Source organism: uncultured Salinisphaera sp. (genome assembly GCF_964012375.1).
Taxonomy (GTDB): domain Bacteria; phylum Pseudomonadota; class Gammaproteobacteria; order Nevskiales; family Salinisphaeraceae; genus Salinisphaera.
In genome coordinates, this window is record NZ_CAXGSH010000020.1 from 1 (window position 1) to 43,283 (window position 43,283).

Consider the following 43,283-nt stretch of genomic DNA (forward strand, 5'->3'; position numbering starts at 1 on the left):
GTGGGCGTCCTCGGTGTGCTGGGCGATGGGCCCGGTCGAGGCGCGCTCGAGAAAACGGCGCATATGATTGCTGCGCCATTCCGGATCGCGCGCCTCGCGGCTGGTCAGCCGGCTGCCGATGAGCCGACGCATGCCCACGCGGGCAATCGGGTCCGGCACGAGGCCACGTTCACACCAATCTATCGCCAGACTACTCAACAACGTTCTCCTTGATCGTGCGATTATTTTTTTGGCGGCCAGGGAATGAACGCACTTGTACGACGCACGTATTCGTCATGGCCTTCGCGTTTTTCCGACGCCTGCTTGTTTTCGATTGTGGGAATCCCCGAGACCCGCAGCAAAAGCCAGGCCATGATCACCGGGCTGGCCAGTGTCGCCCACCAGTATGGCGCGCCGATGGCAAGCACCACGTAGGTCACCCAGTGCAGCGATTCGAAAAAATAGTTCGGGTGTCGAGAATAGCGCCAAAGCCCCTCGGCGCACACCTTGCCGCGGTTTTCCGGCTTTTGCTTGAAGCGGTGCAGCTGGGCATCTGCCGTGCCTTCCCCCACCACGGAAACGAACCATACCGCGATGGCGGCCAGCGCGACGCCGAGCGACGGCGCCTCGGGCATATAGGCCACGACCAGAAACGGTATCGAAAGAATCGAAGCTGCCACCGCCTGAAACAGAAAGAAGCCGAGCATGTAGAGGTCGGCTTTCTTGCCCCAGGCCTCACGGGCCGCGGCATAGCGCGAATCCTCGGGGGCACCGCGCATGCGTTTGGCCAGATAGCCGGCCAGGCGCAGCGCCCAGGTTAGTGCCAGCGCGGCCAGCAGAATGCGTGCGGGTGCCGGCGCATCGCCGAGCAGGGCATATTCGGCAGCGATCAGGCCGACCGCCGCCGACCATACGACATCCACCAGTCCGGCATTGCGGGTGAACAGCTGGATGATCCATACCAGGGTAAGCAGTATCGCGGCCGTTGCCAGCCCTATGCCAAACGCCGCAAGCACACTCATGCGGACTCCTTTTCGATGATTAAACGCATGAACGATTCCTTGCGCGATCGTGAGGCGGGCGGGTCAAACTACGTCGACGATCGGCAGTGCGATGCGTCCTTTAACGTCAATTCGGCCCGGAATCGCAGAAAAACTTGCCAGATACTGGGGATGATAGCCGTACACCAGCAGACCCAGTCTATCCCCGGCATGCAGGCGATGGCTTACGCCGTTGAGATCGAGTTCGCGCCGGCCGCCGCCGCGGATCGGACGCACCTGCTTATTGAGCAGCACCGTGGTGGCATGGCCGGCCCGCTTCACCCCGAGTCCGACGAATGCGATCGGATTGCGGTCGCTGCCGCTGATGTCGATATCGATCTGGGGGATCCCGGCGATCGCCTGATTTTCGGCATCGACGGTCATCAGCTCGATGAAGCTGCCGCCGCTGGCCAGTTCGTCGAGATGATCCGAGGGCAGGGCGTTGACGAGCCGTGCGACGAGCGCGGTTTCGTCGCCGCTTGCAGGCTTGTCGCGGTCGAACACGCGCTTGATGGCCGTCCAGGCGTTGCCGGCCGTGCCCGTGGTGAGCGACCACAGCCGCGATACGCTCTGGCGGCGCACGATGCCCAGCAGCAGATCGAGCCCGCCGGTCGTGGCCTGACCGGCGAATTCCACCGTGGGGCCGGCTTCACCGGTGCCCACGGGCAGCGTATCAAAGAACAGGCTCGTTTCGTCGTCGAGCACGATCATGTTACGGGGCACGTCGCGGGCCGGCGTCTTGCCTTTGAGCTTCCAGTCCAGATAGGCCAGCTCGAGTTCGCTGGTGTCGATATAGTCGTCGTCGATACGCAGGCTGGCATCGGTCTGGTAGGCGATACGATCGATATCCTGCAGGAACGGCAGGCTGTGGCCGTACTGCATGGCGATCAGATGCACGTCGTTGCCGGCCGCGCGCAGGGCAGCGGCATTGGCTGCGGCTTCGTTGAGGTTGAACAGGGTGTCGCCCACGCCCTGGACCAGCAGCACGTCGACGTTCGGCGTGCGGCGGGTTTGGCAGGGTTCGCGTTGGCCATCGCGGGCGATATGCCCGTCATAGAACGAGGCCGGGCTGCTGTTGTAGAGCCGGTCGATCACGGTCTGGGACAGGCCACGGCCGGTCAGCGTCGAGGCCAGACCCTCGGCCAGCGCCCGATAGAGCAGCGGATCCAGGCGTACGCCTGAGGTGGGGATGCCCAGGGCCACCAGGGCCGCGCCCCAGGCGGTTTTGACCACGTTATCCGGTGCCAGGCTATAGCTGAGGTCGTACCAGGTCGCGGTGGGCACGAGCGCGTCGAAGCGGTCATCGATACAGGCGCCGATGAGCTGGAAACCGCCGCCATAGGACAGGCCCAGGCCACCGATGATCGGAGCGCCGTTGCGATAGGCCAGGCGCTCGCGCTCGGGCATGTCGTTTTCGGCCCAGTCGAGAATGGCGCTGATATCCACGCCCTCGACCTCGGGGTTCATGATTTCCACGCAGCCGCCGGAATCGCCGAAGCCGCGCTGGTCGAAACTGATCACGAAATAGCCGTCGTTCGCGGCGCGCCGTGCGGCCTCGGTCGAGGGCAGGATGCCGCCGGAGAGCACTTCATAGACCGAGCGCTCGTGGCGATTGGTCAGTCGTGCGCCGCCAAAACCGTGGCCGTGCAGGATCAGCGGCGCGGTTGCGCCGGCGGCCAGCGCCGGCTGCATCACCGTGATCGCGATTTCCACGCCGTCATCGGGATTCGTGACGATCGCGCTGTAGTCGCGGGCTTCGAGTGTCGCCGAGCTCATGGCGTTTATCCGGCCGTGTCGCCGGGTAAATGGATCGCCGCCAGCGCGTCGCGCAGGGCCGACGGAATGGCCTCGGCACGATTGGTTTCGCGATTGACGAACACGTGCACGAAATCGCCGTGCGCGCTCGCGGTATCGGCACCGGCCTGAAAAATGCCGATGCCGTAGGTCGTGGATCGGTTACCCAGATGCTTGACCACCAGCCCGGCCTCGAGCTTTTCGGGGAAGGCGACCGGCGCGTGGTACTGGCAGCGCGATTCGACCACGAAACCCACAACCGGGGCGTTGTGTATGTCCAGACCGCCGACTTCGATCAGGTAGCGGTTGGCCGCGGTGTCGAAGTAGGAGTAATAAGTCACGTTGTTGACGTGGCCATACACGTCGTTATCCATCCAGCGGGTGGGCATGTCGCAGAACCAGGGATAGTCCTGTCGAGTGGGGCGATCTTGCGGCATGGGCGTCGGGCTCTTGGCTCAAAAACGCCAGCTTACAAAAAAGAAGCCGGGCAGTGCCCGGCTTCGATCCGCTGCGGCCGTGGTTTACGACTGCACTTTCCAGGTGCCGTCGGCCTGACGGCAGGCGGTACCGTTGACCTTTTCCGGCTGGCCGTCGACGTTGGCGTTCATGGTGAACTCGCGACAGGGCTGGTTGCCGCTGTTGTAGGTGCGGGTCGGGGTCACCGAATAGTTGGAGTTGGTATCCGGGTTGTTCCAGCTCGACGTGTTGCCGGTCTGGTTGGTTTCCAGGGCGCTGCCGAACTGCTGGCGGTCGCGCTGGCCGAAGTTGTCGCCAATGCGACGGCCAAGTGCTGCGCCCGCGAGGGTGCCCACGACCGTGGCAATGGTGGTGCCGCGGCCGCTGCCGATCTGCGAACCGGCTGCGCCGCCGGCAATGCCGCCGAGCACGGTGCCGGTATCGCCGGAGCTCCAGTTGGCACAGCCGCTCATGGCCACGGTAAGCGCCAGGGCACTGATAAAACTCAAGGTCTTGGTCATGCTTTCTCTCCCGATGGGGCCCGCGCTGTACGAGCCGGTCTATCCGAAAATCTCGATATTCAGTGTAACCAAAACAGGCGACGGCGGTCGTCGGCGCAGCGCGATCGACGTTGGCGACAGCCTCATGGCCCCGGTACTCTGACGCAGCGTTTACGAATCGCGGCTGAATCCGTGCCGGGTTTTCGATGTGCATCACCACGCGGCAATGCTGCGGCGCGGCGTGTCTGTAAGCCACGCGCGTATCGTCGCCGGCGCCCTCGTTATTTCGGTCAAGGACAATCCGATATGAGCCAAGGCGCGCTGCTGCTGGCATTCGCCATTCTGTTCGAGGTGATCGGCACCACCTGCATGAAGCTATCCGAAGGGTTTACGCGGCTGTGGCCGTCGCTTGGCATCGTGGTGTTTTATGTCGCTTCCTTCACTTGTCTGACGCTGGCGCTGCGCCATCTGCAGGTCAGCGTCGCCTATGCGATATGGGCCGGGCTGGGCACGGTGCTGATCACGATCATCGGCGTGGTCCTGTTCCACGAGCCGATGAGCGCATGGCGCGTCGCCTGCATCGCGCTGGTGCTTGTCGGCGTGATTGGCTTGAACCTGTCGCACGGCTAAGCGATACGGGATGACCGGCCCGGCGTCGGGGTAGACGCGGCGGGTTCATCAACGCGCGGAATTATCTATATCCTGTGCCGGGTTGATAAAACTCGATTTCAGGAGATCCCCATGCGGGCATGGTTGGTAGAAGAACCGGGCGCCCCGGAAGCGCTCGAACTCAAGACGATAGACGCCCCCGAGCCGGGGCCGGACGAGATTCTGGTCGACGTGCGCGCGGTCGGCATCAATCAGGCCGACGTATTGCAGCGCAAGGGCGGCTACCCGCCGCCGAACGGTTTCGACGTACGTCGTCCCGGCCTGGAATATGCCGGTGAGGTCATTGCCGTCGGCGATCGCGTGACCGCGCGCAAGGTCGGCGAACGGGTGATGGGTTTGATCGGCGGCGGCTCCTATGCCGAACAGCTGGTGGTGCACGAACGCGAAGCGCTCACCATTCCGCCGCACTACGATTTCGAGCAGGCCGCGGCCATGCCGGAAGCCTTTCTCACCGCCTATCGCGGTTTGTTCCTGATGGGCGAACTGGCCCCGGGCCAGTGGGCGCTGGTACGCGGCGCAACCTCGGGCGTGGGCCAGGCCGGCCTGCAGCTCATTCAGGCCATGGGCGCGCGCAGCATCGCCACCAGCCGCAAACAGGCGCGCCTCGATGAAATGGAGCAGCGCTTCAAGTCGCTCGGCTTTGACAGGGCCTACGATCTTGGCCTGGAAGACGGCAGCGACGGTGTGGCCAAGGCCGTGCAGGAGCAGACCGGCGGCGCCCACGTGGTGCTGGATTTCGTGGGTGGCCCGGCCTTGGCCGACAACCTCGATGCGCTGCGCCCGGAAGGCCGTCAGGTCCAGATTGGGCTGATCGGCGGGCGCAAGAGCGATATCGATATGGGCAAGCTGCTCATGCGTCGCCTGAGTCTCGTGGCCATGACCATGCGTAGCCTGCCGCTGGAGCGCAAGATCATGCTCGCGCAGATGTTCGACGATCGCCTGCTGCCGCTGTTCGAGGCGGGCAAGCTCAAGCCGATCGTCGATCGCGCCTTTGCCTTCGAAGAAGCGGTGGAAGCACATCGGCTGATGGAGTCCGGCGACCACGCCGGCAAGCTGGTGCTCGTGCGCAGCTAGGCGCACCACTGCAAGCGGCGGGGCTGTTCGGCCTCGCCGCCAACCACCGGCGCGGCTGCTCGGCGCGCGCTCGATGCGTTGCCGCCACGCACTCGCGCGCCCACTCGCCGGGCGCAAACGACGATAGCTCAACGATTGGATCAATCGTTGCATACGTTAAATGCCATGATGACCCAGTGCTCATGGCAGGCGGTGTGCTTCGATGGCTGAATTCGTCCCGGTCGATCCCTTCGACCTCGTAATCTTTGGCGGCACCGGCGATCTGGCGCAGCGCAAACTCTTGCCCGCGCTGTTTCATCGCGACGCGGACGGTCAGTTCAGCGACGACAGCCGGATCGTTGCCGTATCGCGCGGTGATATCGATAGCGACGCCTATCGGAACTGGGTACGCGAAACGCTGGAATCCCAGCTGTCCGCCAAGGAACTCAAGGACGAGGTCTGGCAGCGGTTTTCCGCCCGTCTGCATCATGTCGGGCTGGATATGCAGGCCGATACCGGCTGGGACGACCTGGGTGCGGCACTCGATGCCGACAACAAACGCAGCCGCGTGTTCTATCTGGCCACGGCACCCGCGCTGTTCGGCACCGTCGCCCAGCAGCTCCAGCATGCCGGTCTGACCGACGCCCGCTCGCGTATCGTGCTGGAAAAGCCGGTCGGCCACGATTTCGACTCGGCCCGCGACATCAACGATGCCGTGGGCGCGGTATTCGCGGAATCCCAGATCTATCGTATCGACCATTATCTGGGCAAAGAGACCGTCCAGAACGTGCTCGCGCTGCGCTTCGGCAATTCCCTGTTCGAGCCGCTCTGGGCACGCGGCGCGGTCGACCACGTACAGATCACGGTGGCCGAGAATCTGGGCGTGGGCCAGCGCTTCGACTTCTACAACCGCACCGGCGCGCTGCGCGACATGGTGCAGAACCACATGCTTCAGCTGTTGTGCATGGTAGCCATGGAGCCGCCGGCGAGCATGCACCACGACGATATCCGCAACGAAAAGATCAAGGTGCTGCGGGCACTCAAGCCCATCACCCGCGAAGTGGTCAATCGTGTGACCGTACGCGGGCGCTATACCGCCGGCATCGTTGGCGGCGAGCCGGTGCCGGGCTACCGCGAAGAGGGCGAAAACCCCGACAACAACACCGCCGAGCAGGACACGGAAACGTTTGTTGCCATCAAGGCCGAAATCGACAACTGGCGCTGGAACGGCACCCCGTTCTATCTGCGTACCGGCAAGCGCATGGCCCGCAAGCTTTCCGAGATCGTGTTCCAATTCAAGCCGGTGCCGCATTCCATTTTCGGCGAGCAGCCGCTTACGCCCAATCGGCTCGTACTCAGCCTGCAGCCGGAAGAGGGCGTACAGCTCACGCTGATGACCAAGGAGCCGGGGCCGGGCGGTTTTCGTATGCGCTCGTTGCCGCTGAACCTGAATTTCCCCGATGCGTTTTCCGTCACTTATCCGGACGCCTACGAGCGATTATTGATGGAAGTGCTGCGCGGTAACCCGGCGCTGTTCATGCGTCGCGACGAAATCGAAACCGCCTGGCGCTGGATCGATCGCATTATCGACAGCTGGCATACGCGCGGTGTGCGCACCCACGAATACATGGCCGGCAGCTGGGGGCCGACCGATTCCTTCGTACTGCTCGATCGCGACGACCGCCGTTGGGCCCAACCGGAATAGCCATGCCTCGCTTCAACACATTTTCCGATCGCGGTGCCTGTGCCCAGGCCCTGGCCGATGCGCTGGCGGCACAGCTGCGCGAGGGTATTGCCAATAACGGCCGGGCCACGCTCGTGCTCAGCGGTGGGTCTTCGCCGATCGATCTGTTCGAAAGACTCGCACTCATCGAACTCGACTGGTCGCGGGTGACCGTTGTGCCCAGCGATGAACGCTGGGTCGCGCCCGATCAGCCCGAGAGCAACGAGGCCGCGCTGCGCGAACATCTGCTTTATGGGCCGGGCAACGCGGCCCGGCTGTTCGGGCTGTATCGCGACAAGCCGGCGCCGACGGCTGCGCAGTCCGAACTCGATGCCGAGCTGGCACAGCTGCCGCGCCCGTTCGATGCCGTGGTGCTCGGCATGGGCGAGGATGGCCATACCGCCTCGCTGTTTCCGGACGCCGTGAATATCGAAGCCTGCATGACGAGCGACGCAGAATGCGTGGTGCCCGAACGCGAGGGCGATGGCCCGGCACGCATCAGCCTGAGCCTGAACCGGCTGCTGGCCACGCGCTCGCTGTATCTGCTGTTTTTTGGCGCGGCCAAGCGGCGCGTGTACGACGCGGCCTGCGAGGCCGGCCCGGCGGTGGAATACCCCGTTCGCGGCGTGATCCATCAGGGCCACGTACCCGTTGACGTGTACTGGTCCGACTAGAGGCGGGCCGCATGCCCGCAGGAGCGACAAGCCATGAGTCTGCATTCCGTTATCGACGCCGTAACCCAGCGCGTTATCGCCCGCAGCCGCGATACCCGCGCGACGTATCTGGCCAAGATCGACCATGCCCAGAGCGTGGGCCCGCATCGCGGCAAGCTCTCCTGCGGCAATCTCGCCCACGGTTTTGCGGTGGAGGACAAGCCGGGCAAGGACGCGCTCGCCGGTGCCCAGCGGCCGAACGTGGCGATCGTGTCGGCCTATAACGAAATGCTCTCGGCGCATCAGCCGCTGGGCGATTTTCCGCCGATTATCAAAAAGGCCGCCTGGGCTGCCGGCGGCGTGGCCCAGTTCGCCGGCGGCGTGCCCGCGATGTGCGATGGTGTGACCCAGGGCCAGCCCGGCATGGAGCTGTCGTTGTTCTCGCGCGATACCATCGCCATGGCCACCGCGATTGCACTCACCCACAACATGTTCGACGGCGCGCTCTGTCTGGGCGTATGCGACAAGATCGTGCCGGGCCTGATGATCGGCGCGCTGTCGTTTGGTCATCTGCCGGTGATCTTCGTACCCGGCGGACCGATGACCTCGGGGCTGTCGAACAAGATCAAGTCGGAAGTGCGCCAGCGCTTTGCTGCCGGTGAAATCGACCGCGACGAGTTGCTCAAGGCCGAGTCCATGTCCTACCACTCGCCGGGCACCTGTACGTTCTACGGCACCGCCAATTCCAATCAGCTGCTCATGGAATTCATGGGCCTCCACCTGCCCGGCGCATCGTTCATCAACCCGAACACGCCGCTGCGCGAGGCGCTCACCGCGGCGGCCGCGAAGCGCGTAGTGGGCATCACCGAACTCTCCGAAGACTATCGCCCGATCGGGCGCATCGTGGATGAAAAGGCCGTTATCAACGGCATCGTCGGGCTGTTGGCCTCGGGCGGCTCGACCAACCACACCATGCATATCGTGGCCATGGCACGGTCCGCGGGCGTCAAGATCGACTGGACCGATTTTGCCGAGATATCGGCGGTGGTTCCGCTCATGGCCCGGGTGTACCCGAACGGCGTGGCCGACGTGAACCACTTCGCCGCGGCCGGCGGCATTCAGTTCATGATCCGCGAACTGCTGGCTGCCGGTTTGCTGCACGACGATGTCTCGACCGTGGTCGGCGACGGCCTGCATCGCTATACGCAGGAGCCGTTTCTCGACGGCGACGAGCTGGTCTGGCGCGAGGGCGCAGAACAAAGCCACGATACCGACGTGCTGCGCGGTGTGGCCGAGCCGTTCGCGGCCACTGGCGGGCTGCGTGTGCTCACCGGCAATCTCGGGCGCGGCATCATCAAGATATCGGCGGTCGAGAAACAGCACCGCACCATCCATGCACCGGCGCGGGTCTTCCCCAGCCAGGAGCACGTGCTCGAGGCCTATCAGGCCGGCGAGCTGGAACAGGACACGGCCATCGTCGTCATCAATCAGGGCCCGCGCGGCAACGGCATGCCCGAGCTGCACAAGCTCACGCCCTCGCTCGGCGTACTGCAGGACAAGGGCTATCAGGTCGCGCTCATCACCGACGGACGTATGTCCGGCGCCTCCGGCAAGATTCCGGCCGCGATCCAGATCACGCCGGAAGCCCGCCTCGGCGGCCTGATCGGCCGCATTCGCGATGGCGACATGATCGCGCTGGACGCCGAAGCCGGCGAACTGCGTGTGGAAGTGGACGACGCCGAACTCGAGGCGCGCGAGCCCACCACGTTCGATGACAAACCCGAAACCGAATTCGGCTTCGGCCGTGAGCTGTTCGCGGTATTTCGTCGCAACGTCGGCTCCGCCGAGGAGGGCGCCTGTGCGCTGCTCGATGCCCAGCCGGCACAGACCGAAACACGAACCACGGTTGCCGAGCAGGAGCTGGCCGAATGAAGTACGACCAGACACGCCAGGTGATGGCGATCGCTCCGGTGATTCCGGTCGTGGTGGTGTCCGATGCCGCATCGGCGGTCGAAATCGCACGCGCGCTCGTGGCCGGCGGTATCCGCGTGATCGAGGTCACGCTACGAACCGAAGCAGGCCTGGCCGCGATCGAGGCGATCGCCCAACAGGTCGATGATATTTGCGTCGGCGCCGGCACGGTCTGGACGTCCGCCCAGGCCGAACAGGCCATCGCTGCCGGCGCTGAATTCATGGTTTCGCCCGGCATTGCCGACGAGGTGAACGCAGTCGCGCAGGCCCGCGATATTGCCTATCTGCCCGGCGCGCAGACGGTCAGCGAGATCGCCCATCTCAAGCGTCACGGCGTGACCGCTACGAAGCTGTTTCCCGCGTCGGTCGTCGGCGGGCCGGCCGCGATCAAGGCGTTTGCCAGCGTATTCCCCGAACTGGTGTTCTGCCCGACCGGGGGGGTCAAGGAAGACACCGCCGGGGATTATCTGGCGTTGGATTGTGTGCCCTGTGTGGGTGGGAGTTGGCTTGTGTCTGCTGGTGCGGTGGCGGCCGGTGATTGGGAAGCTATTCGTGTGGCTGCTGAGCGGGCGGTGGCATTGTCGGGCTCTTGAGTTTTGAGCGGACGATGGCCGGCATCTCTAGAGTTCTGGATCAACTGGGCAGGTAAATTTGGACTTGGGGTTTCGCACTGCTGTGCGAGTTACTTCTCTTGCTTGCCCAAGAGAAGTAACCAAGAGAAGGGCACCCTGTCTTGCGTCGGCGCTGCGCGCCGATGCCCTCCCATCGCGAAGCGCGAGCGGGACGGCCGGAAACTCGCTGGCGCTCAAACATCCGGCCGTCTTTTCCGCTCGCGCTCCGCGCTGCTCGGCGCTACGCCCAAGGGACCCGAATACAGACAAGCGTCGCTACCGCTCGCTCAAGGTCACGATTTTCGTAGGTCGGCCTAGCGAAGCGTAAGCCGACAAGAACGTAGCCACGGTGCTAGTTTCAAGTTCATAGCTGTATCGACGCAGCAGTACGGGCTAACCTGCCTGTATTTGGCCGCCTATGGGGCGATCGAGAACCGCAGTGCCGAAGGGTGTCCGGCGAACCGCGCCGGTCCGCTTAGCATGTTTGAGCATCGCGAAAGCGATCCGAGTTCTGGCCGCATCCTTTCGGAACGAGAACGTGTTAACGAGTTGGCAGCGGTTCGGCGCGCTTCGCGACGACGCGTAGCCCGGGCGTCTTTTTCTTTGCCCACTTTCGCTGCGGCCTAGTAAACGAAAGTGGGTCGCGTTGCAGCGCGAAACCAAAGGGTAGCCAAAATCCTGGGTGTCAAAAGCCTAAGGCGCCCGAAGCATTCGTAATCTGAATCGACGATGCAGGCGGATTCAGGCTTCAGGTTTAGCTCGAAGCATGGCCACAACAGCCCAATCACCCCAAACCTACAACTCCGTAGCCCGCCACATGAACCAACTCCCCACCGACCGATACGGCCGCCAGACCTCGCATTCGCGTTCCAGCTGCTTGGGTTTGGGCAGTTCCTCGCGCCCGTAGGTGATCGCATAGCCCTTGCGTACGCCAAGATCATGAATGGGCATCACGTCCGGCCGGCCGAGGTGGAACAGCAGCAGCATTTCCACGGTCCATCGGCCGATGCCGCGAATGGCGGAATAGCGCTCGATCAACTCGGCGTCGTCGTAGTCTTCGAGGCGGGATTCGTCGGGCAGTTCGCCGGCCAGCTGGGCGGCTGCGAGCGCCTGCAGGCTGAGCATCTTGTTCTGCGACAGGCCGGCAGCTCGGAGGGTGGTGTCGTCGGCATCTGCGATGCGCTGGGCGCCGGGCGCATCGCCGCCGCCCAGCGCGTCCAGCAGGCGACGGTGGATCGTGCCGGCCGCCTTGCCGGATAGCTGCTGGTAGACGATTGCCCGCACCAGCGAATGAAAGACATCCGGCGCTGCCGTGGTCGACGGCGCAAATGGCTCGCAGCGATCCATTAATGCGCCCAGCGTCGGATCGACCGCGCGCAGATGGGCGACGGCCGTGTCGGCGTCGAACATCAGCCGAGTGGGGCGTTCGTTCGACGTCTCGCTCATAGCCCTTGCAGGGATTCGATGGCCTCGGCGATCGGCGTATCGCCCGCCAGCACTTCGAGCGTGCGGTTATAGGACGCCGGCGCATCGACCAGCGCAAGCAGCAGGGCGGCGACGTCGTCGCGGGTGATATCGCCGTAACGGCCCAGTGATTCGGCCAGCTCGATCTTGCCCGTGCCGGGATCGTTGGTGAGTTTGCCGGGCCGTACTATGGTGTAATCCAGCCCCGCCGCACGCAGACGATCGTCCGCAGCTTTCTTGGCTGCGAAATAGTGCTGCATTGCCTCCGGGCCGTTTTCGGGCGTGTCGGCGTTTATCGACGACACCATGATGAAACGCTGTACGCCGTTTGCCACGGCCTGATCGATCAGCGAAATCGCCCCGTTGCGGTCCACGTCTTCGGTTTTCTCGGGCGGCGTATGGCCGCCGGAACCGGCGGTGAAGATCACGATATCCACGTTGGCCAGCGCGTCGCTGCAATCATCCTCCAGATCGGCGATCACTGTTTCATGGGCGCCCAGGCTGGTCATTTCCGGCGCCTGGCCGGCGCTGCGGATCATGGCCACCGACGTGTGGTCGCTTTCGGCAATGGCCTGGATCAACCGCTGGCCGATCTGCCCGTGGGAACCTGCGACAAGTATCTTCATGTACTGCTCCTGTGTCGCGCGACCCAGCCGATCGGCGGCGCGCCTCTTGAATAACCATCAATGCCCTACAACGTCAGGCTGTATAAAGCGAATACAAGCATACGTCGAAAGACGAAGGATCGTTCATGATTGATCTCTATACCTGGACTACCCCCAACGGCCACAAGATCCATATCGCGCTCGAGGAAATGGGCCTCGAATACACCGCCCACCCGATCAACATCGGCAAGGGCGACCAGTTCGGCGAAGAATTCCTCAAGATCAGCCCAAACAACAAGATCCCGGCCATGGTCGATCAGGACGGCCCCAATGGTAAGCCGTATGCCCTGTTCGAATCGGGCGCCATGCTCATCTATCTGGCCGAAAAGACCGGCCGTCTGCTACCGACCGATACGGTCAAGCGTAACGACGTCATGCAATGGCTCATGTTCCAGATGGCCAGCGTCGGCCCCATGCTCGGCCAGGCGCATCACTTCAACAAGTACGCGCCAGAGAAGATCGAATACGCCATCAAGCGTTACGAGAACGAAGCCAATCGCATCTACGGGGTCATGGATCGCCGCCTGGCCGACTTCAAGTTCCTTGCCGGCAACGACTATTCCATTGCCGATATCGCGACCTGGCCGTGGCTGCGCAGCGCCGAAACGCAGGGCGTGAATATCGACGACTACCCGAACGTACGCCGCTGGTTCGAAATGATCGGCGATCGCGAGAACGTCAAGAAAGGGCTACAGGTTCTGGCCGATCACCATACGGATTTCAGCCAGGACAAGAATGCGATGGAGAATATGTTTGGAAACAAGCAGTACGAGAAGCGCTAGTCATGCCTTCTGGGCTGGAAGTGCCTTGCTGCCTGTAGCCATATCGCTTCTAACCTACGAAAAAAGCCCGCCGAGCGCGGGCTTTTTTATGGCGTGCATCCGTGCCATATTCGAATGAACACAGAAAAGGAACTCAGCCGGTCCGTACGGCATGTCGATAATCGACGCATATCGATATCGTCTACCTAATATGCAGAAAACCTGTAAATGATTGATTCGACGATACCCGCAGTCGTGTTAGGTAGACTAATTACGTGCGTATTAGGTCGACAAATGTCGTCGAATTGGCGTTAGATAAGTTTCGATATTAGGGGAAAATGCTTTATGTCGCTTTTTTTGCATTGGGTCACGGCAATCTCGAGTGTCGTTGCTGCTAGTGCTATTTTATTGGCATATCTTCAGTTTCGGGCGGATCATAAAAGATCGCGACGGGAGCTTTCCATCACATTACTCGAAAGTTGGGTTCAGAATCTCACCCAAAGATCTACCGCCGCTCGGAAGTTAGTTGACGAATTTTCAGAAGAGCAAGCAAAAACACTTCTTGCGCAGGAGCCATTTTCAGTAAAAGGAAAATATATTCCGCTTTTACGTGCAGCATTGAAAGGTGATATCGAAAACAGTGACGACGACTATAATCTCAGCGTAGAGCAATCATCCGCTTTGAGATGGGAGGTAATTGATTATTTAAACTCTCTCGAAGTAGTCCTTAGTGCTTGGAATAACAACATCGCTGACCAAAAAATGCTCGAAGAGCAGTTCAGGGATTTGGTGTCTCCAGAAAAAGATATATATTTGCTCAAAAATTTCCGGAAGGCGAGCGGCGGCGCGTCGAGTTTTCCATGTATTGAAGAATTTGTGGACTATCTTGGTAAAGCAAAAACGCCGAATACCAAGGGTTACAATAAGATAATCTAACAGGTCGCTGCAGTTGACCGCCCAAAGCGCTGGTGTGCTTTGGGTTCCCTCCGCGGCTTTCGCCGCTCCGGCGGCAACTGAGCTTTGGCGTTAGCGTCTTAATAGGATAAACAATGAGTTTGGAAGATAAGCTGTCTGGATGGACAGGCCCTTCGAGTAGTACGGAGCAGGATAAGCAGGATAGAACGGAGCGAATGATTCGCCAAGCGATAGATTCACATGAACCGTTCAATAATTGTTCATTGAAGGTTTTTGCGAAAGGATCTTACGCTAATAATACTAATGTGCGGTCAGATAGTGATGTAGACATTGCGGTGGAGTGCACAGAGTGTCAATACTGGGAAGAATCTGAAGAAGGTAATCATCCGCCTAGTGGATCATATGATGGAATTTGGACCCCAGCAAAGTTAAGAGCAGAGCTTCTTTCTGCTCTGAATGCAAAGTTTCCAGGGCAGGTAGATTCTTCGGGATCTACCGCGATACAGATAAATTCTAACTCTGCACGCGTAGATGCTGATGTGGTTCCATGTTTTAGCTATCGCTACTACATGAACCATGGATCGAGAGATGGAACAAAAATATTCAAAACCGATGGCAGCAGTGTTGTCAATCATCCAGTCCAACAGAAGGAAAATGGGACGGCAAAGAACAATCGAACCGGATATGCCTATAAGAAAGGTGCACGCCTACTGAAGCGGATTGAAAATGCGATGGCTCAGGATGGCACATTTCGTGAGTTGCCCTCATTTTTTATGGAATGTTTAGCCTACAATTGCCCAGATAATTCATTTTCTCACCCAACATGGACAGAACGCCTTCGAGCTATGCTTGTTCATATTTGGAGCAACCTTCAAGGTGATGAAGAGCCAGCCTCTGGTCGCTGGGTGGAGGTGAATGAATGCTTCTTCCTGTTTCATAAGAACCAGAAATGGACCCGTGAGGATGGACGCGATTTTGCCAAAGCGGCCTGGAACTATTTTGGATTCAAGTAATGCGTAATATCACACTTAAGAGTTCGCTTTATATTCTGGTCGGAATTTCTGCTGTTGCTTGGTTCTCGCTAGCCTATTTTGGCGGTTTAGATTTGTCAAAAGTAAAGGATTTTTTTGGGCTTGTACCAAAGGTTGTAACTATCGACCTTCTGGTAGTTGCAGTGTTTGTTAAGTGGGGCTGGAAACTTAAAATATTTAGAGGTTGGCTTGTTCCTTTTCCTAATTTAAATGGAAGTTGGGTGGGTTTTATATATTCCGACTGGAAGAATCCCGAAACAGGAGAAAAACCGCCTCCCATACCCGTAATGCTCACAGTAAACCAGTCTTTCTTTCACATTCATTGCATGATGCGCACGAGTGAAATGGAAAGCTCTTCGTATTCTGAGGGCTTTCTTATCGAACCGGATCGACAGGTTAAAAACATAGCATATTCCTATACTAGCAAGCCTAGATTAAGTTTGAATGAACGCAGTATTCCGCATGATGGAACAGCAGTTTTCAAGATCATTGAAAAGCCGAAGCAAAAGCTAGTAGGCAGGTATTGGACGGAGAGATTAACAAAGGGTGAAATCATTCTTCAGTATCACTCTAAAGAAATACTTGAGGAAATTCCTGAAGAGTTGGGAGATCATCCCGTAACGGAAGATGAAAATCGACGCTAACAATCGGCTGCACGGCGGCCGATTTTCCGCTGCTTCGCAGCTCGCTCGATCCGGGGACAGTATATTTAATTGATATTCCGCTCGAGCCGGTTTTTTAATAGACGCCGGGTGAGAGGGATAGATCCGCGATGCGTCTGTCGAGGGCTCGTATTTCGCGGTGACTGCAAACGCCGCCGAGAGCTATACGATCTAAGCCGGCCGGCCGCTGGACGGTCAGGACGTTATCAGCGGTCGTGGTCCACCTACCGTTATTCTGCCTTGCGGGACGCCGCTAGACGGCAGTGAACGCTCGGGCTGCCCCGGAGCCGGCCTTCTTGGCTTCATACAAGGCTTCATCCGCAGCTTTGAGCAGTTCGTCCGGCGATGTTGGGGTGTCACGCTTGCTGGCGACCCCGATGCTGATTTCAAAAGGCGCGCTGCGCTCGGTATTGGATTGGTCGATCTGGTCGAGCAGGCGTTGTGCGACAGTCAGGGCGGCGGCTGTGTCGAGGTCGGGCAGGATAATCAGGAACTCGTCGCCGCCGTAGCGTCCGACGCTGTCGCCGGTTCGTACCACGGCTCGCATATCGCCGGTGAGTTCGATCAACGCACGGTCGCCGGCGTCATGGCCAAGGGTGTCGTTGATGGATTTGAAGCGGTCCACGTCGATGAGCAGCAGACTGGCCGGTGCACTGGCGTTGCATATTTCTTCGAGTGCTTTTGTTAAGCCGCGCCGGTTGAGCAACCCGGTCAGGGGGTCGCACATGGCGCCGCTGTAGAGTTTTTCGTGGCGATCCGGGGACAGTATATTTAATTGCTATCTCGCTTGAATTCGTTCGGAATTAACTGTCGAGTGAAACGGCTGCATATCGGGTGCGTGTGGCGAGGGCTGATGTCTCTCACTTCGACATGACTGCAAACGTCACCGATAGATTTTACGGCCGATAAGCACCATGTCCGCCCGGCTCGGTATCATGCGCGTTTAATCAGCGCTCCAAGACGCCCATGACCATCGAAAACCAACAAGACCTCGACGGCATTCTCGCCATCGGCCGGATCGTGGCCGAGATTCGCGACGCCATGCTGGCAGCGGTCGAGCCGGGGATGACGACGCTCGAGCTGGATGCAATCGGCGGGCAGATGTTGGCGCGGCTGGGGGCCACCTCGGCGCCGATTAAGTGCTACGACTTTCCGGGGTTTACCTGTATCAGCGTGAATGAAGAGGCCGCCCACGGGGTGCCGGGCGAACGGGTGATTGCTGCGGGCGATATCGTGAACGTGGATGTTTCGGCCGAGCGCGACGGTTATTTTGCCGATACCGGGGGTACGACGGTGGTCGCGCCGGTGGCGGACGAGCAGGCGATGCTGTGTCGGGCTACCGAGTTGGCGCTGGAGCGCGCGTTGGCGGAGGTGCGCACGAATGCGCCTATCAACAGGATCGGCAAGGCGATCGAGGCGGTGGCAAAAAAACACCGGCTGAAGATCATCAAGAATCTGGCCGGGCACGGGCTGGGCCGCTCGTTGCACGAAGAGCCGGAAGGAATTCTCGGCTTCTACGACCGCAGTGATCGGCGGCGCTTGGAATACGGCCAGGTGATTGCGGTCGAACCGTTTTTATCCACGCGCAGCACGTTCGTATCGGAAACCGGCGATGGCTGGACGCTGGTGGGCGATCCGGCCAGCCGCTCGGCGCAGTTCGAGCATACCGTGATCGTGACCGACGGTGCGCCCATTATCGCCACCCTTTCCCAGCACGCGGCGTAGCGCTCGCCTGTGCCTGCAGTGGCGCGGCGCCCGTAGCGAGAGGCGAGCTCTTGTTGCAGTTTTGTTGCTGCGTGCAGGAGTTTGGCGGGGTATAGTCGCTGGCTTTAGTAGATCTGAAGCGAGAGCCCATACGAATGAAGGACTTGCGTGATAGCCATGTGCCGGCCTGGTTCTGGGTCGGCGTGCCGACGGTACTGTATTTCGGCCACTACGTCCTGCGGGCGTTGATGCCGTTCGAGTTTTTCGACCGCTACATACTGCATGAATCAGGTGCCACGGAGCAGGGTACGGTACTGGTGCTGGTACTGGCCTTGGTTACCGGTCTGCTGGTGTTGAGCAAGCTGCGTTCACTGGGCAACAAGCGCTTGCTGCTGTTCTTCGGTCTGTTCTGTCTGGGCTGTATTTATTTCGGCGGCGAAGAAGCCAGCTGGGGGCAGCACTGGATGGGCTGGGATGCGCCGGAGCAGTGGGCCGCACTCAACAACCAGAACGAAACCAATCTCCACAATTCGAACGGGGTGGTCGGCTCGTTGCTGGATCAGTTGCCGCGCAACCTGCTCACGCTGGCGGCGCTGATCGGTGGCGCCATCATCCCGCTGGTACGCCGGGCCCGCGGCAAGACCTATGAAAGCGGCAGCTTCGCTTACTGGATCATGCCGGGCATCGCCTGTGTGCCGGCGGGCCTTATTGCGGCGTTTTCGTCCATCCCGCAGAAAATCAGCGAATCCATCGCGGGCGAGGTGGTCTGGCCGATGGATATCAACGCCGGCGAGGTCAAGGAACTGATGATTGCGACGTTCCTGTTCGTTTATATCGCAACGGTGTGGGTGCGCCTGCGCCATCGCGGCGACGGCTCCGCGCGGCCCGTGACGGAATGATTAGACGGCCCGCGGTGGCGCGTTACCGCCGTCGCGGGCCTGTACATGGGCGCCGCATCCGTGGTCGACGCTGCCAAGCGGCGGCGACCGCGTCAGTCTTCGGCCAGGCGATCGACCTGGATCGATTTGTCCTCGTAGGAGCCGCCTTTGTGCCAGAACAGCCGATCGGTGGCGGCGTCGAACCCGAGGACGCCCTGGTAGCCGGGGATGGCCAAGCGGTCCCATGAGCGGCCATCGTCGACGCTGTAGAAAACGGCGTTGCCGGAGATATGGGCCTCGTCGCCGGAGAGCCATTCGCCGGCGTTGATCCATGTCGGTACCCGGTAGCTGCTGCCGACGTTGACCACCATGCTGTGCTTGCCCACCCAGAAGCCGCGAACATATTCGCTGGAGGTGAGCGGCGCAAAAGCCCCGGGCAGTTTGGCCGCCGTCTTTATTTCGAGGCTGGCCGGATCGATACGGGCGATATGGCTGCCGGTTTCGCCGGCCATGCGCACCACGGCACGCACGCGCCCGTCCGGGCCCTGGCCCATGGCCTGAATTTCCATGCCCTGGTTTTGTTCGACGTCGCCCATACGCCATTCGTCGCCGCTGCGGCTGAGCTCGGCGTAGCGCAGCAGGTGCAAGGCGCCGGCGTTGTAGGGCGACGTATCCGTTGGGTCGCTATAACCGATCTGCTGCGACACCCACACGGCCGCGCGATCGACGCCCAGGCGCATGACGTGGGGTGTGACCTCGCCCACCACCGCTTCGCCGTTGAGTTTCATACCGGCGGGCTTGAGTGCCTCCAGTTCCTGGCGGCTGGCGACCAGGGGCGAGGTTTGTACGATTTCGGTCGTGCTGCGGCCTTCGTCGGTGGAGTAGTACAGGCCGCTGCCGTCGCCGTCGACAATGGGTTTGCCGTTCGTGACCTGCGTACGCGGCAGGCGCGCCCACGCCCAAACGGTATCGTAGGCATCCCGGTAGGGGCGCACGCCCCAGGCGGTGATCGACGAGGGCACCATGAAACCCTCGCGCTGCCATTGCCAGCTCTGGCCGTGATCGGCCGTGGCGAACACGGCGTCCTGGCGGCTGGCCGGGTCGTCGTTATCGTAAGCGTTATCCGGGCGCTCCATGCCGGACAGGACGTAAACCCGTCGTCCGTCAGGCCCGCCCGCGGCCATGCAGGCCGACGAGTTGAGGCGGGCCACCACGTCGAATTGCCCGTTGTCGTTCAAGCGCGAGATATAACCATACTTGGCCCGCGCGCCCGTGGCGGCGCCGAATACGCCATAGGCAGCGCCGCCGTTGTCGTCATCGTGGCCGCGGATCAGTTCGGCCAAATCGGTACTCCCGCCCAGGTCCATACTGGAATCAGGGCTGTCTACCACGCCAACCAGCCAGGTGTCTTCAGCGGTCACGAAAATCCGATCGCACAGGCCATCGTCTCGGCGCTGGAAGTAGGATTGTAGGGTCGCGAATTCACGCGTATCGACATGGCCGCCGGCGAAATCGCCGTGGCCCTTGGCCAGTGTCCATATGAACCAGGTCGCCGGCAGGCCGGTGGCCAGGGCCACGACCAGCAGGGGCAGGGCAACGGCACGGCGGCGCGATCGGGTCATGGCAGGGGTATCCGCACGGCTGTGGTTCGAGCGCCGGGGCGTGGGCGTGCATCGCCCGGCCCTGCGTGGCGCCCGGCTGGGGTGCTGGGCATTGCGCTCGGCAAAGTTGAGCCGCGCAGTATATTGAACCGATGCGATATCAGCGAGTTACGTAAGCGCGCGGTTATCTTGCGCGCAAGGTTGTGGTGGCAGCGGGCGGCCGTCAGCCGGCGCCAGCCGGTCGCCCGCGCGGGCCGATCAGATCGATGCGCCGAGAATGACCAGCAGAGTCAGCGCGAACGGAATCAGCACGGCCACCACGAAGATATCGGCATAGCTTTGTCGATGGGTGAGGCCGGTGATCGCCAGCAAGGTGATGACCGCGCCGTTGTGCGGCAGGGCATCGAAGCCGCCGGAAGAGAGTGCGATCACGCGGTGCATGATCTCTGGGTCGATGCCGGCGGCCTGGGCCCGGCTCATGAACTCGCTGCCCAGCGTTTCCAGCGCGATCGACATGCCGCCGGAGGCCGAGCCGGTGATGCCGGCCAGCACGTTGGTCGCAATCGCCGAGGACAACAGCGGATTGTCGGAAATGCCCAGTACCGCATCGCGAATGACGAGGAACGCTGGCAGCGAGGCGATCACCGCGCCGTAACCGACTTCCGATGCCGTGTTGAACACCGGCAGTAGCGAGCCAAAAGTGCCGCGGTTGAAGCTCTCCTTGAGATCTTCGAAGCGCGACCAGTTGAGCGCGGTGACCAGCCCGATGGCAATCACCAGCGACGCGATGATTGCCCAGATGCCGCGGACGTCGCCGATCTCGGCGCTGCCATAGTCTTGCTGGCCGAGATAGCCCGTATCCATCCACGGGATCACCAGGTAAGTGAACAGCGCGTTGAGGGTGATGACCGCCAGCACCGGCACCATTGCGAGCCACATGGTGGGGCGCTTGGCGTTTTCGTCCTGTGCATCGGCGTCGGTGGCGGCATGCGAGCCGTAGCCTTCGCCAGCGGCTGCCGCGCGAGCCCGGCGGCGGTTGAGCCACAGCGTACCGAACATGAGCATGCCCAGACCTGCCAGCGTGCCGAATATCGGTGCAGCAAACGGGGTGGTATTGAAGTAGGGCATGGGGATCGCGTTCTGGATCGCCGGCGTGCCGGGAAACGCGGTCATGGTGAAGGTGAACGAGCCCAGCGCGAGTGCGGCCGGCAACAGACGTTTGGGCGTCTCCGAGCGCCGGAACAGTTCGTTGCCGATCGGGTAGACCGCAAACGCCACTACGAACAACGACACACCACCGTAGGTCAGCACGCCGCAGGCGAACACTACCGCGGCAATGGCATGGCGTGCGCCCATCGTATCGGTGAACCACTCGGCGATCGTACGCGCAGAGCCCGAGTCGGCCATGAGCTTGCCGAAGATCGCGCCCAGCAGAAACAACGGGAAGAACTTGACCAGATAGTCGCCCAGCGCCGGCATGAACACCTGCGTATAGGTGGCCAGTATCGGTAGCCCGCCGGCGAACACGGTCGCCAGCAGGGCCAGCAACGGCGCCAGGATCAACACGTTGATCCCGCGATAAGCCAGATACATGAGTAATGCGAGCGAAACAAAAATGCCGATCAGGCCCATCGTGTCGTTCCTTTCTGGTTAGCGGTGTCGGCCCGTTCCCAGTCAACAGTGCGGTACGCCGGGTGAGCCCTCGTACGGGGCTTGACGCTATTGACGGGGCGACGCCCATGACGCTCGCAGAGCCTGCGGGAAAACAGCTTTGCTGTCTCGCATTTACGACTAGAGTCGAATAGTCGAAGGCGGCGGTTGCGAGCCGCGAGCGTGTTGGGTGCGGCGCAACGCAAGAGCCTGACGTGGCGTCGGGCTGCTGCGGCATGTTTCGTCGGGCAGGGTCGCGAACCTGTGACAGCGGCAGCCGGCCGGTCGAATAGCCGTCTTGGCGATGCGCACCGAGTCGCCATGCCAAGAAGATCCGAAGAATAAATATATATAAATCAATAAAGTATGGCTTTAAATTAGATCGCGCACACTTTGATTTATGTCAACGCCGGCCGTCCGGAAGAGGCCTACGCTACGGCGAACCTCTCCTGGAACCGCAGTTCATGGCCGACGACAAACCGAAGCTTCGATTGGGCGCGCTGGTGTCTCTGGTTGCCGGTTCGATGATCGGCGCCGGCATATTCAGTCTGCCCCAGAACATGGCCGCCAGCGCCAGTGCCGGCGTGGTACTCGTCGGCTGGCTGATTACTGCCGCCGGCATGCTGATGCTGGCGTTCGTGTTTCAGACCCTGTCCAACCGTCGGCCCGATCTGGATGCAGGCATCTATGCCTACGCCAAGGCCGGTTTTGGCGACTACATGGGCTTTTCGTCGGCCTGGGGCTACTGGATCAGCGCGTGGCTGGGCAATGTCAGCTATCTGGTGCTGGTGTTCAGCACCCTGGGTTACTACTTCCCGATGTTCGGCGAGGGCAACACGGTTGCGGCCGTGCTGTGTGCGTCGGTTCTGCTGTGGCTGCTGCATTTTCTGGTGCTGCGCGGCATTCAGCAGGCTGCGTTCATCAATACGGTGGCCACGATCGCCAAGGTCGTGCCCATTGTGTTGTTCATCGTCATCGTGGCGTTCGCGTTCAAGCCATCGGTGTTCTTCGACGATTTCTGGGGCACCGGCAATACGGATCTGGGCAGCTTCATGACCCAGCTGCGCGGCATGATGCTGGTCACCGTCTGGGTGTTCATCGGTATCGAAGGCGCGAGCATCTACTCCGCGCGTGCCCGGAAACGCAGCGATGTCGGCAAGGCCACGGTGATCGGTTTTCTCGGCGTGCTGCTGTTGCTGGTGGCGGTCAGCGTGCTCTCGATGGGCGTGCTCAGCCAGCCGGAACTGGCCAACCTGCAGGATCCGTCGATGGCGGGGGTGCTCGAGCATCTGGTGGGCCACTGGGGCTCGCTTGCCATCAGCATCGGTCTGCTGATTTCGCTGGGCGGTGCGCTGCTGGCCTGGACGCTGCTCTGCGGCGAGATTCTGTTCGCCGCGGCCAGCGATCACACCATGCCGGGCTTTCTCAAGCACGAGAACGACAACCATGTGCCCAGCAACGCGCTGTGGTTGTCGAACGGCTTCATCCAGCTGTTTCTGGTCATCACGCTGTTCAGCGAGTCGACCTACCTGAGCCTGCTGTATCTGGCCACGTCGATGATTCTGGTGCCCTACCTGTGGTCGGCCGCCTATGCGCTGCTGATGAGCTGGCGCGGTGAAACCTACGAAGGCGAGCCCGGGCGTCGGCGCAAGGATATGACGATTGCCGCCGTCGCGCTGGCCTACAGCCTGTGGCTGCTCTATGCCGGTGGCATCCAGTACGTGCTGCTGTCGGCGCTGCTCTACGCACCGGGCGCGGCCTTGTTTGCCAAGGCTCGGCACGAGCAATCCAAGCCGGTGTTCCAGCCGTTCGAGTGGGCGATCTTCGCCGTCGTGCTGGCCGGGGCGGTGCTCGCCGGTTACGGCCTGTATGCCGGTTTTCTCTCGCTATAGCCCTTTCATCCTATCTGTCTGACAGGAGTTCTCATGTCGCAACCTCTCGGCGTTTATTCGGAAATCGGCAAGCTGCGCAAGGTGATGGTGTGCGCACCGGGCCTGGCGCACCAGCGCCTGACGCCATCGAACTGCGACGATCTGCTGTTCGATGACGTGATCTGGGTGAACGAAGCCAAGCGCGATCACTTCGATTTCGTCAACAAGCTCGAAGAACGCGGCGTGGACGTGCTGGAAATGCGCGATCTGCTCACCGACGTGCTCGATAAAACCGAGGCCCGCGCCTGGATTCTGGATCACAAGATCACGGCCGATCAGGTGGGTATCAGCCTCATGGGCGAGATTCGCGCCTGGCTCGAAGAGCAGCCGTCACGCCAGCTTGCCGAGTATCTGCTGGGTGGCGTTTCGGCGCGCGATGTGCCGGAAAGCCTGGGCAGTTCGCTGGTGCGCATGTTCGGCGAATATCTCGGCTATGCGAGCTTCATCGTGCCGCCGTTGCCGAATGCATTGTTCACCCGTGACACCACCTGCTGGATCTACAACGGCGTCACCCTCAACCCCATGTACTGGGAAGTGCGTCGCCAGGAAACACTGCTGACCGCCGCCATCTACAAATTCCACCCGACCTTCGCCAACGCCGATTTCAATATCTGGTACGGCGATCCGACCGTCGGCCATGGCATGGCCACGCTCGAGGGCGGCGACGTCATGCCGGTTGGCAACGGCGTCGTTCTCATCGGCATGGGCGAGCGCAGTTCGCACCAGGCCATCGGTCAGCTGGCGCGATCGCTGTTCGACCACGGCGCGGCCGAGCACGTGATCGTCGCCGGTTTGCCGAAGGCCCGTTCGGCCATGCATCTGGACACGGTGTTCAGTTTCTGCAACCACGATCTGGTCACGATCTATCCGGAAGCGGTGAATGCGATCACCCCGTTCAGTATCCGGCCCGACGACTCGAAACCGGCCGGTCTGGACGTGCGGCGTGAGGACAAGTCCTTCGTCGACACGGTCGCCGCGGCCTTGAACCTCAAGCAGCTGCGCACGATCGCGACCGGCGGCGACAGCTACGAAGCGGAACGCGAACAGTGGGACGACGGCAACAACGTGGTGGCCGTCGAGCCGGGCGTGGTCATCGGCTACGACCGTAATACCCACACCAACACGCTGCTGCGCAAGGCCGGCGTGGAAGTCATCACCATCGATGCCAGCGAGCTCGGTCGCGGTCGCGGCGGTGGTCATTGCATGACCTGCCCGATCGCGCGGGACGCGGTCGATTACTGATCGGCCGTCCGGCCTGTCTCCAACCCTTTCAATCGGGAGTGCCGCTCATGGCCTTCAACATGCATAACCGCCACCTGCTCAGCCTGATGCATCACAGCACCCGCGAGCTGATCTATCTGCTCGACCTGTCGCGTGATCTCAAGCGCGCACGCTATACCGGCAGCGAGCAGAAGCACCTGCGCGACAAGAACATCGCGCTCATCTTCGAAAAGACCTCCACGCGCACACGCTGTGCGTTCGAGGTGGCAGCCTATCAGCAGGGCGCGAACGTCACCTATATCGACCCGAGCTCGTCGCAGATCGGGCACAAGGAAACGATCAAGGACACCGCGCGTGTACTCGGGCGCATGTACGACGCCATCGAATACCGCGGCGCGGATCAGCACACCGTCGAGCAGCTTGCCGAGTTTGCCGGCGTGCCGATTTTCAACGGTCTGACCGCCGAATATCATCCCACCCAGATGCTGGCCGACGTGCTCACCATGCGCGAGCACAGCGACAAGCCGTTGCACGACATCAGCTATGCCTACCTGGGCGATGCCCGCTACAACATGGGCAAGTCGTTGCTGATGATCGGCGCTAAGCTCGGCATGGACGTGCGTATCGCAGCGCCCAAGGCGCTCTGGCCGGAGCAGGCGCATATCGATGCCTGCGAGCAGTTCGCCGCCGAGTCCGGGGCACGGCTCACGCTCACCGAAGACCCGGCCGAAGCGGTCGCGGGCGTCGACTTCATCCATACCGACGTCTGGGTGTCGATGGGCGAACTGATCGAGGCCTGGGCCGAGCGTATCGACATGCTCATGCCGTATCAGGTCAACCGGGCGCTGATGGACAAGGCCAACAACCCACGGGTGAAGTTCATGCATTGCCTGCCGGCGTTTCATAACGCCGAGACCAAGGTCGGCAAGCAGACGATCGAGCAGTATCCGCAGCTCAAGGACGGTATCGAAGTCACCGAGGAGGTGTTCGAATCGCCGGCCTGTATCGCCTTCGATCAGGCCGAGAACCGCATGCACACCATCAAGGCCGTGCTCGTGGCTACGCTCGGCGATATCTAGCCCACCGACGCCCCATTGCCTTTCCGCGCAGGGGCGGGCTTACCGCCCCGGGCACCACTTGCGATCGGCACGGGCCGACCCTACGGAGTATCTGTATGCGTATCGTCACCGCTCTGGGCGGCAACGCGCTACTACGCCGCGGCCAGCCGTTGACCGCCGAAAATCAACGCGCCAATGTGCGGGTAGCCTGTGAACAGCTCGCCCGCATCATGCCCGAACATGAAGTCGTGATCGCGCACGGCAACGGCCCGCAGGTGGGTCTGCTGGCATTGCAGGGCGCGGCCTACGAAGAAGTCGAGCCCTATCCGCTGGATGTGCTCGGTGCCCAGACCGAGGGCATGATCGGCTATGTGATCGAACAGGAGCTGGGCAATCTGTTGCCGGCCGAAGCATCTTTCGCCACCGTGCTAACGCAAGTGGAAGTCGATGCCGACGATCCGGCCTTCAAGCATCCAAGCAAGCCGATCGGCCCGGTCTATACGCGCGAACAGGCCGACCACATGGCCACAGACAAGGGCTGGGCGATCGCGGCCGATGGCCACATGTTTCGACGCGTGGTCGCCAGTCCACGTCCGCAGCGCGTGTTCGAGATCCGCCCCATCAAGTGGCTGCTGGAAAAAGGCTGCGTGGTGATCTGTGCAGGCGGCGGCGGGATTCCCACGGTGTATGACGACAACGGTCAGCTGCGTGGCGTGGAAGCGGTCATCGACAAGGATTATTGTGCCGCGCTGCTCGCCGAGCAGGTCGAGGCCGACCTGCTGCTTATCGCGACCGATGTGGACGGCGTTTATGTAAACTGGGGCAAGCCCGATCAACAGGTTATCGCCGAAGCGGCCCCCGATGCGCTCGACGCCGACCAGTTTGCGGCCGGCTCGATGGGGCCGAAGGTGGGTGCAGCGTGCCGCTATGCCATGCGCACGGGCGGCACCGCCGTCATCGGTTCGCTGGCCGATATAGAAGCCATCGTGGCCGGGCATGCCGGCACCCGCGTAAGTACACAATATGCCGGCGTGAGGTATCGCTGACACCATGGCGACAGAAGAGTACAGAAAGCAGATGCCGGTGGAGATCGTGTGCCCGGTTCAGGGGCCGATCTTTTCCGGCAGGGCCGATATGGTCGTGGTGCCGGCCGCGTACGGCGACGTCGGTATCACGCCGGGCCATGCCCGTATGCTGACCCGCATCGAGCCGGGCGTGGTGCGCCTGGTCAATGCCGGCGAGGAATCAACCAATTATTTCGTGTCCGGTGGTTTTCTCGAAGTGCTGCCGCATCTTGCGACGATCCTCGCCGATACCATCGAGCGCGCCGCCGATATCGATGAAGCCGCGGCGGAAAAAGCACGCGAGAAGGCACGGGCGACCCTGCGCCAGGCGCATGATCGGATCGATCGCGAACGTGCCGAATACGAGCTGGCCCTGGCCGCCGCCCGTATCAAGGCGCTCGAAAAAGGGCGAAAAGGCTACTGACGTAACGCAGCCCGTCCACAATCGATAGACACCTGCCTATCAGGCGCGGCGATCGTTGCTGGCATTGGCCATTGATAGCTCCTCGATATGTCGTTGCGCGCTGTCTGACAGCGCCGGCGACAACCGGCGACAACCGGCGATAGCGGCGTTGTCGTGGCTTTAGTCGTCGCGCTGTTGCTCGGCCTCGCGCAGCACGCGCCGGCTGGTGCGTGCCACGGTCCAGCCTATGAGCACGACAACGACAAGAGTCGCCACGAGGCCGCCGCCGTAAAGCAGCCATTCGTTGGTGCCCCATTCGGTGGGATTGGTCCCGCCAAGCAGCTTCTGGCCGCTCGCGCCCAGCCAGATCAGAAACAGTTTGATCGGCAGCATGCCGAGCAGGGTCGCCACCAGAAACGTGGTCCAGCGAATCGTGCTGGCGCCGAGCACATAGCTGGTGAGATTGAACGGTACCGCCGGCGACAGGCGAATGAGCACCGTGATCCAGAAGCCGCGTTGCTCCACGGCGGCTTCGATCTGCTGGGCGAGGCGGTTGCTGTTCACCTTGCTCGATACCCAGTCCCGTGCCAGCCAGCGCCCGCATACAAAGCCCACGTTGGCCGCGATGAGTGCGCCGGCCATAACCGCAACGCTGCCGGTCCAGAACCCGAATATGGCGCCCGCGATCAACTCCACCAGGCCGGTAGGCGCGGCGAGGGCGCCAAGCGCGCCGTAAACCAGCGCGAAGATCACTGGGCCTGCCCAGCCAAGCGACTCGAACTGGCTGCGCGTATCGCGAAACAGTTGTCCGAGATCGAATACGGTCGAGCCGAGTACGAAGACGAGCACGGTGAGCGTGAGCAGGGCTAGACGCAGGATGGTTTTATTCGACAAGGCGAGACCCTGCGGCATGTAAATGGGCTGACGCGGTGCCAGACGGCATTGTCCACACGGCGGCGTATGCCGGTGAAACCCGTCGGGCCCAGGTTTCGACGCCATTGTGGCATCAATGCCGGCTCGTTGGCTGAGGCCGCGGATCGCTCATATACGACTAAAGGTTTAGTACGGGCAGCCGATACTAACCGCGCAACTTGTATTGCGCGCAACCGAAATGCGCAAAAGGTAATCATGAAAACTGTCGCAGCCGACGCGGGTTTTGCGCCCGCCTCCATAATTGATGACGCGCCGGCCGATACGGCCGCTTCGATCGCGCCGACAAAGAAGCCTAAACGCAATACGCCGCTCAAGCACAAGATTGGCTGGGTTGCGGCTGCGCTGGTGCTCGGCCTCGCGGCGGTCGTGGCCGACGTGGCCTGGGAGTCGCGGGGTCAGCTGTACGATTCTCGCCAACAGGGCCTGCGCGACACCGTGGATATGGCCGTGCATATCGTCGATCGGTTCAAGACTTCGGCCGATAACGGCACGATTAGCGTGGAAGAAGCCAAGAGCCGAGCGGCCGCAGCGCTTTCCAGCATGCACTTCGGCGACAATGGCAACAACTACGTTTTTGCCATCGATTCCAATCTGGCTGCCGTTGCCCATCCGCGCCTTGCTGCAGGCGAGGATCTGTCCGGTGTAAAGGACCAGGACGGCGTCTACATGTATCGCCAGATGAACGAGGTGGCACACGCCGAGGGCAAGGGCTTCGTCTACTATAAAACCCAGCGTGTCGCCGGCGGCCCCGAGCTGCCCAAGATGAGCCTGGTCGAGCATTTCGAGCCCTGGAACTGGACCATCGCCGCAGGCGTCTATATCGACGACATCTCGGCGACGTTCCGCCACCAGCTGCTCAAGTATGCGCTGGTGCTGGGTGCGTTCGGCCTGTTGATGATACTCATGCTGGTCTACCTTGCTCGCTCGATCTATCGTGATCTGGGCGGCGAAACCTATGAAGCGCGCGCCCAGCTCGAGAACGTGGCCCGCGGCGATCTGGCGACCTCGTTCGACCTGGACGCATCGCGTGAGAACAGCCTGCTGGGCAGCGTCGAGAAGATGCGCCGGGATCTTGCCCAGCTGATCGCAGGCATCGGTGATGGCAGTGCCTCCATCGAAGGCGCAGCACGCGAGATTGCGCAGGCAAACTCCGATCTGTCTTCGCGCACCCAACAGCAGGCGGCGGCGCTGGAGCAGAGCGCAGCCAGCCTGGAAGAATTGACGGCGACCGTCGCCAACAACGCCGAAACGACGCGTCATGCCAGCTCCATCGCCACCGAAAGCGGCACGGCGCTGCATAACAGCCGGCAGCTGGTCGGCGACGTGGTCGATTCGATGGATCATATTCGTAGCAATGCCGACGAGATCGCCCAGATCACCACCGTGATCGACGGCATCGCCTTTCAGACCAACCTGCTGGCCCTCAACGCCTCGGTAGAAGCCGCGCGCGCGGGCGAGCACGGACGTGGCTTCGCCGTAGTGGCCGAGGAAGTTCGCAAGCTCGCGGCCCGTTCGGCCGAGGCGGCAAAGAACATCACCAGTCTCACGGAGCGCTCGGTCAAACAGGCACGCGATGGTTCGGAGCGGGTAGAGCAGGCACGCAGCTCCATGGCAACGCTGGGCGAACACGTCGAGCAGACCCAGGGCCTGATGACCGATATCTCGAATGCCACGAGCGAGCAGTCCGACGGCATCGGCCAGGTGAACCAGGCCGTCGCCCAGATGGACGAAATGACCCAGCAGAACGCGGCCATGGTGGAACAGGCCGCTGCGGCCTCGCAGTCGCTACGCGAGCAGGCCGAAGCGCTGCGCCGCAGCATTCTGCGCTTTCGGATCGACTAGCCGTCCGATCGGCCCGGCATGCACACAGTTTTCATGCTGGGCCGAATGTAGCGGTCGGCGCGGCGGCGACCCGGGAACGATCGGGCCGCCGCCTTTTTCGTGTTCCGAGCGGCATACGCCTTGCCTGTGTACCCTGCCTGTCGACAGCCGTCCGTACGGGCGGCACAACTCGATACGACAAGGAACAGGCGGTCGCTATGTACAATCTTTCCAAAGCCGCCGCAGTGGTCGGCGGGCTCGTTATCCTGGTCGCCCTCGGGCTGATCGGCTATGTCGTCGCCCCTTATTTCGTGGACGACTCGGCCGCGGATCGCACGGCATTTCTCGACAAGGTGTCCGAGCAGATCAACGTCGATTTGCCGAGTCAGGTGGATGAAAGCACGCGGCTGGAAAGCACCACGGTTAACGGCGACATGCTGCAGTTCCACTACACCTTGATGCCGCCGCTGTCGGACACCCTCGATGCCGATAATTTCATGGCGCGCTATGGCGACGGCATTCAGCAGATCATCTGTGAGAAAGGTCGGTTGCGGCGCATGCTGCAGAACGATTTCCGCGTGGCCTACCAATACCGGCTAGCCGACGGGTCGGAGCTGGGTACGATCAAGGTCGAACGCGCCGACTGTGGTGTTTGACCTGTAAGCGAGTCCGACCGCGGCGTCTGGCGCGCAACGCAGCGCTAGGCCGGGGGCGCGATCGAAGCATCGGCGAGGGTACTGGCCGCTGCCGCTTTTCCACCACGCACGCACAAAAAAGCGGGGCCTATACGGCCCCGCCCGGATCGTCGCTTGGGCGTGCGCTAAGCTTTAGAACATCTCCGAAGCGCCGATTTCGCGCTCGCCGCCCGACGGATCGTAGCGGTTGTTGATGTGGTCGCCGGTGATCATTTCCTTATAGCCCTTGCCGGGGCCGACCATCGGGTAGACGCCGGCATCGGGGTCGACCACGACCTCCAGGAAGGCCGGGCCCTGGAATTCCAGGAACTCCTTGACTATGCGTTCCATGTCGGCCGGGTCGCTCAGGCGTACGGCATATTCGAAACCGTCCGCTTCGGCAGCCTTGATGAAGTCCTTTTTGTGCAGCGATTTGTCCGAGGCGGACAGGCGGCCCTTGAAGAACAGCTTCTGCCACTGCTTGACCATGCCGTCGCCGTTGTTGTTGAGCACAACGACTTTCACCGGCAGGTTGTAGGTGGTCACCGTCTCCATTTCGCCGATGTTCATGCGAATGGAGGCATCGCCGTCGATATCGATGACGAGCTTGTCGCGGCGCGCGAAGGCAGCGCCGATCGCGGCCGGCAGGCCGAAGCCCATCGTGCCCATCGAACCGGAGGTCAGCCAGAGGCGTGGTTCGCGAAAATCGAAATACTGGGCGGCCCACATCTGATGCTGGCCCACGCCGGTGGCGATGACCGCCCGGCCGCCGGTATTGCGGTTGATTTCTTCGATAACCGCATAGGGCTGAATGAGGGCGGTGTCGCGATCGTAGTTCATGGCGAAATCGCGCTTGAGTGCAGCGACTTCTTCGTGCCAGGTGGAATAGTCGGCCGAAAAGCCGTGCTCGCGGCCATAGGACAGAACGCGCGACAGGCTCGGCGCGAACAGGCCGACATGATGCCAGTCCACGGCCTTGACCTTGTTGATCTCGGAGGCGTCGGCATCGAAATGCACCAGCGACTTGGCGTTGGGCGCGAACTTGTCCGGCACGCCGGCCACGCGGTCGTCAAAGCGTGCGCCCACCGCGATGAGCATGTCGCAGTCTTCGACCGCATAGTTGGCAAACGCCGTGCCGTGCATGCCGAGCATGTGCAGGGACAGCGCGTCGGTGGTGTCGAAGGCGCCGATACCCATCAACGTGGTGACCACGGGAATACCGAATGCCTGGGCGAAGGCGGACAGCTCGCTGGCCGCATCGGCATTGATCACGCCGCCGCCGGCATAGATGAGCGGGCGCTCGGCCTGGGCGAGCAGCTCGAAGAGCTTGGCGCATTTGTCGTCGGTGAGCTGGCTTTCGCGCAGCGCGCGCATGCGCTGACGATAGCCGGGCACCGCCAGCACGCCGCTTCCGCGATAGGCGCCTTCCCAGTTCTGTACGTCCTTGGGCACGTCGATCACCACCGGGCCGGGGCGGCCCGAGCGCGCGATCTCGAAGGCGGTACGCACGGTGGCTTCCAGCTTGTCCGGGTCGGTGACCATGAACACGTGCTTGGCCGCGCTGGAAAAGATGTTGGAGACCGGGGCTTCCTGGAAGGCATCGGTGCCGACCGCCGCGCGGGCGACCTGGCCGCAGATCAGCACGATCGGCACCGAATCGGCCATGCAGTCGCGTACCGGGGTGACGCAGTTGGTCGCGCCCGGCCCGGAGGTGACCATGGCCACGCCCACCTTGCCGGAAGCGCGCGCATAGCCGGCAGCCATGAAGCCCGCGCCCTGTTCGTTGGCGGGCACGATCAGCGGCATCTGGTCGTGGTTGTCGGCGTTGTAGCGAAAGATCGCGTCGTAGGTCGGCAGGATCGCACCGCCGGAATAGCCGAAGATCGTATCCACGCCTTCGTCGGCCAGTACCTGTACGATCATCTCCGCACCGGAGAGCTGGGCCCCCGACAGCGGATGAGAATCGGACGGCGTGGCGGCAGACTGGGCGTTGCGCATGGGTGCACCCTATGACGGCGTGGAAAACAGGCGATTATAGCGCACAACAGGCACGCATCGGCGCCTGGTTTACGCAAACCCGGGCGACTCGGTTGCTTCGCCGGGGTATTGGGCGTATTTTGCGCCGTTTGCACGCGCGCGAAGCCGCCTGAAATCAAGGCTGGGATGGGATGAGACACGTCATATCGGTTCTGATGGCCAACGAAGCCGGCGCGCTCGTGCGCGTGGCGGGCATGTTCTCGCAGCGCGGCTTCAATATCGAAAGCCTCAACGTCGCGCCCACCGAAGACAGCACCGTATCGCGCCTGACCCTGGCCACGACCGGCACCGAAGACGTGGTCGAACAGATCAACCGCCAGCTGCTCAAGCTCGTGGACGTCATCGACGTGCTGGATATGACCGGCGACGCCCATCTCGAACTCGAGCTCGCTTTGATCAAGGTCCGCGTCAAAGACAGCGGCACATCGATCGAGGCGCTGGCCGATCCCTACGACGTGGCCGAGATCAGCCGCCACGGCGATCTTGCGACGCTGCGCTATCTCGGCGACGGCGCAGGCCTGAATACGTTCGTGGCCACGCTCGAAGAGGCCGACGTGCTCGTCGAGCTGGCGCGTAGCGGTGCGGTTACCATGACCCCGGGCGCCGAAGGGCTGCATTATCAGGAGCCGACGGACGATTCCGTCGAGTATTTCTAACTCATTCAAGACATTGCGGCATTCAATTCGCCGTATTCCTTAAGAAAGCAGGAGAAAGACCTTGAGCATGAACGCGTATTACGACAAGGACGGCGACCTGTCCCTGATTCAGAGCAAGAAGGTAGCCATCATCGGCTATGGCTCGCAGGGCCACGCCCACGCCAACAATCTCAAGGACTCCGGCGTCGATGTCGTGGTCGGCCTGCGCGAAGGCTCGTCTTCGGCCAAGAAGGCCGAAAACGCCGGCCTGAAGGTCGCCAGCATCGAAGACGCGACCGCCAGCGCCGACGTGGTCATGATCCTGACCCCGGACGAGCATCAGGTCGCGCTCTATAACGAGCAGATCGAGCCCAACATCAAGCAGGGTGCAGCCCTCGGCTTCGCGCACGGCTTCAACGTGCACTTCGAGCTCATCGAGCCGCGTGCCGATCTGGACGTGATCATGATCGCGCCCAAGGGCCCGGGTCATCTCGTGCGTGCCACCTACGAAAAGGGCGGCGGCGTGCCGAGCCTGATCGCCGTGGCCCAGGACGCCTCCGGCCAGGCCAAGGACGTGGCCCTGGCCTATGCCGTGGCCAACGGCGGCGGTCGTGCCGGCATCATCGAAACCAGCTTCCGTGCCGAAACCGAAACCGATCTGTTCGGCGAGCAGGCCGTGCTGTGTGGCGGCACCATCGCCCTGATCCAGGCCGGTTTCGAAACGCTGGTGGAAGCCGGTTACGAGCCGGAGATGGCCTATTTCGAGTGCCTGCACGAAGTCAAGCTCATCGTGGATCTGATCTACGAAGGCGGCATCGCCAACATGCGCTACTCGATCTCGAACACGGCCGAATACGGTGACATCACCCGTGGCCCGCGTCTGATCACCGAAGAAACCAAGGCCGAGATGCGCAAGATCCTGTCGGAAATCCAGACCGGCAAATTCGCGCGCGAGTTCATCGGCGAGCATCAGGCCGGCAACCCGACGCTCAAGGCGAGCCGTCGTCTGGCCTCGGAGCACGAAATCGAACGCGTGGGCGACAAGCTGCGCGGCATGATGCCGTGGATCGCCAAGGACAAGATCGTCGACAAGTCGCGTAACTGATTCCGGCGATTTTCTGACTCGGCCACACTGAAACGGATTCCGCCGCATGCGGCGCAAGACGCTTTTTCATCTCGTGCCGGAAGGCTGGGCCGTCCTGGTGGGACTGGCTGTGGCGTTCTTTATTTTGAACGCCGCAGCCGGCTTCTGGGCGGCCTCGCCTGTTCTGGTGTTGATGCTCGTGGCCGTTCTCTACTTTCGGGATTCGCCGCGCAACGTGCCGGCCGAGCCGCTCGCGATCATCGCGCCGGTCGACGGCAAGGTGATACACCGGCGTGAATGCTATGACCCGTTTCTCGACCGCGAAGCCATCAAGCTGTCGCTGCGGGTCGGCCTGCTTGCCAACTATCTGATCCGCTCGCCGGTCGAGGGCACGGTAGTCGAGCTTTCCGGCGAGGCGGTAGAGAATCTCGACGGCTGTGCGTCGTATATCCGTACCGACGAAGGCGATCACGTCGTCATGGTCATTCGCGAGGGGCGGCTGTTCGGCCTGCGCCCCTGTCGCGGCGGTTACGGCGAGCGCGTGGGCCAGGGCCGCTGCTGCGGCATGCGCCGGCTCGCGCGGCGGGTCGATCTGTACCTGCCGGTCAATTCCCGCGTTGAAGTCGAGCTCGGCGATTCCGTCCGCGGCGGCGCCCGTGTGCTGGCCAAGCTGGTACACAAGCCCAACGTACGCCGCGATCCCGAAGAAAATGGGCCCTCTTAGTAACCGTGGATGGGGCGATCGCAGTCCAAACGCTGCTATTGCCGACGCCATCGACTATAGGTCTGCACGCCCCGGTGCTTTAGACTTGCGTCATGAGTGATATCGAATCCGAGCGGGACAGCCGCCGCAAGCGGGGCATCTATCTACTGCCCAATCTGTTTACCACTGGCACTTTGTTTGCCGGCTTCTATTCGATCATTGCGGCGACCCAGGGCCGCTTCGTCGTCGCGGGGGTGGCGATCTTCGTGGCCATGCTCACCGACATGCTGGACGGGCGTGTCGCGCGCATGACCCATACCGAAAGCGATTTCGGTATCCAGTACGACAGCCTCGCCGATCTGGTGTCGTTCGGGCTGGCCTCGGGTTTTCTGGCCTACGTATACAGCCTGGAAAGCCTGGCCTACTACAGCAACGTCGCGGGCAAGCTCGGCTGGCTGGCGGCGTTCTTCTATACCGCGGCTGCCGCGCTGCGCCTGGCGCGCTTCAATATCACCCGCGGCGGCGCCACGGAGAAGAAGATTTTCCTCGGCCTGCCGAGCCCGGCCGCGGCCGGCTTGCTGGTGGGCTTCATCTGGGCGAGCGCGGATTTCGGTATCGACGGCAGCAGCCTGGTGATCCCGGTGCTGGCGCTGACCATCGCCGCCGGGGCGTTGATGGTGTCGAACGTGCGCTATGCCAGCTTCAAGGATCTGGATTTCGGCGAGCGGGTGCCGTTTCGCTACATTCTGATCATGCTGGTCGTGTTCGTGGCCATCGTGATCGATCCGGCGCGTATTCTCTTTCTCGGTTTTCTGATCTATGCGCTGTCCGGGCCGGTACAGGCGCTGCGCCGTCACCGGCGGCGCAAGAAGCCGGCCTGAACAGGGCGGCGACGATGAGCGGTCGAGTCGAATAACCACTGGGTTGAAGCCAGGAGCGCGCCATGACGCCCGGCGATCGTAAACGCATGCTGGATGCTCTGGGGTTGGTCGATTGGCAGCCCCGCGCGGACCGGATGACCGCCGGCACCGGTGCAACGCAGGCCGCAGTTGCAGATCGCCAGGAGCCTGCGCCCGACCGGGCGCCGCGTACGGTCCAGCCCGACCTGGCCACGCCGGGCCCGGCAGAAAAAGCCGCGGTCGAACAGCCGACGGCGAGCACCCCAGCGGAGGCCGCGGCGGCTCCAGACATGGCGCACCACGACGGTCCCGACGAGCCCGCCAGTACGGTGGATGCATCGCCTGTCGATACCGAGACGACGAGCGCCGCTGGCGAGGTGGCCCGCATGGACTGGGACGAACTCGAGGCCTGGCTGGCCGGGCGCGATCACCGCGGTGCAACGCGCCCGGTGTTCGGTATCGGCGCCCGCGATGCGGATGTTCTGATCGTGGGTGAGGCCCCGGGCGCGAACGAAGACGCGCAGGGCGTGCCTTTCGTGGGCCGTGCCGGCAAGCTGCTGGACCGCATGCTCGCCGCGATCGGCTGCTCGCGGGACACCAACGTCTATATCACCAATATCTGCAAGTTTCGTCCGCCCAATAATCGCGACCCGAACGCCGACGAAGTGGCCGCCGACTGGCCGGTGCTCGAACGCCAGATCGAACTGATGGATCCCAAACTGGTGGTGGCGGTTGGGCGCGTGGCCGCACAGACGTTGCTCGACAGCAAGCAAAGCCTCGGCAAGCTGCGCGGCACGCTGCATCGGTATCCGCGCCGGGAACTGGACGTGCTGGTGACCTATCACCCGGCATTTCTATTGCGCAGCCCGGGGCAGAAAGCCAAGGCCTGGGTCGATCTCAAGCAGATCGCCAGACGGATCGCCGCGCAATGAGCGTCGAACCGCGCCAGCTCGTCGAGGTGCGCGCCATGCGCGCGCGCGACGTGCCCGCAGTGCTGGAAATCGAACAGCTGTCGTACGGCTATCCCTGGAGCGAACGTATCTTCCACGACTGCCTGCGGGTGGGCTATCGCGGCTGGGTGGCCACCGACCTGAACGCGCGGGTGCTGGGCTATACCCTGCTGTCGGTTGCGGTGGATGAAGCTCACGTGCTCAATCTCTGCGTGGCCCCCGATGCACGCGGCCACGGCGTGGCCGACCGGCTGCTGGACGCGTTGATTGCCCAGGCGGCACGCGAGAACGCCGAGCGCGTTCTGCTCGAAGTCAGGCCCTCCAACAAGGCCGCACGGCGACTGTATAAACGCCGCGGTTTTCAACGCATTGCCACCCGGCCGGGCTACTATCCCTCGCCGGAGGGGCGTGAAGACGCCTTGTTGCTCGAACTGGCACTCGTCTAACCGTAACCGGACTTTCAAGTAATGATCGACTCGCGCGAGCGCCGGGCCCAGCTCGGCTGGGCCTTCTACGACTGGGCCAATTCCGCGTTCGCGACCACGGTCGTGGCCGGTTTCTTTCCGATCTTCTTCAAAAGCTACTGGAGCTCGGGGCACCCGGCGGAAACCAGCACGCTGCAGCTGGGCGTGGGCAGTGCCCTGGCCAGCCTGGTCGTGTTGTTCCTGGCGCCGTTGCTCGGCGCGGTGGCCGATCGCAGCCGGCGCAAGAAACCCTGGCTCGCATTGGCTACGGCCATCGCAGTTGCCGCGACCGCGGGCCTGTTCTTCGTCGGCGAGGGGCAGTGGCTGTTTGCGCTCACGCTGTTCGTGATCGCCTCGGCCGCCTTCTTTCTGGCCATGGTGTTCTACGACAGTTTGATCGTCGATGTCGCCAGCCCCGCAGACTACGACCGCGTGTCGGCGCTGGGCTACGGCCTGGGGTATCTCGGCGGCGGGCTGTTGCTGGCGGTGAACGTGGCAATGACGCTTTGGCCGGAGATGTTCGGTCTCGCCGACCGGGCCGCAGCGGTGCGCTGGGCGTTTCTGAGCGTGGCCGTATGGTGGGCGCTATTCTCCCTGCCGGTGTTCCTGTGGGTGGCCGAGACGCGCGAGCACGATACCCCCGGCGCCGGCCAGGCCATGCGCGAAGGCCTGGCCGAGCTGCGTCGTACCGCGCGGAGGATCTTTTCAGAAAAGCCGGTGTTCACCTTCCTGATCGCCTACTGGCTGTATATCGACGGCGTGCACACCATCATCCGTATGGCGGTGGATTTCGGCCTCAACCTCGGCTTCGGCGAAACGAGCCTGATCACCGCGCTGCTGCTCGTGCAGTTCATCGGCTTCCCGGCGGCGGTCGCGTTCGGGTGGCTGGCCTCGCGCTGGGATACCAAGAAGGCGATCTATCTCGGACTGGCCGTGTATGCGGCGGTCACCGCATGGGGCTATTTCCTTGCCCACGAATGGCAGTTCTACGTCATGGCCATGGTGATCGGCCTGGTGCAGGGCGGGGTGCAGTCGCTGTCACGGTCTTATTTCGCGCGCCTGATTCCCGAAGGCAGGGCGGGCGAGTACTTCGGCATCTACAACATGATGGGCAAGTTCGCCGCCGTGATCGGCCCGCTGCTGGTCGGGGTGACGGCCGCGGCCACCGGCAGTGCGCGCCTGTCGATCCTGTCGGTGTTGATTCTGTTCGTGGCCGGCGGCTGGCTGCTTACCCGGGTCGATGCGCGCCAGGCCCCCGCTGCCGCCTGATACGGCTCAACTGGGCCGCCGGCCGGGGTGCGGGCGGCGCGTATCGCCGTCGTCGCCCGCGCGCCAGCGCTGCGGGCTTTGTCCCGACCAGCGTGTAAAGCTGCGCGAGAACGCGCTGTGCTCGGAATAACCCAGCAGCTGAGCGACGTCCGCCACGGTCAGGCGAGGATCGCGTAGATAGGCCGTTGCCAGTTGGTAACGTACATCTGCCAGCTCGTCCCGATAACGGCTGCCCGACTCGCGCAGTCGTCGTTGCAACGTGCGCGCGCTTATACACAGGCCATGGGCGATATCCTCGAGGCTTGGCTCGCCGTTATGTAGTGCCCGTGCGACTGCGTGGCGCAAATCATGGATCAGCCTGGGTGTGTCGGGCAGAGCGGCCAGGCGATCCTCGGCCTGGCGCTCCATGAGCGCGGCTAACTCGGCGTCCGCGCCGCCCAACGGTAATAGCATCGTATCCAGGCCGACCTGGATACGGGTTTGTGGCTGATCGAAGAGCACCGGGCAGCAGAAATACTGCTCGTATGGACGGATATCCGCGGGCGCCGGATTCATGAAACAGACCAGCCGCGGGTTGGCGCAATGGCCGTTTTCGGCGAGTGCAGTCGGGTCGATAAGATGCTGGCAGTAGGCCACGAGCGCGGTGATACCCGTTTCGTCGACCAGCGGGCCGGGCCGTCCATAGGAGGCATCCCAGCTGAGCTCGATATAGTCGCCGACAAGCCGCTGTTGCATCGGCGCATAGTCACAGATAAGGCGTTGATAGCGGTCCAGGCGGCTCAACGCGCCCGCCAGATGATCGCAGGCCAGGGTGAGATGCCCCAGCACGCCGAGATGACGTGGCGTGATCGTTTGCCCCAGATGTAGGCCGAGACGTTCGTCATCCATATGCGCGGCGGCTCGGGCCAGCATGTCGGCCCATTCGGTGACGGGAATACCGGTCGCGGCATCGGCGTCCGGCGGTTGACGGCGTAGCACCGCGCCGGCCGATTCGCCGCGTGCGTCGAGATAATCGAACAGCAATTGGACGTAGTAGGGGGGTACCGTCCCAGTCAGAACGGGTTCGGTCATCGGCAGCTGCATGAGAGGTTGGCGCGAATTGTCAAGCTACTCTGTCGCGGATTGTCGAGCAAGGGCCCTGCGCGCCCGGCAGACTCAGCGCTCCGACTTGTCCTCGCTTTGAGCGGGGCACCGACGAGTGAACGATATGAAGACAATCGCGGGCAAGGTGGCCATGGTGACCGGTGCCGGCGGCGACGGTATCGGCAATGCGCTGGTGCTGGCGCTCGCAAAGGCCGGCGCAAAGGTCGCTTTTTGCGATATCGACAAGCTCGATCGGACGCGCGGCGAGCTCGACCGACTGGGGGCGCCGTACCACGCTGCCCAGGTCGACGTGAGCGATCGTACAGCGATGGCGGACTTCATCGAGGCGGTGGTCGCGCGCTTTGGCGGGCTCGATATTCTGATCAACAACGCCGGCATCGCGCTGGGTGATCGCGGCTTCGAGCAACTCAGCCACGCCGACTTCGAGCGCATCACCGGCGTCAATTACTGGGGCGTCATCCATAGCACGCAGCTGGCGTATCCGCATCTGATCGCCAGCGACGCCGCGGCCATCGTCAATTTGTCGAGCAGCCAGGGCATTCTGGCCCTGCCGTTTCTGGTGCCGTATTGCATGACCAAGTTCGCGGTGCGAGGTTTCACCGACGCCTTGCGCGCGGAACACCGTCTGCGTGGTATCGATCACGTGCAGGTGCACACCGTGCATCCCGGGGCGGTGGCGACGAACATCACGCTCAACGCGGATTATCACGGATCGAGCACACAGCGTTTCCACGAGGATTTGCAGAAGGGCACTGATCGGCACAAGGCCGCAGCCATCATTCTAAAGGGGATTGTGCGCAACCGCCCCCGCATCATGATCAGCGATGGTGCCGCGCACGACCTGCTCGCGCGCCTGATGCCGGCAGCGAACACCCGGGTGGTGCGCTGGCTCATGAGGCGCCGCAAGATCGCGATCAGGCCGCTGGATCGCGCGTGTCTGAAAAAGCATGCGCCGAGCCGTTAACAGGCGACCACCGCCGCGAGCACATCCCGGAGATTACAGCATGGAACTCAAGACGCAGGATACCGACAGAATATGGTTGGTGGCGATCATCGGCACCGGTTTTGGTGGCCAGACCGCCGCGATCAATCTTCAGCGCCGAGGCATCGATGATTTTCTCATGCTGGAGCGCCGCAGCTTCATGGGCGGCACCTGGCGTCAGAACAGCTATCCGGGCGCGGCCGTGGACGTGCAATCGCCGCTGTATTCGCTGTCGGCGGAGCCGTATCCCTGGACTCGGATGTTTGCCGAACAGCAGGAGCTGGCGGAATACACGCGCTACGTCATCGGCAAGTATGGGCTGGAAGACAAGGCCCGACTCAATGCCAACGTATCCGGCGTGCGCTGGGACGCCGACGAACTCGTCTGGCGAATCGATATCGAAGGCCACGACAGCGTGCGTGCACGTATTCTGATCAATTCGTCGGGGCCGCTGTCGACGCCGGTCGTGCCTGATTTCCCCGGTCGGGAGCGTTTTCAGGGCGAGAGTTTTCATACCAACGACTGGAACCATGACTACGATCATCGCGGCAAGCGGGTGGCGATCGTGGGCAGCGGGGCGAGTGCGGCTCAGGTCATTCCGGCCATTGCCCCCGAAGTCGAACAATTGCATGTCTTTCAGCGCACGCCGCATTGGGTGATGCCGCGTCCAGACCGCAAGTTCAGCCGCCTGCAGCGCAAGCTGCTCACGATCAAGCCGCTTTACTGGCTGCTGCGAACTGGAATCTATCTGGGCCTGGAGAGCCGTATCATCGGCTTCAAGTATTCGCGCACCATGCTCAATCTGGTGGCCCAGAAGAAAGCCGAGCGCCATCTGAAAAAACAGGTGCCCGACGACGCGCTGCGCGCCAAGCTCACGCCGGACTTCACCATCGGCTGCAAGCGCATCATTCTGTCGAATACGCTGTATCCGGCACTCATGCGCGATAACACGACCCTGCATGCCCGCGACGAGGGCATTGCCCACATTACCGAGCGCGGCATCGTCACCCACCAGGGCGACGAAATCGAACTCGACTGTATCGTCTGGTCGACCGGCTACGATGCCAGCGACGGCATGATTTCTTACCCCGTGGTCGGCCGCAACGGCCAGACGCTGGCCGACTTCTGGGCGGATTTCCCGCGTGCCTATCTGGGCACCGCCGTGCCCGGCTTCCCCAATCTGTTTATCGTCACCGGGCCGAATACCGGGATAGGTCACACGTCGCACATTTTCATGATCGAATCGCAGATGGCGTACATCATGCAGTGCGTCGAGAAGGTGCAAAAATACGATCTGCAGACCATTGAGGTCACGCCCGAGGCCGAGCAGCGCTATACCGACAGGGTGCAAAGCGAAATGACCAAGACCGTCTGGCATACCGGGGGCTGCGACAGCTGGTACAAGAGCGAGTCGGGCCGAGTCGTTGCGATGTTTCCAGGGTTCACCTTCATGTTTCGCCTGATGGCGAAATGGTTCAAGCGCGCCGATCATCGCCTGGCCTGACACGCGTCGGCGTAGCCGTTCAGGGTTCACTCGCAATACGTTGATCGCCGCTTGCGCGAGGCTGTGTGCGGTACCGGTCCGACCAGCGCATGCGGTGAACGACAACCTAGCCTTCGGGCCTAGCGGAGACGGTAATCCGCGATGCGAATGGCCGCGCGGTCGATTGGCTCGTCGATTGGCTTGCTGGCTGCCGGCACGCCACGTGCTTCGAGCCGAGCGCCCCTGCGCTCGGCCAATGCCGCTGTCCGCGCGCGGGCCACGAGGCGGCGTCCATTCCCGCGCAGGCCGTCCTGCTTGACCTGATGTTTGGTTGAGGTCTTAGCCTGGCGCATTCCATGAAAACAAACGCGCTGGAAAACCGATGGACAAACAATACAGCCCCTGGAACCGTGATCTGTTCGCCGATTGCGCCGTCTGCAACATCGGCGCCGCCGACATGATCTTCGTGTCCGGTATGGGGTCGGAAGATGTCGACACCGGGGAAACCCTTTACCCCGGCGATATCGAGGCCCAGGCACGCTATGCCTACGATCGGATCGTGACCATTCTGGAAAACAACGATTCCGGGCTTGGCGAAGTGGCGCGCGTGGTGGCCTACCTTACCGACATGCGGCACAAGGACGTCTACGAGCGGGTGCAAGGCGAATACTTCGCGGGCCTGAAGATGCCGGTGCATTCGCTGGTTGAAGTCAGCGCGCTGGCCTGGCCCGAAATGCTCGTCGAGGTGGAAGTCACCGCCGTGCATCCGCACTGAGCGGCCCATGCCG

The 43,283-nt window shown here is 62.2% G+C and carries 42 protein-coding genes and 1 pseudogene; 30 read left to right on the plus strand and 13 right to left on the minus strand.

What is annotated here, in order from left to right; translation table 11 throughout:
• From ABNU97_RS05330 to ABNU97_RS05350, 5 genes and pseudogenes are all read right to left on the minus strand, one after another.
• Positions 1–198: pseudogene (locus ABNU97_RS05330) on the minus strand (SAM-dependent methyltransferase); the annotation flags it as partial.
• 23 nt (positions 199–221) lie between these two features.
• Positions 222–1,001 carry a DUF1295 domain-containing protein gene (locus tag ABNU97_RS05335; protein WP_348765714.1) on the minus strand — a complete coding sequence of 260 codons (780 nt, stop codon included), beginning with the start codon at positions 999–1,001 and terminating at the stop codon, positions 222–224.
• A gap of 63 nt (positions 1,002–1,064) precedes the next feature.
• Positions 1,065–2,795 carry a CocE/NonD family hydrolase gene (locus ABNU97_RS05340; RefSeq protein WP_348765715.1) on the minus strand — a complete coding sequence of 577 codons (1,731 nt, stop codon included), beginning with the start codon at positions 2,793–2,795 and terminating at the stop codon, positions 1,065–1,067.
• A gap of 5 nt (positions 2,796–2,800) precedes the next feature.
• On the minus strand, positions 2,801–3,250 hold the full coding sequence (locus tag ABNU97_RS05345) for a thioesterase family protein (RefSeq protein ID WP_348765716.1): 450 nt from the start codon (positions 3,248–3,250) through the stop codon (positions 2,801–2,803).
• Positions 3,251–3,334: 84 nt separating this feature from the next.
• Positions 3,335–3,790 (minus strand): RT0821/Lpp0805 family surface protein, encoded by a 456-nt coding sequence (locus tag ABNU97_RS05350; protein ID WP_348765717.1) that lies wholly within the window; start codon positions 3,788–3,790, stop codon positions 3,335–3,337.
• On the opposite strand from ABNU97_RS05350, the gene ABNU97_RS05355 reads away from it, so the two are divergent.
• From ABNU97_RS05355 to eda, 7 genes are all read left to right on the plus strand, one after another.
• Positions 3,789–3,932: a hypothetical protein gene (locus tag ABNU97_RS05355; protein ID WP_348765718.1), complete on the plus strand. Its 144-nt coding sequence runs from the start codon at positions 3,789–3,791 to the stop codon at positions 3,930–3,932. The genes ABNU97_RS05350 and ABNU97_RS05355 overlap by 2 nt on opposite strands.
• A gap of 143 nt (positions 3,933–4,075) precedes the next feature.
• Positions 4,076–4,399, plus strand: a complete 324-nt coding sequence (locus tag ABNU97_RS05360) for a multidrug efflux SMR transporter (protein WP_348765719.1) — start codon at positions 4,076–4,078, stop codon at positions 4,397–4,399.
• 111 nt (positions 4,400–4,510) lie between these two features.
• The gene (locus ABNU97_RS05365; protein WP_348765720.1) at positions 4,511–5,512 is read left to right on the plus strand and encodes an NAD(P)H-quinone oxidoreductase; all 1,002 of its coding nucleotides are present in this window, start codon (positions 4,511–4,513) and stop codon (positions 5,510–5,512) included.
• 202 nt (positions 5,513–5,714) lie between these two features.
• The gene (gene zwf, locus ABNU97_RS05370; RefSeq protein ID WP_348765721.1) at positions 5,715–7,196 is read left to right on the plus strand and encodes a glucose-6-phosphate dehydrogenase; all 1,482 of its coding nucleotides are present in this window, start codon (positions 5,715–5,717) and stop codon (positions 7,194–7,196) included.
• A 2-nt stretch (positions 7,197–7,198) separates the two neighbouring features.
• Positions 7,199–7,888 (plus strand): 6-phosphogluconolactonase, encoded by a 690-nt coding sequence (gene pgl / locus ABNU97_RS05375; RefSeq protein ID WP_348765722.1) that lies wholly within the window; start codon positions 7,199–7,201, stop codon positions 7,886–7,888.
• Positions 7,889–7,921: 33 nt separating this feature from the next.
• A complete protein-coding gene (gene edd / locus ABNU97_RS05380; protein WP_348765723.1) occupies positions 7,922–9,799 on the plus strand; it encodes a phosphogluconate dehydratase in 1,878 nt (625 codons plus the stop codon).
• Positions 9,796–10,431, plus strand: a complete 636-nt coding sequence (eda, locus tag ABNU97_RS05385) for a bifunctional 4-hydroxy-2-oxoglutarate aldolase/2-dehydro-3-deoxy-phosphogluconate aldolase (RefSeq protein WP_348765724.1) — start codon at positions 9,796–9,798, stop codon at positions 10,429–10,431. The genes edd and eda overlap by 4 nt, the downstream gene beginning before the upstream one ends.
• Before the next feature lie 813 nt (positions 10,432–11,244).
• On the opposite strand, the gene ABNU97_RS05390 is transcribed toward eda, so the two are convergent.
• Entirely contained in the window at positions 11,245–11,895 is a 651-nt protein-coding gene (locus ABNU97_RS05390; protein WP_348765725.1) for a DNA-3-methyladenine glycosylase 2 family protein, read from the minus strand.
• Positions 11,892–12,539, minus strand: coding sequence for an SDR family oxidoreductase (locus tag ABNU97_RS05395; protein ID WP_348765726.1), 648 nt, complete (start codon positions 12,537–12,539; stop codon positions 11,892–11,894). Before ABNU97_RS05395 ends, ABNU97_RS05390 begins: the two co-directional genes overlap by 4 nt.
• 125 nt (positions 12,540–12,664) lie before the next feature.
• On the opposite strand from ABNU97_RS05395, the gene ABNU97_RS05400 reads away from it, so the two are divergent.
• The 4 genes from ABNU97_RS05400 to ABNU97_RS05415 all read left to right on the plus strand — a co-directional run bounded on the left by ABNU97_RS05400 (position 12,665) and on the right by ABNU97_RS05415 (position 15,929).
• On the plus strand, positions 12,665–13,360 hold the full coding sequence (locus ABNU97_RS05400) for a glutathione binding-like protein (RefSeq protein ID WP_348765727.1): 696 nt from the start codon (positions 12,665–12,667) through the stop codon (positions 13,358–13,360).
• Positions 13,361–13,684: 324 nt separating this feature from the next.
• Positions 13,685–14,275, plus strand: coding sequence for a hypothetical protein (locus ABNU97_RS05405; RefSeq protein WP_348765728.1), 591 nt, complete (start codon positions 13,685–13,687; stop codon positions 14,273–14,275).
• Between the two features lie 113 nt (positions 14,276–14,388).
• A complete protein-coding gene (locus ABNU97_RS05410) occupies positions 14,389–15,267 on the plus strand; it encodes a nucleotidyltransferase (protein ID WP_348765729.1) in 879 nt (292 codons plus the stop codon).
• Positions 15,267–15,929: a hypothetical protein gene (locus ABNU97_RS05415; RefSeq protein ID WP_348765730.1), complete on the plus strand. Its 663-nt coding sequence runs from the start codon at positions 15,267–15,269 to the stop codon at positions 15,927–15,929. The genes ABNU97_RS05410 and ABNU97_RS05415 overlap by 1 nt, the downstream gene beginning before the upstream one ends.
• 271 nt (positions 15,930–16,200) lie before the next feature.
• Here the strand turns inward: ABNU97_RS05415 and ABNU97_RS05420 are convergent, their stop codons facing one another.
• On the minus strand, positions 16,201–16,674 hold the full coding sequence (locus ABNU97_RS05420) for a GGDEF domain-containing protein (RefSeq protein ID WP_348765731.1): 474 nt from the start codon (positions 16,672–16,674) through the stop codon (positions 16,201–16,203).
• Positions 16,675–16,913: 239 nt separating this feature from the next.
• Here ABNU97_RS05420 and map point away from each other — a divergent pair, with 239 nt between their 5' ends.
• Both map and ABNU97_RS05430 read left to right on the plus strand, forming a co-directional pair.
• Positions 16,914–17,672: a type I methionyl aminopeptidase gene (gene map / locus ABNU97_RS05425; protein ID WP_348765732.1), complete on the plus strand. Its 759-nt coding sequence runs from the start codon at positions 16,914–16,916 to the stop codon at positions 17,670–17,672.
• 134 nt (positions 17,673–17,806) lie between these two features.
• Positions 17,807–18,550, plus strand: a complete 744-nt coding sequence (locus tag ABNU97_RS05430; RefSeq protein ID WP_348765733.1) for a hypothetical protein — start codon at positions 17,807–17,809, stop codon at positions 18,548–18,550.
• Between the two features lie 92 nt (positions 18,551–18,642).
• Here ABNU97_RS05430 and ABNU97_RS05435 read toward each other — a convergent pair whose 3' ends face one another.
• Both ABNU97_RS05435 and ABNU97_RS05440 read right to left on the minus strand, forming a co-directional pair.
• A complete protein-coding gene (locus ABNU97_RS05435) occupies positions 18,643–20,151 on the minus strand; it encodes a hypothetical protein (protein ID WP_348765734.1) in 1,509 nt (502 codons plus the stop codon).
• Positions 20,152–20,388: 237 nt separating this feature from the next.
• Complete coding sequence (locus ABNU97_RS05440) at positions 20,389–21,762, minus strand: GntP family permease (RefSeq protein WP_348765735.1); 1,374 nt, start codon at positions 21,760–21,762, stop codon at positions 20,389–20,391.
• 482 nt (positions 21,763–22,244) lie between these two features.
• Here ABNU97_RS05440 and arcD point away from each other — a divergent pair, with 482 nt between their 5' ends.
• From arcD to ABNU97_RS05465, 5 genes are all read left to right on the plus strand, one after another.
• Positions 22,245–23,672 (plus strand): arginine-ornithine antiporter, encoded by a 1,428-nt coding sequence (gene arcD, locus ABNU97_RS05445; RefSeq protein ID WP_348765736.1) that lies wholly within the window; start codon positions 22,245–22,247, stop codon positions 23,670–23,672.
• Between the two features lie 33 nt (positions 23,673–23,705).
• On the plus strand, positions 23,706–24,953 hold the full coding sequence (arcA, locus tag ABNU97_RS05450) for an arginine deiminase (protein WP_348765737.1): 1,248 nt from the start codon (positions 23,706–23,708) through the stop codon (positions 24,951–24,953).
• Between the two features lie 47 nt (positions 24,954–25,000).
• Complete coding sequence (locus tag ABNU97_RS05455) at positions 25,001–26,011, plus strand: ornithine carbamoyltransferase (protein WP_348765738.1); 1,011 nt, start codon at positions 25,001–25,003, stop codon at positions 26,009–26,011.
• Between the two features lie 95 nt (positions 26,012–26,106).
• Entirely contained in the window at positions 26,107–27,036 is a 930-nt protein-coding gene (gene arcC, locus ABNU97_RS05460; protein WP_348765739.1) for a carbamate kinase, read from the plus strand.
• 4 nt (positions 27,037–27,040) lie between these two features.
• Positions 27,041–27,478, plus strand: coding sequence for a F0F1 ATP synthase subunit epsilon (locus ABNU97_RS05465; RefSeq protein WP_348765740.1), 438 nt, complete (start codon positions 27,041–27,043; stop codon positions 27,476–27,478).
• A 159-nt stretch (positions 27,479–27,637) separates the two neighbouring features.
• Here ABNU97_RS05465 and ABNU97_RS05470 read toward each other — a convergent pair whose 3' ends face one another.
• Complete coding sequence (locus tag ABNU97_RS05470; RefSeq protein WP_348765741.1) at positions 27,638–28,351, minus strand: TVP38/TMEM64 family protein; 714 nt, start codon at positions 28,349–28,351, stop codon at positions 27,638–27,640.
• Positions 28,352–28,585: 234 nt separating this feature from the next.
• Between ABNU97_RS05470 and ABNU97_RS05475 the strand changes: the two genes are divergently transcribed.
• Together ABNU97_RS05475 and ABNU97_RS05480 are read left to right on the plus strand one after the other, a co-directional pair.
• On the plus strand, positions 28,586–30,232 hold the full coding sequence (locus ABNU97_RS05475) for a methyl-accepting chemotaxis protein (protein WP_348765742.1): 1,647 nt from the start codon (positions 28,586–28,588) through the stop codon (positions 30,230–30,232).
• Between the two features lie 197 nt (positions 30,233–30,429).
• A complete protein-coding gene (locus ABNU97_RS05480; RefSeq protein ID WP_348765743.1) occupies positions 30,430–30,867 on the plus strand; it encodes a hypothetical protein in 438 nt (145 codons plus the stop codon).
• A gap of 171 nt (positions 30,868–31,038) precedes the next feature.
• Here the strand turns inward: ABNU97_RS05480 and ilvB are convergent, their stop codons facing one another.
• Complete coding sequence (ilvB, locus tag ABNU97_RS05485; RefSeq protein ID WP_348765744.1) at positions 31,039–32,883, minus strand: biosynthetic-type acetolactate synthase large subunit; 1,845 nt, start codon at positions 32,881–32,883, stop codon at positions 31,039–31,041.
• A gap of 170 nt (positions 32,884–33,053) precedes the next feature.
• Here ilvB and ilvN point away from each other — a divergent pair, with 170 nt between their 5' ends.
• The 7 genes from ilvN to ABNU97_RS05520 all read left to right on the plus strand — a co-directional run bounded on the left by ilvN (position 33,054) and on the right by ABNU97_RS05520 (position 38,926).
• The gene (ilvN, locus tag ABNU97_RS05490) at positions 33,054–33,578 is read left to right on the plus strand and encodes an acetolactate synthase small subunit (RefSeq protein ID WP_348765745.1); all 525 of its coding nucleotides are present in this window, start codon (positions 33,054–33,056) and stop codon (positions 33,576–33,578) included.
• Between the two features lie 67 nt (positions 33,579–33,645).
• Positions 33,646–34,662: a ketol-acid reductoisomerase gene (gene ilvC / locus ABNU97_RS05495; protein ID WP_348765755.1), complete on the plus strand. Its 1,017-nt coding sequence runs from the start codon at positions 33,646–33,648 to the stop codon at positions 34,660–34,662.
• 46 nt (positions 34,663–34,708) lie between these two features.
• Positions 34,709–35,365, plus strand: coding sequence for a hypothetical protein (locus ABNU97_RS05500; protein ID WP_348765746.1), 657 nt, complete (start codon positions 34,709–34,711; stop codon positions 35,363–35,365).
• 92 nt (positions 35,366–35,457) lie between these two features.
• On the plus strand, positions 35,458–36,225 hold the full coding sequence (locus ABNU97_RS05505) for a phosphatidylcholine/phosphatidylserine synthase (RefSeq protein ID WP_348765747.1): 768 nt from the start codon (positions 35,458–35,460) through the stop codon (positions 36,223–36,225).
• 62 nt (positions 36,226–36,287) lie between these two features.
• Entirely contained in the window at positions 36,288–37,175 is an 888-nt protein-coding gene (locus ABNU97_RS05510) for a uracil-DNA glycosylase (protein WP_348765748.1), read from the plus strand.
• Positions 37,172–37,639, plus strand: coding sequence for a ribosomal protein S18-alanine N-acetyltransferase (rimI, locus tag ABNU97_RS05515; RefSeq protein ID WP_348765749.1), 468 nt, complete (start codon positions 37,172–37,174; stop codon positions 37,637–37,639). Before ABNU97_RS05510 ends, rimI begins: the two co-directional genes overlap by 4 nt.
• 21 nt (positions 37,640–37,660) lie before the next feature.
• Positions 37,661–38,926: an MFS transporter gene (locus ABNU97_RS05520; protein ID WP_348765750.1), complete on the plus strand. Its 1,266-nt coding sequence runs from the start codon at positions 37,661–37,663 to the stop codon at positions 38,924–38,926.
• Positions 38,927–38,932: 6 nt separating this feature from the next.
• Here the strand turns inward: ABNU97_RS05520 and ABNU97_RS05525 are convergent, their stop codons facing one another.
• A complete protein-coding gene (locus ABNU97_RS05525; RefSeq protein ID WP_348765751.1) occupies positions 38,933–39,997 on the minus strand; it encodes an AraC family transcriptional regulator ligand-binding domain-containing protein in 1,065 nt (354 codons plus the stop codon).
• Between the two features lie 136 nt (positions 39,998–40,133).
• Here ABNU97_RS05525 and ABNU97_RS05530 point away from each other — a divergent pair, with 136 nt between their 5' ends.
• The 3 genes from ABNU97_RS05530 (at position 40,134) to ABNU97_RS05540 (ending at position 43,270) form a co-directional block, all read left to right on the plus strand.
• On the plus strand, positions 40,134–40,994 hold the full coding sequence (locus ABNU97_RS05530) for an SDR family oxidoreductase (RefSeq protein ID WP_348765752.1): 861 nt from the start codon (positions 40,134–40,136) through the stop codon (positions 40,992–40,994).
• 40 nt (positions 40,995–41,034) lie between these two features.
• Positions 41,035–42,516 (plus strand): NAD(P)/FAD-dependent oxidoreductase, encoded by a 1,482-nt coding sequence (locus ABNU97_RS05535; RefSeq protein ID WP_348765753.1) that lies wholly within the window; start codon positions 41,035–41,037, stop codon positions 42,514–42,516.
• 361 nt (positions 42,517–42,877) lie between these two features.
• A complete protein-coding gene (locus ABNU97_RS05540; protein ID WP_348765754.1) occupies positions 42,878–43,270 on the plus strand; it encodes a RidA family protein in 393 nt (130 codons plus the stop codon).
• Positions 43,271–43,283 lie beyond the last annotated feature (13 nt).

What these genes read in the sequence shown, in the direction of transcription:
- ABNU97_RS05335 (WP_348765714.1), bottom strand. Translation starts at nt 1,001, where the DNA reads ATGAGTGTGCTTGCGGCGTTTGGCATAGGGCTGGCAACGGCCGCGATA.
- ABNU97_RS05340 (WP_348765715.1), bottom strand. Translation starts at nt 2,795, where the DNA reads ATGAGCTCGGCGACACTCGAAGCCCGCGACTACAGCGCGATCGTCACG.
- ABNU97_RS05345 (WP_348765716.1), bottom strand. Translation starts at nt 3,250, where the DNA reads ATGCCGCAAGATCGCCCCACTCGACAGGACTATCCCTGGTTCTGCGAC.
- ABNU97_RS05355 (WP_348765718.1), top strand. Translation starts at nt 3,789, where the DNA reads ATGCTTTCTCTCCCGATGGGGCCCGCGCTGTACGAGCCGGTCTATCCG.
- ABNU97_RS05350 (WP_348765717.1), bottom strand. Translation starts at nt 3,790, where the DNA reads ATGACCAAGACCTTGAGTTTTATCAGTGCCCTGGCGCTTACCGTGGCC.
- ABNU97_RS05360 (WP_348765719.1), top strand. Translation starts at nt 4,076, where the DNA reads ATGAGCCAAGGCGCGCTGCTGCTGGCATTCGCCATTCTGTTCGAGGTG.
- ABNU97_RS05365 (WP_348765720.1), top strand. Translation starts at nt 4,511, where the DNA reads ATGCGGGCATGGTTGGTAGAAGAACCGGGCGCCCCGGAAGCGCTCGAA.
- zwf (WP_348765721.1), top strand. Translation starts at nt 5,715, where the DNA reads ATGGCTGAATTCGTCCCGGTCGATCCCTTCGACCTCGTAATCTTTGGC.
- pgl (WP_348765722.1), top strand. Translation starts at nt 7,199, where the DNA reads ATGCCTCGCTTCAACACATTTTCCGATCGCGGTGCCTGTGCCCAGGCC.
- edd (WP_348765723.1), top strand. Translation starts at nt 7,922, where the DNA reads ATGAGTCTGCATTCCGTTATCGACGCCGTAACCCAGCGCGTTATCGCC.
- eda (WP_348765724.1), top strand. Translation starts at nt 9,796, where the DNA reads ATGAAGTACGACCAGACACGCCAGGTGATGGCGATCGCTCCGGTGATT.
- ABNU97_RS05390 (WP_348765725.1), bottom strand. Translation starts at nt 11,895, where the DNA reads ATGAGCGAGACGTCGAACGAACGCCCCACTCGGCTGATGTTCGACGCC.
- ABNU97_RS05395 (WP_348765726.1), bottom strand. Translation starts at nt 12,539, where the DNA reads ATGAAGATACTTGTCGCAGGTTCCCACGGGCAGATCGGCCAGCGGTTG.
- ABNU97_RS05400 (WP_348765727.1), top strand. Translation starts at nt 12,665, where the DNA reads ATGATTGATCTCTATACCTGGACTACCCCCAACGGCCACAAGATCCAT.
- ABNU97_RS05405 (WP_348765728.1), top strand. Translation starts at nt 13,685, where the DNA reads ATGTCGCTTTTTTTGCATTGGGTCACGGCAATCTCGAGTGTCGTTGCT.
- ABNU97_RS05410 (WP_348765729.1), top strand. Translation starts at nt 14,389, where the DNA reads ATGAGTTTGGAAGATAAGCTGTCTGGATGGACAGGCCCTTCGAGTAGT.
- ABNU97_RS05415 (WP_348765730.1), top strand. Translation starts at nt 15,267, where the DNA reads ATGCGTAATATCACACTTAAGAGTTCGCTTTATATTCTGGTCGGAATT.
- ABNU97_RS05420 (WP_348765731.1), bottom strand. Translation starts at nt 16,674, where the DNA reads ATGTGCGACCCCCTGACCGGGTTGCTCAACCGGCGCGGCTTAACAAAA.
- map (WP_348765732.1), top strand. Translation starts at nt 16,914, where the DNA reads ATGACCATCGAAAACCAACAAGACCTCGACGGCATTCTCGCCATCGGC.
- ABNU97_RS05430 (WP_348765733.1), top strand. Translation starts at nt 17,807, where the DNA reads ATGAAGGACTTGCGTGATAGCCATGTGCCGGCCTGGTTCTGGGTCGGC.
- ABNU97_RS05435 (WP_348765734.1), bottom strand. Translation starts at nt 20,151, where the DNA reads ATGACCCGATCGCGCCGCCGTGCCGTTGCCCTGCCCCTGCTGGTCGTG.
- ABNU97_RS05440 (WP_348765735.1), bottom strand. Translation starts at nt 21,762, where the DNA reads ATGGGCCTGATCGGCATTTTTGTTTCGCTCGCATTACTCATGTATCTG.
- arcD (WP_348765736.1), top strand. Translation starts at nt 22,245, where the DNA reads ATGGCCGACGACAAACCGAAGCTTCGATTGGGCGCGCTGGTGTCTCTG.
- arcA (WP_348765737.1), top strand. Translation starts at nt 23,706, where the DNA reads ATGTCGCAACCTCTCGGCGTTTATTCGGAAATCGGCAAGCTGCGCAAG.
- ABNU97_RS05455 (WP_348765738.1), top strand. Translation starts at nt 25,001, where the DNA reads ATGGCCTTCAACATGCATAACCGCCACCTGCTCAGCCTGATGCATCAC.
- arcC (WP_348765739.1), top strand. Translation starts at nt 26,107, where the DNA reads ATGCGTATCGTCACCGCTCTGGGCGGCAACGCGCTACTACGCCGCGGC.
- ABNU97_RS05465 (WP_348765740.1), top strand. Translation starts at nt 27,041, where the DNA reads ATGGCGACAGAAGAGTACAGAAAGCAGATGCCGGTGGAGATCGTGTGC.
- ABNU97_RS05475 (WP_348765742.1), top strand. Translation starts at nt 28,586, where the DNA reads ATGAAAACTGTCGCAGCCGACGCGGGTTTTGCGCCCGCCTCCATAATT.
- ABNU97_RS05480 (WP_348765743.1), top strand. Translation starts at nt 30,430, where the DNA reads ATGTACAATCTTTCCAAAGCCGCCGCAGTGGTCGGCGGGCTCGTTATC.
- ilvB (WP_348765744.1), bottom strand. Translation starts at nt 32,883, where the DNA reads ATGCGCAACGCCCAGTCTGCCGCCACGCCGTCCGATTCTCATCCGCTG.
- ilvN (WP_348765745.1), top strand. Translation starts at nt 33,054, where the DNA reads ATGAGACACGTCATATCGGTTCTGATGGCCAACGAAGCCGGCGCGCTC.
- ilvC (WP_348765755.1), top strand. Translation starts at nt 33,646, where the DNA reads ATGAACGCGTATTACGACAAGGACGGCGACCTGTCCCTGATTCAGAGC.
- ABNU97_RS05500 (WP_348765746.1), top strand. Translation starts at nt 34,709, where the DNA reads ATGCGGCGCAAGACGCTTTTTCATCTCGTGCCGGAAGGCTGGGCCGTC.
- ABNU97_RS05505 (WP_348765747.1), top strand. Translation starts at nt 35,458, where the DNA reads ATGAGTGATATCGAATCCGAGCGGGACAGCCGCCGCAAGCGGGGCATC.
- ABNU97_RS05510 (WP_348765748.1), top strand. Translation starts at nt 36,288, where the DNA reads ATGACGCCCGGCGATCGTAAACGCATGCTGGATGCTCTGGGGTTGGTC.
- rimI (WP_348765749.1), top strand. Translation starts at nt 37,172, where the DNA reads ATGAGCGTCGAACCGCGCCAGCTCGTCGAGGTGCGCGCCATGCGCGCG.
- ABNU97_RS05520 (WP_348765750.1), top strand. Translation starts at nt 37,661, where the DNA reads ATGATCGACTCGCGCGAGCGCCGGGCCCAGCTCGGCTGGGCCTTCTAC.
- ABNU97_RS05525 (WP_348765751.1), bottom strand. Translation starts at nt 39,997, where the DNA reads ATGACCGAACCCGTTCTGACTGGGACGGTACCCCCCTACTACGTCCAA.
- ABNU97_RS05530 (WP_348765752.1), top strand. Translation starts at nt 40,134, where the DNA reads ATGAAGACAATCGCGGGCAAGGTGGCCATGGTGACCGGTGCCGGCGGC.
- ABNU97_RS05535 (WP_348765753.1), top strand. Translation starts at nt 41,035, where the DNA reads ATGGAACTCAAGACGCAGGATACCGACAGAATATGGTTGGTGGCGATC.
- ABNU97_RS05540 (WP_348765754.1), top strand. Translation starts at nt 42,878, where the DNA reads ATGGACAAACAATACAGCCCCTGGAACCGTGATCTGTTCGCCGATTGC.